This is a genomic window from Pseudenhygromyxa sp. WMMC2535, from assembly GCF_011083025.2.
Genome location: NZ_JABJWV010000001.1, coordinates 4,768,649 through 4,825,787, shown reverse-complemented (window position 1 = coordinate 4,825,787; position 57,139 = coordinate 4,768,649). Strand labels below are relative to the sequence as shown.

Annotated in this window: 48 protein-coding genes (2 of these 48 cut by a window edge); 17 read left to right on the top strand and 31 right to left on the bottom strand. The window is 70.4% G+C overall.

What is annotated here, in order from left to right:
• The 10 genes from G6O69_RS18895 to G6O69_RS18850 form a co-directional block, all read right to left on the bottom strand.
• Positions 1-858, bottom strand: the 5' portion of a protein-coding gene (locus G6O69_RS18895; RefSeq protein ID WP_172304903.1) for a pyridoxal phosphate-dependent aminotransferase. It extends 354 nt beyond the left edge of the window; the window shows 858 of its 1,212 coding nt (coding positions 1-858); it begins with the start codon at positions 856-858; the stop codon falls past the left edge of the window.
• Positions 855-1,514: a 16S rRNA (guanine(966)-N(2))-methyltransferase RsmD gene (rsmD, locus tag G6O69_RS18890; protein ID WP_217909865.1), complete on the bottom strand. Its 660-nt coding sequence runs from the start codon at positions 1,512-1,514 to the stop codon at positions 855-857. Before rsmD ends, G6O69_RS18895 begins: the two co-directional genes overlap by 4 nt.
• 24 nt (positions 1,515-1,538) lie before the next feature.
• Entirely contained in the window at positions 1,539-2,324 is a 786-nt protein-coding gene (locus tag G6O69_RS18885) for a crotonase/enoyl-CoA hydratase family protein (RefSeq protein ID WP_172304900.1), read from the bottom strand.
• Between the two features lie 37 nt (positions 2,325-2,361).
• Entirely contained in the window at positions 2,362-4,365 is a 2,004-nt protein-coding gene (locus G6O69_RS18880) for a hypothetical protein (RefSeq protein ID WP_172304899.1), read from the bottom strand.
• Positions 4,366-4,763: 398 nt separating this feature from the next.
• Complete coding sequence (locus tag G6O69_RS18875) at positions 4,764-6,215, bottom strand: gamma-glutamyltransferase (RefSeq protein ID WP_172304898.1); 1,452 nt, start codon at positions 6,213-6,215, stop codon at positions 4,764-4,766.
• A gap of 98 nt (positions 6,216-6,313) precedes the next feature.
• Positions 6,314-7,333 carry an alpha/beta hydrolase gene (locus G6O69_RS18870; RefSeq protein ID WP_346017148.1) on the bottom strand — a complete coding sequence of 340 codons (1,020 nt, stop codon included), beginning with the start codon at positions 7,331-7,333 and terminating at the stop codon, positions 6,314-6,316.
• An 18-nt stretch (positions 7,334-7,351) separates the two neighbouring features.
• Positions 7,352-7,558 carry a hypothetical protein gene (locus G6O69_RS18865; protein WP_172301258.1) on the bottom strand — a complete coding sequence of 69 codons (207 nt, stop codon included), beginning with the start codon at positions 7,556-7,558 and terminating at the stop codon, positions 7,352-7,354.
• Positions 7,555-7,983 carry a DUF6691 family protein gene (locus G6O69_RS18860; RefSeq protein ID WP_255216407.1) on the bottom strand — a complete coding sequence of 143 codons (429 nt, stop codon included), beginning with the start codon at positions 7,981-7,983 and terminating at the stop codon, positions 7,555-7,557. Before G6O69_RS18860 ends, G6O69_RS18865 begins: the two co-directional genes overlap by 4 nt.
• Positions 7,984-7,993: 10 nt before the next feature.
• Positions 7,994-8,605 carry a YeeE/YedE thiosulfate transporter family protein gene (locus G6O69_RS18855; RefSeq protein ID WP_172304894.1) on the bottom strand — a complete coding sequence of 204 codons (612 nt, stop codon included), beginning with the start codon at positions 8,603-8,605 and terminating at the stop codon, positions 7,994-7,996.
• Positions 8,606-8,802: 197 nt separating this feature from the next.
• Positions 8,803-9,825 carry a peptidase MA family metallohydrolase gene (locus G6O69_RS18850; RefSeq protein WP_172304893.1) on the bottom strand — a complete coding sequence of 341 codons (1,023 nt, stop codon included), beginning with the start codon at positions 9,823-9,825 and terminating at the stop codon, positions 8,803-8,805.
• A 176-nt stretch (positions 9,826-10,001) separates the two neighbouring features.
• On the opposite strand from G6O69_RS18850, the gene G6O69_RS18845 reads away from it, so the two are divergent.
• Positions 10,002-11,207, top strand: a complete 1,206-nt coding sequence (locus G6O69_RS18845) for a mechanosensitive ion channel family protein (RefSeq protein ID WP_172304892.1) — start codon at positions 10,002-10,004, stop codon at positions 11,205-11,207.
• Here G6O69_RS18845 and G6O69_RS18840 read toward each other — a convergent pair.
• The 3 genes from G6O69_RS18840 to G6O69_RS18830 form a co-directional block, all read right to left on the bottom strand.
• On the bottom strand, positions 11,194-12,114 hold the full coding sequence (locus G6O69_RS18840; protein WP_172304891.1) for a hypothetical protein: 921 nt from the start codon (positions 12,112-12,114) through the stop codon (positions 11,194-11,196). The two genes, G6O69_RS18845 and G6O69_RS18840, sit on opposite strands and share 14 nt — an antisense overlap.
• Complete coding sequence (locus G6O69_RS18835; RefSeq protein ID WP_172304890.1) at positions 12,111-12,461, bottom strand: PilZ domain-containing protein; 351 nt, start codon at positions 12,459-12,461, stop codon at positions 12,111-12,113. Before G6O69_RS18835 ends, G6O69_RS18840 begins: the two co-directional genes overlap by 4 nt.
• A 176-nt stretch (positions 12,462-12,637) precedes the next feature.
• Positions 12,638-14,848, bottom strand: a complete 2,211-nt coding sequence (locus G6O69_RS18830) for a hypothetical protein (RefSeq protein WP_172304889.1) — start codon at positions 14,846-14,848, stop codon at positions 12,638-12,640.
• A 141-nt stretch (positions 14,849-14,989) separates the two neighbouring features.
• On the opposite strand from G6O69_RS18830, the gene G6O69_RS18825 reads away from it, so the two are divergent.
• Both G6O69_RS18825 and G6O69_RS18815 read left to right on the top strand, forming a co-directional pair.
• Positions 14,990-16,207: a phosphoglycerate dehydrogenase gene (locus G6O69_RS18825; protein WP_172304888.1), complete on the top strand. Its 1,218-nt coding sequence runs from the start codon at positions 14,990-14,992 to the stop codon at positions 16,205-16,207.
• A 589-nt stretch (positions 16,208-16,796) separates the two neighbouring features.
• A complete protein-coding gene (locus tag G6O69_RS18815; protein ID WP_172304886.1) occupies positions 16,797-17,681 on the top strand; it encodes an alpha/beta hydrolase in 885 nt (294 codons plus the stop codon).
• Positions 17,682-17,872: 191 nt separating this feature from the next.
• On the opposite strand, the gene hflX is transcribed toward G6O69_RS18815, so the two are convergent.
• The 5 genes from hflX to G6O69_RS18790 all read right to left on the bottom strand — a co-directional run bounded on the left by hflX (position 17,873) and on the right by G6O69_RS18790 (position 24,728).
• On the bottom strand, positions 17,873-19,702 hold the full coding sequence (hflX, locus tag G6O69_RS18810) for a GTPase HflX (RefSeq protein ID WP_172304885.1): 1,830 nt from the start codon (positions 19,700-19,702) through the stop codon (positions 17,873-17,875).
• A gap of 43 nt (positions 19,703-19,745) precedes the next feature.
• Positions 19,746-21,872 carry a response regulator gene (locus G6O69_RS18805; RefSeq protein WP_172304884.1) on the bottom strand — a complete coding sequence of 709 codons (2,127 nt, stop codon included), beginning with the start codon at positions 21,870-21,872 and terminating at the stop codon, positions 19,746-19,748.
• 123 nt (positions 21,873-21,995) lie between these two features.
• Positions 21,996-22,886, bottom strand: a complete 891-nt coding sequence (locus G6O69_RS18800; RefSeq protein ID WP_172304883.1) for a hypothetical protein — start codon at positions 22,884-22,886, stop codon at positions 21,996-21,998.
• A gap of 31 nt (positions 22,887-22,917) precedes the next feature.
• The gene (locus tag G6O69_RS18795; RefSeq protein ID WP_172304882.1) at positions 22,918-23,544 is read right to left on the bottom strand and encodes a sigma-70 family RNA polymerase sigma factor; all 627 of its coding nucleotides are present in this window, start codon (positions 23,542-23,544) and stop codon (positions 22,918-22,920) included.
• Between the two features lie 29 nt (positions 23,545-23,573).
• The gene (locus G6O69_RS18790; protein WP_172304881.1) at positions 23,574-24,728 is read right to left on the bottom strand and encodes an arginase family protein; all 1,155 of its coding nucleotides are present in this window, start codon (positions 24,726-24,728) and stop codon (positions 23,574-23,576) included.
• A 134-nt stretch (positions 24,729-24,862) separates the two neighbouring features.
• Here G6O69_RS18790 and purB point away from each other — a divergent pair, with 134 nt between their 5' ends.
• The 5 genes from purB to G6O69_RS18765 all read left to right on the top strand — a co-directional run bounded on the left by purB (position 24,863) and on the right by G6O69_RS18765 (position 30,666).
• Positions 24,863-26,338, top strand: a complete 1,476-nt coding sequence (gene purB / locus G6O69_RS18785) for an adenylosuccinate lyase (RefSeq protein ID WP_172304880.1) — start codon at positions 24,863-24,865, stop codon at positions 26,336-26,338.
• A 115-nt stretch (positions 26,339-26,453) separates the two neighbouring features.
• A complete protein-coding gene (gene add, locus G6O69_RS18780; RefSeq protein ID WP_172304879.1) occupies positions 26,454-27,590 on the top strand; it encodes an adenosine deaminase in 1,137 nt (378 codons plus the stop codon).
• Positions 27,591-27,705: 115 nt separating this feature from the next.
• Complete coding sequence (locus G6O69_RS18775) at positions 27,706-28,755, top strand: hypothetical protein (protein ID WP_172304878.1); 1,050 nt, start codon at positions 27,706-27,708, stop codon at positions 28,753-28,755.
• Positions 28,756-28,975: 220 nt separating this feature from the next.
• A complete protein-coding gene (locus G6O69_RS18770) occupies positions 28,976-29,659 on the top strand; it encodes a rhodanese-like domain-containing protein (RefSeq protein ID WP_172304877.1) in 684 nt (227 codons plus the stop codon).
• On the top strand, positions 29,656-30,666 hold the full coding sequence (locus G6O69_RS18765; RefSeq protein ID WP_172304876.1) for a TQO small subunit DoxD: 1,011 nt from the start codon (positions 29,656-29,658) through the stop codon (positions 30,664-30,666). Before G6O69_RS18770 ends, G6O69_RS18765 begins: the two co-directional genes overlap by 4 nt.
• 131 nt (positions 30,667-30,797) lie before the next feature.
• Here the strand turns inward: G6O69_RS18765 and G6O69_RS18760 are convergent, their stop codons facing one another.
• Together G6O69_RS18760 and gcvP are read right to left on the bottom strand one after the other, a co-directional pair.
• A complete protein-coding gene (locus G6O69_RS18760; protein ID WP_172304875.1) occupies positions 30,798-31,292 on the bottom strand; it encodes a hypothetical protein in 495 nt (164 codons plus the stop codon).
• Positions 31,293-31,304: 12 nt separating this feature from the next.
• The gene (gcvP, locus tag G6O69_RS18755; RefSeq protein ID WP_172304874.1) at positions 31,305-34,271 is read right to left on the bottom strand and encodes an aminomethyl-transferring glycine dehydrogenase; all 2,967 of its coding nucleotides are present in this window, start codon (positions 34,269-34,271) and stop codon (positions 31,305-31,307) included.
• Between the two features lie 175 nt (positions 34,272-34,446).
• Here gcvP and G6O69_RS18750 point away from each other — a divergent pair, with 175 nt between their 5' ends.
• Positions 34,447-35,217 (top strand): hypothetical protein, encoded by a 771-nt coding sequence (locus tag G6O69_RS18750; protein WP_172304873.1) that lies wholly within the window; start codon positions 34,447-34,449, stop codon positions 35,215-35,217.
• 14 nt (positions 35,218-35,231) lie between these two features.
• Here the strand turns inward: G6O69_RS18750 and G6O69_RS18745 are convergent, their stop codons facing one another.
• From G6O69_RS18745 to G6O69_RS18720, 6 genes are all read right to left on the bottom strand, one after another.
• The gene (locus G6O69_RS18745) at positions 35,232-36,359 is read right to left on the bottom strand and encodes a ChuX/HutX family heme-like substrate-binding protein (protein WP_172304872.1); all 1,128 of its coding nucleotides are present in this window, start codon (positions 36,357-36,359) and stop codon (positions 35,232-35,234) included.
• Entirely contained in the window at positions 36,356-37,246 is an 891-nt protein-coding gene (locus tag G6O69_RS18740; protein ID WP_172304871.1) for a heme ABC transporter ATP-binding protein, read from the bottom strand. The genes G6O69_RS18745 and G6O69_RS18740 overlap by 4 nt, the downstream gene beginning before the upstream one ends.
• Positions 37,243-38,343, bottom strand: a complete 1,101-nt coding sequence (locus G6O69_RS18735; RefSeq protein WP_217909863.1) for an iron ABC transporter permease — start codon at positions 38,341-38,343, stop codon at positions 37,243-37,245. The genes G6O69_RS18740 and G6O69_RS18735 overlap by 4 nt, the downstream gene beginning before the upstream one ends.
• Entirely contained in the window at positions 38,340-39,203 is an 864-nt protein-coding gene (locus tag G6O69_RS18730) for an ABC transporter substrate-binding protein (protein WP_172304870.1), read from the bottom strand. Before G6O69_RS18730 ends, G6O69_RS18735 begins: the two co-directional genes overlap by 4 nt.
• Before the next feature lie 66 nt (positions 39,204-39,269).
• The gene (locus G6O69_RS18725; protein ID WP_172304869.1) at positions 39,270-39,890 is read right to left on the bottom strand and encodes an HmuY family protein; all 621 of its coding nucleotides are present in this window, start codon (positions 39,888-39,890) and stop codon (positions 39,270-39,272) included.
• A gap of 10 nt (positions 39,891-39,900) precedes the next feature.
• The gene (locus G6O69_RS18720) at positions 39,901-41,967 is read right to left on the bottom strand and encodes a TonB-dependent receptor (RefSeq protein ID WP_176396947.1); all 2,067 of its coding nucleotides are present in this window, start codon (positions 41,965-41,967) and stop codon (positions 39,901-39,903) included.
• A 122-nt stretch (positions 41,968-42,089) separates the two neighbouring features.
• Between G6O69_RS18720 and G6O69_RS18715 the strand changes: the two genes are divergently transcribed.
• Both G6O69_RS18715 and G6O69_RS18710 read left to right on the top strand, forming a co-directional pair.
• A complete protein-coding gene (locus tag G6O69_RS18715; RefSeq protein WP_172304867.1) occupies positions 42,090-42,956 on the top strand; it encodes an HmuY family protein in 867 nt (288 codons plus the stop codon).
• Positions 42,941-44,473 carry an MXAN_6640 family putative metalloprotease gene (locus G6O69_RS18710; protein WP_172304866.1) on the top strand — a complete coding sequence of 511 codons (1,533 nt, stop codon included), beginning with the start codon at positions 42,941-42,943 and terminating at the stop codon, positions 44,471-44,473. The genes G6O69_RS18715 and G6O69_RS18710 overlap by 16 nt, the downstream gene beginning before the upstream one ends.
• Before the next feature lie 256 nt (positions 44,474-44,729).
• On the opposite strand, the gene G6O69_RS18705 is transcribed toward G6O69_RS18710, so the two are convergent.
• The 3 genes from G6O69_RS18705 to G6O69_RS18695 form a co-directional block, all read right to left on the bottom strand.
• Positions 44,730-46,112 carry a fibrinogen-like YCDxxxxGGGW domain-containing protein gene (locus tag G6O69_RS18705; RefSeq protein WP_172304865.1) on the bottom strand — a complete coding sequence of 461 codons (1,383 nt, stop codon included), beginning with the start codon at positions 46,110-46,112 and terminating at the stop codon, positions 44,730-44,732.
• Between the two features lie 341 nt (positions 46,113-46,453).
• Complete coding sequence (locus G6O69_RS18700; protein WP_172304864.1) at positions 46,454-47,596, bottom strand: SidA/IucD/PvdA family monooxygenase; 1,143 nt, start codon at positions 47,594-47,596, stop codon at positions 46,454-46,456.
• Between the two features lie 10 nt (positions 47,597-47,606).
• Positions 47,607-48,128, bottom strand: a complete 522-nt coding sequence (locus G6O69_RS18695; protein ID WP_172304863.1) for a hypothetical protein — start codon at positions 48,126-48,128, stop codon at positions 47,607-47,609.
• Between the two features lie 28 nt (positions 48,129-48,156).
• Here G6O69_RS18695 and G6O69_RS18690 point away from each other — a divergent pair, with 28 nt between their 5' ends.
• Genes G6O69_RS18690 through G6O69_RS18670 form a run of 5 tightly spaced genes read left to right on the top strand, consistent with a single transcriptional unit; the run spans position 48,157 to position 52,859 of the window.
• Positions 48,157-49,050: a DUF4876 domain-containing protein gene (locus G6O69_RS18690; protein ID WP_172304862.1), complete on the top strand. Its 894-nt coding sequence runs from the start codon at positions 48,157-48,159 to the stop codon at positions 49,048-49,050.
• Between the two features lie 54 nt (positions 49,051-49,104).
• Positions 49,105-49,584 carry a phosphoribosyl-AMP cyclohydrolase gene (locus G6O69_RS18685; RefSeq protein WP_172304861.1) on the top strand — a complete coding sequence of 160 codons (480 nt, stop codon included), beginning with the start codon at positions 49,105-49,107 and terminating at the stop codon, positions 49,582-49,584.
• 7 nt (positions 49,585-49,591) lie between these two features.
• Positions 49,592-50,518, top strand: coding sequence for an HAD family acid phosphatase (locus tag G6O69_RS18680; protein ID WP_172304860.1), 927 nt, complete (start codon positions 49,592-49,594; stop codon positions 50,516-50,518).
• A gap of 38 nt (positions 50,519-50,556) precedes the next feature.
• Entirely contained in the window at positions 50,557-50,883 is a 327-nt protein-coding gene (locus tag G6O69_RS18675; protein WP_176396946.1) for a hypothetical protein, read from the top strand.
• Complete coding sequence (locus G6O69_RS18670; protein ID WP_172304859.1) at positions 50,880-52,859, top strand: hypothetical protein; 1,980 nt, start codon at positions 50,880-50,882, stop codon at positions 52,857-52,859. The genes G6O69_RS18675 and G6O69_RS18670 overlap by 4 nt, the downstream gene beginning before the upstream one ends.
• 320 nt (positions 52,860-53,179) lie before the next feature.
• Here G6O69_RS18670 and G6O69_RS18665 read toward each other — a convergent pair whose 3' ends face one another.
• The gene (locus G6O69_RS18665; RefSeq protein ID WP_172304858.1) at positions 53,180-54,064 is read right to left on the bottom strand and encodes a hypothetical protein; all 885 of its coding nucleotides are present in this window, start codon (positions 54,062-54,064) and stop codon (positions 53,180-53,182) included.
• Positions 54,065-54,309: 245 nt separating this feature from the next.
• Between G6O69_RS18665 and G6O69_RS18660 the strand changes: the two genes are divergently transcribed.
• Positions 54,310-54,924, top strand: coding sequence for a DUF4349 domain-containing protein (locus tag G6O69_RS18660; RefSeq protein WP_172304857.1), 615 nt, complete (start codon positions 54,310-54,312; stop codon positions 54,922-54,924).
• Between the two features lie 9 nt (positions 54,925-54,933).
• On the opposite strand, the gene G6O69_RS18655 is transcribed toward G6O69_RS18660, so the two are convergent.
• A protein-coding gene (locus G6O69_RS18655; RefSeq protein WP_172304856.1) for a HEAT repeat domain-containing protein crosses the window boundary here: on the bottom strand, positions 54,934-57,139 show its 3' portion. Its footprint extends 2,165 nt past the window's final position; 2,206 of the gene's 4,371 nt are visible here — the last part of the coding sequence; its start codon lies beyond the right edge, outside the window; the stop codon is at positions 54,934-54,936.

Genomic DNA, 57,139 nt, shown 5'->3' with positions numbered 1-57,139 from the left:
GGCCCACTGCGCCGGCGTGCAGGCGCCCGAGGTGGTCTGGCCCTGGAGCGCGTTGACAGCGGCGGCGATGGGCGCGGGCGCGACCAAAAAGCCGATCCGCCAGCCGGTCATCGCGTGGCTCTTGGACACGCCGTCGACCAGGACGATCTGCTCTTCGAGGCCGGGGATGCCCGCGCAAGCCCGGACGATCGAGGCGTGGCCGGCGTCGCCGTAGACGAGCTTGCGGTAGATGTCGTCGCTGAGGATCCACGCCTGGGGGGCGCGCGCGTGCAGGACCTCTGCGAGGGCGCGCAGCTCCGCGTGAGAGTAGGCCACGCCAGCCGGGTTGCTGGGGCTGTTGAGCAGCAAGAACTTGGTCTTGGGTCCGACGACCTCGGCGAGCTGCTCGGGCTGGAGCTTGAAGCCCTGGCTGCGCGGGCACTCGACGATCACCGGCTCGCCGCCGCCGAGGCGGACCATCTCCGGGTAGGACACCCAGTAGGGCGTGGGGAAGACGACCTCGTCGCCGGGCGAGAGCGTGACCATGAACAGGTTGGCCAGGCTGTGCTTGGCCCCGCACGAGACCACCACCTGACCGCGCTGGATCTCGACGCCGTGGTAGGCGGCGAGCTCGGCCGCGACGGCGTCGCGCAGCTCGGGGGTGCCGGGCACCGGGGCGTAGCCGACCGGCGCGTTGGCGAGGCGCTCGGTGACGGCGCGGGTCACCCCGGCGGGCGGGGCGAAGTCCGGCTGTCCGGCGCTGAAGTTGTAGACCTTGCGGCCCGCGGCCCGCAGCTCACCGGCGCGGGCCGAGATCGCCAGGGTCGCCGAGGGCTGGATCGCCTTGGCGCGCGCGTTGATGTCGAGGGGATGGCTCATGCTTGACTCGCTCGTTCGAAGAATTCCAGGGCCGTCTGCCCGTGGTCGCGGACGGCCTCGCTGACGAGGCCCGCCGGCACGACGATCGCCGGGCGCCGGCCTTTGTGCTTGTGATACTCGACCACGATCACCGCCTCGGGCGCCAGCCAGCTGGCGCCGGTGCGAGGATCGGCCTCGACGAGCTTCGTGAGCACCTCGCCGTAGAGGTCGAGTTCGGCATAGGGAGGATCCACCAGTACCAGATCGAAAGCCGCCTGCGCACCCCGGTCGCGCGACAGGAAACGGCGGGCGTCGTCGTGAATTACCTGTGCGCGCGCGGAGATCTCGAGGGCCGCGAGCTGCTCGGCCAAGAAGCGGGTCAGCCCAGCCTGGCGCTCGACCAAGGTCGCGTGTGCCGCCCCGCGGCTGAGCGCCTCGATCGCCAGGGCGCCGGAGCCCGCGAAGAGATCCAACACCCGAGCGCCCACGACCTCGCGCTGGAGGCGATCGAAGATCGCCCCGCGCACCCGGCTCGAGCTCGGGCGCACCCCCGAGACCGCCTTTGGCAAGGACAGCAGCCGGCGCCCTCGGAGCGTTCCTGCGACCACGCGCTGCATTCGGGATGGATAGCCGAGGCCACGGGCGGCCCGTAGCCTCGAGTAGGTGACCTCACGCACGCGAACGCCTCGGGCCGCGCTGGCTCAGCGGCCCACGTAACGCCCGGCTCGGCGCTCGCGGAAGGACTGCACACCCTCGGCAAAGTCTTCGCTCCCGGCGAGCGCGGCCAGCTGCTCGGGGAAGGCGGCGATCGCCGCCGCCGCGCCCTCTTCTGCCGCGAGCTGAGCCGAGCGCCGGCTCGCGCGAACGGCCAGCGGGGCCTGCTCGCAGATCCGCTCGGCGATCGCCCGCGCCCGCGCCCGCCCCTCGCCGGCATCGACCAGCTCTTGCACGAAGCCCAGGCGCAGCGCGGTCTCGCCGTCGAACTCGTCGCCGGTCAGCAGCCAGCGCATGGCGTTGCCCCAGCCGGCGCGCTCGACCATGCGGATCGTCGCCCCCCCGTAGGCCATCAGCCCGCGCTGGACCTCGAGCTGGGCGAAGCGAACCCCGCGCTCGGCGATCACCAGATCCGCGGCCAGCATCAGCTCGATGCCGATGGTGAAGCAGATCCCGTGGACCGCCGCGACCACGGGCTTGGTCCGCCGGCGGCCGTGGAGGTCGAGGGGATCGATCTGCGTCGCGTCGCTGAGCCCCTTGGTGATGTCGAAGCGCGAGAGCTCGAGGCCCGCGGTGAAGTGCTTGCCCTCGGCGACGAGCAGGCCGCACCACAGCGCGTCCTCGTCCTCGAGGCGAGTGTAGGCGGCCGCCAGCTGGTCGAGCATCTCGGGCGTGAAGCCGTTGTACTTGGCCGGGCGATCGATGGTGATCGTGAGCAGGTGGCCGTGGACCTCGGTGGTCACGCGGCCCTCGGGCGGAGCGGACTCGGACATTGGCCGAGGTTAGCAGCGATCCGCGCCCGCCCGCCGCTCAGTGCACCGAGCGCGGGCGGCCGCCCATGGTCAGCGGCGCGAGCGAGCCTTCGTAGGCCTGCTCCCAGGCGAGCAGCTCGTCGAGGGGCGTGTAGCCGTCGGGCAAGCCCACGGTCGCGGGGCCCAGGAGCAGCGCGTCGGCATCCGCCGCGCCGCTGGGATCACAGACCGCCTCGCAAAACTCGTCGAGGTAGTCCTCCATGACCGACTCGCGATCCGGGAGGAATTCCTCGCGCAGCGCCGGCGACATCGCAAAGCAGGGCAGGCCGTCGCAGGTCTGCGTGAACAGCTCGTTGACGTGGACGAAGCCCATGGACGAGGGCGCCGACATCCCGTGGCCGAGGTCGAAGCCGTTGGCGTTGGCGTGGCAGCCCATGCAGTTGCTGGCGAAGGCCGCCCGGTTGGCGACCTCGACGGGGCTCAGGTCGCTGCCGAGCTCCTCGAGCTTCTCGGCCAGCGAGGCCTCGAATTCACCGCTGCCCGCGAGCAGGGCCTCGGCGTAGTCGATCTCGCCGTCGTTGTCGCGGCTCTCCGCCGCGAAGCAGGCCGGCGCGAGCGGGAGGTCCATGCGCGCCACGTTGTCGCTGACCAGGCTGTCGAGGTTGGCGAGGATGCTGGCCCGACAGGCCAGGCCCGCCGGGTGATCGTCGAGGTCGTTCCACAGCCGCGCCTGCGAGTTGTTCGACACCGGGACCTCGACCACGCCAAGGCGATCGTCCTCGGTTGTGAACTCGAACTGGCGCAGGGTCCAGGGGTTGTCGTCGAAGGTGTTGGTGCGGATCTGACCCGAGCCGAAGGTCATGTTGACCCCGGTCATGAACGGCTCGAAGCCCGCCGCCTCGAGGTCCTCGTGGCCGTGGAGGAAGGCCGCGCGCAGCTGCTCCCCACGCTCGACGGGGTCCTCCATCTGGCCGAGCTTGGCCCAGAAGGTCGCCACGGGCATGCAGGCCGCGGGCCCGCACTCGGGAGTGGGGTTGGGGATCCGCGCCTCGAAGATGATGAAGGCCCGGCCGAGGCTGTTGCTGGCCATGATCACCCGCTGCTCGCCGCAGTCGCTGCCGTCGGCCGCCGCGAGGTCGAAGCGGTTGACGTAGGCCACCGGGAACCAGCTGTCGAGGTCGCTGACGTGCTCGGCCTCATCGCGGGGGCAAGCGAGCGGGAAGCCATTGAGCGTCGCCTGGCCGTCGACGAGCTCGTCGTCGCAGTGCGAGCCGCCAGCCAGCACGCCCGCGTCCGAGGTCGTGAAGCTGTCGAAGAGCCGGGTGTAGGTGAAGTCCGCGTCGGCGACGAGATCCGTGGTCGACGCGGCCTGAGCGAGCAGCTCCTCCAGAGAGGTCCCATCGAGGGCCGCGGGCGCCGTCTCGATCAGGCTGCGGCGCGAGTGCATGACGAGGCCGCAGAATTCCTCGTTGCCGGTCTCTTCGGAGGTGCCCTCCTCGGAGCTCTCTTCTTCCGTGCTCTCTTCTTCCGTGCTCTCTTCTTCCGTGCTCTCTTCTTCCGTGGAGGAACTCCCTTCCTCCGAGGAGCTCTCTTCTTCCGAGGAGCTCTCTTCCTCCGAGGAGCTCTCTTCCTCCGAGGAGCTCTCTTCCTCCGAGGAGCTCTCTTCCTCCGAGCTGCTCTCTTCCTCCGAGGAGCTCTCTTCTTCCGAGGAGCTCTCTTCCTCCGAGGAGCTCTCTTCTTCCGAGCTGCTCTCTTCCTCCGAGGAGCTCTCTTCCTCCGAGGAGCTCTCTTCTTCCGAGCTGCTCTCTTCTTCCGAGGAGCTCTCTTCCTCCGAGCTGCTCTCTTCTTCCGAGGAGCTCCCCTCTTCCGAGCTGCTCTCCTCCTCCGAGGAGCTCTCTTCCTCACCAAAGGTGGTCTCCCCCAGCTCGTCCCCAATCGTCTCGTCGAGGGTCCCCCCCCACTCGTCGTCGGTCCCAGGAAGATCCGGAAGACAGCCCGGCGCCATCAGCAGCAGCCCGAGCCCAGTCGAGGTCAAGGTCGCTCGCGTCCGATGATGCTTCACTGTGGTGTCTCCCTCTTCTCGCCCTGGCGTCTCGCGTGAAAAAATGGTCAGGGCCAGCGAGCCCCCCGACTCGCCGCTTTGGTCTCACCTGGGCGCCTGACCGCCCAACAACTCAATGTCCACGAGCCCGTGTTTACGTCACGAAAATTTCCCTGAAGACATGAGCCTCGACTCGAGCCGACCTCGACGGGGTCCTCCCCCCGAAGCTCCCCTGACGAATCCGCGGACGACGACACAGGAGCGCACGCTCCGGTCCGCGGGGCCGAGGTCGGCTACGAGCCGAGATGGTGAGTGGTCACCGTTTTTTAAGTATCCCGAACGACGAAGATCGATCAGGTTTTTTTTGTCAAATCTGTAAAAAGATCAGCCGGCCACTTGGTGCCAGACACATACGCCGTTCAGTCGACGATCACCGCCGCGCCGTTGCGCCGCGCATCCCCGATGCCACGCAGCTCGCCAGCTCGGCCGCGCTCGGCCACGTGCACGCCACCAAAGAAGAAGTCTCGGGTCGAGAAGTCATGGACTGCCGGGAAGCCCTCGGCGAGGCGAGCTCGGATCCCCGTCGGATCTCCGCGCTCCGCGAGCTCCACCCACACGGCGTGATCCTCTCCGTGCACCCGCGGCTTGGTCACGGCCTCGGTGATCGAGCGCCCGCGCACCAGGCCATCGAGGACCAGGCCCACGGCGCTGCGGATCCGGTTGGAGCCGCCGCTGCCCAGCGCGACGACCCGGCCGCTGGGGTGCATGGCCAGCGTGGGGGCGATCATCGTGGGCAGCGCGGCACCGGGCGCGTGCAGGTGAAAGCCCGCCGGGTTGAGGTCTTCCTCGCCGAGGAAATTATTGATGTGCACGCCCGTGCCCGTCACGACGTGCCCGCAGCCTTCGCCTGCGGTCAAGGTGACGGAGGCCGCGCCCCCTTCCCCGTCGACCACCGACACGTGCGTGGTGCTGCCCCGGACGCCGGGCGGCGGCAAGGCCAGGCGCGCGCGGTGTCCTGCCTGCGAAGCCCTGGCCTGGCGGAGGACCTCGGTGTCCTCGTCGCTCTCGGCCTGCTCGCCCAGGGCTTCGGCGATCATCCCGACCAAGCGCCCGCCCAGCCGCGGCGAGGTCGCGATCTGCCACTCGCCGAGGGTGAACTGGTGTGGCGCCGTCACGTTGACGCTGGCCGTCTCGATGTCCCTGGCCGAGATCAGCCCGCCGCGAGCGATCCCGAATTCCTCGATCAACCCGCGCTGCAGCGCTGGCGGCGTCGCGCCGAGGGCCGCGAAGGCCTCGAGGGTGTCGGCGAGCCGGGTGTTGCGGACGCGCTCACCGATCCCCGGCGGGCGATCGCAGGGCAGGCCCTCGGCGATCTCGGCCATGCACTCGGGGTCGCGGCGGAGGATCTGCCACAGCAGGCGGAAGGTCCTGGCGGTCAGCGCGTCGGCGACGACCCCCTCGCGGGCCATGCGAGCCGCGGGCGCGACGAGCTCGGCGAGCGGCCGCGTCCCAAAGCGCTGGGCGGCCGCGGCCACGCCCTCGAAGACCAGGGGCACGCAGGCCGACGCCCGGCCGACATGAAAAGCCTGGACCGCCGCCCCAAAGTCGATCTCGATCGCCTGAAAGTCGAGGCGCTCCGGGCGGCCCTCGAGGCCGGGGACGACCGAGAAGAAGTCGATCGCTACCGGGTCACCGCCCGGGGGTCGCAGGACCATGATCCCCGCGCCGCCGGCCGAGGCCAGCAGAGGCTCCGCCGCGAAGCAGGCCAAGGCCGCAGCCAAGGCCGCGTCGACGGCGTTCCCGCCTGCACGAAGGATCGCCGCGCCGGCCTCGGCGGTCTGAAGACTTCCAGCTGAGACGACGCCTGACACGTCGCGGAGTGTACTCGCAGCCCAGGGCCGGACACAGCCTCGAGGCGCCCCTGTCCCCCTCGCCCGCCACCGGGGCGGCAGCGCGCGCCGGCCGACTCTCAGGCCCGCGCGTCCAGCCAGGACAGGACCTCGGGCCAGATCAGCGCCGGCGCCTTGGCCCCGAGCACGATGTCGAGGTGTCCGGGGGAAAAACCATGTACCTCGCGCGAGAACACCAAGAAGGTCCGGTCGCGGCTGCGCGAGGTCTCGTAGCAGGCCCGCCCGTCCCCCACGGTCGCCAGCTTGTCGGCGGTCCCCGAGAGCACCAGCAAGGGCAGGTCCTCGAGGGCCGCGAAGGCGCCGTCGTCGACGGGCTCGCCCAGGGCCCAGCGGCTCATCTCCTCCATGACCGCGAAGCTGGTCACGTCGAAGCCCTCGGTCACGCGCTCGCGCAGCAGCGGGCGCTCGAAGGAGCGCCAGCCCCAGCCGCGGATCGGCGCGATGTAATTGAGCGGCTCGGCGACGCGGTGCAGCCGGCTGATCAGCCGACCGGCGGGGCGCCAGCTCATCGCCGCCCCCTCGGGCAGCAACCCGGACATGGCCAGGCTCAGGTGGGCCGCGCCGCGCAGGGCGAGGTTCTCCCGGGCGAAGGTGTAGACGCCAGCCCAGTGGACCAGGCCGGCGAGGGCCACCCGCGGGGCCGCGCGCATGGCCACCGCCGCGCCCATGGAGTGGCCCGCGACGAAGGGCCGCCGCGGCAGCGCATGGACCAGGCGGACCAGGTCGTCGGCGTAGTCGTCGAAGCGCCGCGCCGGCAAGGAGCCCAGGCGCCGCGAGAGCCCGTGGCCGCGCAGGTCGACGTTGAGCACCTCGTAGCCGCGCTCGGCCAGCCACGCCGGCAAGGAGCGCCCCGAGAGCTGCCAGCTGCGGCTGTTTTGGGCCAGGCCGTGGACCAAGATCACCGTGCCGCGGGTGCGCGGGGCCTGCTCCGCCCCCGCCGCGACCGTCCGCTGGACCGCGAGCGCCGGCTGGCCGTCCGAGGGCACGAGCTCGAGCAGCTGCCAGCGCACGCGCGCGCGGTGGCCTTCGTGCACGACCACCTCGTGCACGCGCTCCTCGACGACCTGCAGCTTCGACACGGCCAAGGCCGTGTCCTATCAGATCTTCTTGCCGTTGGGCAGCAAGTTGGGCGGCACGGCGAGCCCCTTCGACAGGGTTTCGAAGCGAGCGCAGCGGCCGTAATCCCCCGTGCAGTAGGCCTGCGTCCAGTACTCCATGGCGCTGCTCGCCCGCAGGATTGGAAACAGCGCGCAGCCGTAGGCGTGGGGGCACTCCCCCGCTCGAGTCTTGGCTTTGTCGTTCATCCGATGTCGCAGCTCCCGGTGTCCCACTCGAAGAATCGGCGGTGGACGACCCCGTAGATCCAGTTGCCGGCGAACACCCCCGCCAAGGAGATCAGCGCGAGGAGCTGCCCCTCGCCGATCTGCGCGAACACGACCCCGGGGCAGCCCCCGGTCAGCGCCCAACCGACGCCGAAGAGCGCGGCCCCGGGGACGATCCCCGGGTGCACCGGGCCACGAGGCAGGCGCGCCCGAGCCTTGGGCCGCGCGGTGTGGACGGCCACGGCCGTGACCGCGACCGCGACCGCGAAGGTCAAAAACAGGCGCGGGTCTTCGAGCGAGAACATCTCGTGGAGTTCGTCGAAGTTGGTGAAGCCGACGGCGTGCAGGGCCACGCCCAAGAGGATGCCTGGCACGGCGAAGCGCAGGGTACGGATGAACTCGTTCATGGTCACGAGCTCAGCTCCCCAGCAGGGCGTTGGTCGCAAGGGTGAAGAGGATGGCCGTCCCCAAGAAGATGCCCGTGGCCAGCAGGCTGCGCGGGACCATGCGCGCGCAGCCGCTGAGCCCGTGGCCCGAGGTGCAGCCGCCACACATCCGCGTGCCGAAGCCGACCGCGATCCCCCCGCCGAGGAGCAGCAGCACCCGCTGCCAGCCATCCCCGGTCAGGGCCGTGTGCGCGGCCCCAAAGTCGAAGCGCAAAGCAAAGCTCCCGTCCCACAGCGCGGCGGCCATCGCCCCGAGGGCGATGCAGACCAAGAAGAGCACGCGGCGCTGCAGCGGGACGTGGCGCTGCATGTCGAGGCGCGAGCCGTCGGCCTGGTTGTACTTGGGCGCGTCGACCTCGATCCCGATCTCCGCCGCGGTCGCAGCAGCGAGCGCCGCGAGCACGTCGTCGGGGTCGCGCATGGAGAACTCGACGGCCTCCTGCTCCGCCTCGGGATCCGCGAGCGCCTCGACGAGACGCGTGACCTGGCCCGTGACGCCCAAGGTCCGCCCCTCGAGCAACCACAGCCACACGCATACGCCTCCGAGGACCAGGCCTCCGAGCCAAAAAGGGAGATAGTGCACCTCCCCAGTCTACTCTCTCGGCGTCTTTGGAGTGCCTAGGAGCCCGTGGTGGAACCCAGCGCGGCTCCTGGCGCCGGGTTTTTCGTCGAGGGCGCGAAGCCAAAACGCCGCTGTACCGGGCGTACTGCAAGTTTTGGCGACAAAGCCCTCGGCGAAAAGACCAAGCCAGGTGTCGTGTTGGGTTTCACCACGGGCTCCTAGGAAGCGAGAGGCGCGAGGCCGAGCCGCGCTGTCCGCTCCAGCGCGTCCTCGGCCTCGAGGCGCGCCCAGTCGGCGGCCAGTCGCTGGCGACGCCTAAACCACGCCAACGCCACCAGAGGGCCGAGCAAGAGCACGGGGAGCCCTTCCGAGCCTAGCAGCGGGTACCACAAAAAGCGCGTCGAGAGCCCCTCGCGCCAGCTCTCGTCGAGCGCAGCGAGCGGGCTCCCGTAGGCGTCCTTCACGGACTGCTCGAAGCCCCGCCCCTTGCGGAGCTGGCTGAGCAGCTGACGAAACTCGCCGCCTTCGGCGTCGTGAAAACGCAGCCACGTGGCGAAGTCCCGCGCCGCCGCGTAGGCGATGGACGCCTGGCGGGCGTCGCCATGAAAGGACGCCTCGAGCGCCGGGAGCGATGGCACCCCCGAGCCAAAGATCGCCCCCGCCAGGGTCTCGGCGCGCATCAAGCTGACCTCGTTGGCGACGCTGTCGGCGACGCCCTCGTGAAACCAGCGCGGGAGCTCGGCGCCCGCGGTGGCACGAAAGAGCGCGACGTGGACCAGCTCGTGGCGCAGCAGGGTCGAGAGCTCGCTCGGGGAGCCGTCGGGGTCGTGCAGCGAGATCGCGATCTCGCCCCGGGGCGGGTGGGCCACGCCCGAGACCCAGCGCGGCATGCCGGTGGCCTGCGCCACCCGCCCGGCGTGGCTGACCACGTGGATCGTCATGCTGTCGTCGAGGTCACGCCCGAGGGTCTGCTCGATCTCCGACCACCACCCGGGTAGCAGCTTGGCGAGTTCGAAGGCTTGCTCGGCCGTGCCCGGCTCGTAACGGATCACCGCCCGCCCGACGACCAATTCCTCACTCGCGCTCGCCAGCGTCCACCCATCCAGGCGACCTTGCTCGGCCTTGGCCGTCTGCGGCCCGAGCGTCCAAAACGCGAGGACCAGGAGCAAGGCGGCCACGAAGCGCGCGACACCGCGCCCGAGGCTCAGACGTCGACGGAGCTGGCGAGTGGTGGTGAACATCGGCAAACCCAGTAGGGGCGCGCACGGCTCGGACGAGACGCCCCCCTCGTGCGCGGATTACGAAGATAGCACCGCGAGGTTCCCTCCAGACACGCCGCCCCTGGACGATCTGGGAGGGGGAGCGCGATCCCCGGCGGGCCTGGACGAGACCCCTTCTGGAGGGTGAAATCGCCCTGATGCTGGAGCTGATCAGCGAACTGCTCGAGAACAAGTACTTCACCTCCGGCGGGGTGTTGGTGCTCTCGGTCATCGCCGCCTGGCTCGTCGAGGTCGTGATCAGCAAGACCTTGGTGGTCGCCGCCTCGCGGACCAAGACCGACGTCGACGACGCGATCGTCGAGATCGTCCGTCGGCCGATCTTCTTGAGCGTGCTGCTCTACGGCATCTACAAGTCCTACGCGCTGCTCGTGAACCCCCACGAGGATCTCACCGGCGCGGTCACCAGCTCGGTCTCGGGTCCGGTCCCCGCCCTGCTCAAGACCTTTGCGATCGTGATCTGGTCGATGGCCGGCATACGCTCGGGCACGGTGGTCCTGCGCAGCTGGAGCGACAAGACCCGCGCGCGCTCGATGCTCCAGCCGACCACGCTGCCGGTCTTCGACATCCTGCTCAAGACCGTGGTCATCGCGGGCGGCTTCTACTTCGTGTTCCTGGCCTGGGACATCGATCTGACCGCGTGGATGGCCTCCGCCGGGGTCATCGGCATCGCCGTCGGCTTCGCGGCCAAGGACACCCTGGCCAACTTGTTCTCGGGCATCTTCATCATCGCCGACGCCACCTACAAGGTGAAGGACTGGATCGTCCTCGACGGCGAGCTGCGCGGCGAGGTCACCCATATCGGCATCCGCTCGACGCGGATCTTGACCCCCGACGACGTCGAGATCACCGTGCCCAACGCGGTCATCGGCAACGCCCAGGTGCTCAACGAGACCGGCGGACCGCACCCGCGCCAGCGCCTGCGGATCAGCGTCTCGATCGCCTACGGCAGCGACGTGGATCAGGCCCGCTCGGTGCTGATCGCCGCCACCGAGGGCGCCGATCACCTCCTCGATCACCCCAAGCCCCACGCCCGCTTTCGCGAGCTGGGCGCCTCGGGCCTGGAGTTCGAGCTGTGGGTGTGGATCGAAGATCCCAAGGTCCGCGAGCTCGTCGTCGACGACATGACCACGCGGGTCTACAAGGCCCTCAACGCGGCCGGCATCGAGATCCCCTACTCCAAGCACGACGTCTACATCCGCCAGATGCCGAGCTTCGCCGCAGCGCCGGCTCCCGCTCCCGCTCCCGCTCCCGCCCCAGCAGGCGCGGGTCAGCCCGGCTCGAGTCAGCCCAGCTCGCCCCAAGCCCTCGCCTCGAGCGAGCCGCTCCAGTTCAAGGGCTCGTGACGCTGATGACGACGGTCTCGCGCTGAACGGCGCCGGCGATCAGCAGGCCCACGGCCACGCCGATCACCGCCACGGCCGCGCCGGCGATCAAGCCCGTGCGCAGCTTGGGCGAGATCCGAACGCGACGGCGCACCTTGGCGCCCGCGTCGACGGCCTGCACGTGCTCACCCCACAGCACGCCCACGAGGTCCGCGTCGTCGGCCGCCGCCTCGGCGCGCACGCCCAGCTCGCTGTCGAGCAGACAGTCGCGGGTCATCAGCACCGGGTCCGCGCGCTCGGGCAAGTAGCCGATGGTGATCACGAGGTCGTCGCGACCTTCGCGGCAGATCGACTGGGGCTCGGCCGCGCCGACCCGCAGGCGGCGGACGACCGTCGGCGGTGAGGGCGAGGCCGCGGCCGAGCGCTCGAGACGATCGAGCAGGGCCTTCTCGTCCTTGCTGCCGTCGAGCTCCGAAGACAGACCCACGGCGACGTGCACGGTCTCGAGCGGACCCGAGATGCTCGGCGCGGGTGGGACGACCACGGCCTCGGCCGCGCCGCTCTGTGCTGCGTCGGCCTCGGCCGTCGGCACGTCGACCGCAGCGTCGGCTCCTTCGACCTCTGCCCCAGTCTCTGCCCCAGCCTCTACCGCAGTCTCTGGCTGATCAGCCGCGGTCGTCGGCACCGCGATCTCGACGATGTCCCCTTCTTCCCAGCCCCCCGCGCCCTCGCTCCCCGCCGCGTCGGTCTCGGAGCTCGCCGCGTCGACGTCGGGGCTCGCCTCCGGCGGCGCGGCCGACCAGGCAGGCGTGCCGAGGCTCAGGCCCAGACACAGGGCCGTGCCCGCCGCGACGCCACGAAGCAGACGCGAGCCCGCCCGACCCACTTGGGGCCGCGCGAAGAGAAGAGTTGTGCTCGAGTCGATCACCGCCGCGTGTGCAGACGGTTGATCGCCCAGACCTCGCGGGCACGCAAGCCGGTCGTGAACTGGATGCCGCAGATGTTCGGCGCTCCCTTGTCCACCCACCGCACTTCGCCCTCCGCCTTGACCGGGTCTGCGAGCAAGGGGAGCGTGAAGCTCAGAGCAAAGCGCTCTCCAACCTTGGGCACCTGGCTCTCATCGTCGACACGCAGGCGCATGCCGCCCGCGCTGACGTCCTCGCTCGGCCATACGGCGACAGTTCCGTTGCGCTCCACATGAACGACGACCTCGAGGTCGAAGCGCTGATTGTCTCGGCGCTCGCTTGGATCGCCGGCGCCCTGGATCGACGACATGAGGGCAGTTTACACCAGAACTCGGGCCGGTGACCCATCTCCTTGGCCGGTCGCGGGATCAGCGAGCCGCCGGGCCCCGGGTGTGCGGACGATCAGCATGCGCCTTTGCGCGACCCCCCAGGCCCGCGGCAGCCACGGCCGCCCGCTCGCGGCCGCGATGTGGTCCGCGGTGTGCTCTAGTCGGCCTCGCGCGCGGCAACCTGGGCCTCGGCGAGCTCGGGGATCTCCGGGCCCTCGTCCCCCCGCGCGGGCCGGCGGCGCTCCTCGAACCATGTCCGGTAGTAGCGCATCTTGATCTGCTGGTCCTCGGGCGCCCGGCGGTCGCAGGACTTGCGCTCTTCGCTGCCTTCGGGTGCCCCCCAACGTACCTCGGGACAGTCGTTGGGGTTGTAGGCGATCTCGAAGCGCTCGGCCCTGGCCACGACCTCGTCGAGGCCGAGCTCCCAGGCGCTGCCATCGGAGCGCTCGTAGGAGATCGCGTACTTTGGATCAGCCAGGAGCTGCCCGCGCTGTTCCTCTAGATAGTTGAAGGTGCGTTCGAAGAGCTCGGGATCGCCCTGAGGATCGAGGCCGAAGCTCTCGGGGTTGCGGCGCACCTTGTCGGCGAAACCGAGCACGACGTCCATGGCGATCAGCAAACGCAGGTCGCGGGCCGGCGTCGAGTAATTTTCCCACGCGCCAGAGGTCTCGAACACGTCGTGGCCCCAGGGCATCTCGACGAGGTCGTCGGGGTTTTGCTCGTGCCAGCGCACGCCATTTTCGACCGAGGTCACGCGAACGCGCACGGCCTCGGCGAGCGCGGCGACGAGCTCGGCCTGGGCGGCAAAGGGGCTGCGCACTCCCGGCGTGATCAGCCGCTCCATGAGATCGTAAAAGTCCGTCGCCGAGAGCGCCTGCTGCATGTCGGAGACGTCGCCGTAGCTGCGCATGTCGGCGATTGTCTCGTCGCTGACCTGGACCAGCGCCGAGGCGGACCCATCGATCACGCTCAGCGGGCGGAAGGCCTTGAAGCCGCTCCCGCCGAGGCTGGAGTCGGCCTGGTTCCACAGGAAATTGCCCTCCCAAAAGCGCTTGCGAGTGATCGAGCCGTCGGGCTGCCCGTCGATGGCGAACAGGATCCCCGGCGCGCTCCCCCGCGGGGCGACGAGCTCGACGAGCACGAGGATGTGTCCGTAGGGGTCGGCGTAGATGATCCCCGGGCGCAGGCCACGGCGGTCGAGGGCGACCGGATAAAAGTCGCTGTCCGAGTCGCCGTAGGCGGTGCGGCCGTTGCCGGTGTGCACCCCCCAGCCCACGGTGCGCTTGAAGAAGTACTCGTACTTCTCGTTGTGCGTGGGGACCACGGCGTCCGGCGGCGGCTCGGGCTCGGGGGCGCCGAAGCCGGCGATGCTCGGAGGCTGCGCGGGCGGCTCTTCGCCCTCGGGCGGCGGCGGATCGATCCAGTTGTTGCGGCGATCGGGCGCGGCCAAGTTGGTGCGCAGATCGAAGCAGGTCGGCGCCTGCCCGCGGCCCCGCGAGCACTTGCGGAAGCCGAAGGGCAGCCCGCGCTTGTAGGACCAGTAGGCGCGCAGAAAGTAGGGCGTGTCGGCGCAGTCGGGGATCAGCTCCATGCCCTGTGAGGGGTGGTCCTCCCCGCGGCCGAGGTGATCATGTAAGAGGTTGCGCTCGGGATCCGAGGTCACCTCGCTCAGCGCCCCCCAGGCGAGGTCCTGATCGGCCGGCCCCGCGAAGAGCTCGCGGATCCACGCGCTGTAGAGCGCCTCCTCCGAGGCCGTCCACGCCCGATCGACGGGCCAGGTGACCGTGAGATCGACGGGCGAATCGTCGCTATAGTGGCGATTGCGAACCCCGAAGCTCTGGCAGCGCAAGCCCTCGCCCTCGCGGCCGACGATCACCTGCACGCGTCCGCTGTCCGCGGGGACGAAGCGCGCGAGCGTGGACGCCGGGACGCCTGCGCGGACCTCGAGCTCGGCGCTCACGGGCTCCCCGTCGACCTCGATCCGCACGGCCAGAGGCGCCTCGCCGTCGAGGGTCGCCGCCAACACCCGGACCTCTTCGCCCTTGGCCGGGTGCTCGGGCGAGATCACCAGGCCCACGTCGCGGTCGCGCTCGCCCCGCTTGGGACACTGACCGGCGTCGGCGGGGCTCGGACGCGGCGCCTCGGCCTCGGCCTCGCGCTCGAAGCGAGCCATGAACGCGGCGAGGGGCTCGCGCGCCTCGTCTTCTTCGGCCTCGGTCTCGGGGTCCCCGCTGCCGGGCTCGCCCTTGGCGGTCGCGCCCCCAGCCGCGCCGGCTTCCCCCCCGCCAGGCGGCTCGTCCGTCGACGCACGCCCCCCGCCGCAGCCGAGCAGCGGCAAGGTCAGCGCGAGAGCGATCACCGGGCGCATGGGTGGGGTCATAGCGAGGGCGGCGCGAAAAAGCCACAGACCGACGGGCGCGGCTCGCAGGCGCGGCGTGGCACGCCGACGTCACAGCGCGGGCGACGATTCCCAAAACCCCCCGCCGGCGGCCATGGTACCAGTTTGGCGATGCGTATTCTCATCGCCGACAAGTTCTCTCCCCGTGGGCTCGAGGCGCTGCGCGGCCTCGGCCACGAGGTCACCAGCGAGCCCGGCCTCGGGGCGGAGGAGCTGCCCGCGGCCCTCGCCGAGCGTCGCCCCGAGATCCTCGTCGTCCGCTCCACCAAGGTCACCGAGGCCGCCTTCGCGGCCGGCAAAGAACTCTCCCTCGTCATCCGCGCGGGTGCGGGCGTCAACACCATCGACCTCGAAGCCGCCAGCCACCGCGGCGTGTTCGTGGCCAACTGCCCCGGCAAGAACGCCATCGCCGTGGCCGAGCTGGCCATGGGCCTGATCCTCGCCCACGATCGCCGCCTCCCCGAAGCCAACGCCGAGCTCCACGCGGGGCGCTGGAACAAGAAGGCCTACAGCAAAGGTCGCGGGCTCTACGGCCGCTCCCTCGGCCTGGTCGGGTTTGGGTCCATCGCGCGCGAGGTCGCCACGCGCGCGCGCGCCTTCGGCATGCGAGTCGGCGCCTACTCCCCGCGCATCGATCGTGACTACGCCGCGATGAAGAAGGTCGCGGTGTTCGACAAGCTCGACGAGCTGCTCGCTGCCAGCGACGTCGTCAGCGTGCACGTCCCCTACCGCGAGAGCACCCGCCACCTGATCGCCGCCCCGCAGCTGGCCAAGCTGCGCGAGGGTGCGCTGTTGATCCACACCTCGCGCGGCGGCGTCGTCGACGACCGCGCCCTCGCCGAGGCCGTCGCCGCCGGCCGCGTGCGCGCGGGACTCGACGTCTACGAAGGTGAGCCGGCCCAGGGCGAGGCGCCCTTCGAGAGCCCCCTGCGCGGCCTCGACGGCGCCTACGGCACCCCACACATCGGCGCGTCCACGGAGCAAGCCGCCGAGGCCATCGCGGCCGAGACCGTCCGCATCATCCGCGAGTTCGCCGAGCGCGGCGTCGTCCCCAACGTGGTCAACCTCGACGACGGCCACGAGGCTCGCTTCACCCTGGTGATCCGCCACCACGATCGCGTGGGCGTGCTCGCCGGGATCCTCGAGGCCCTGCGCAAGCACCAGCTCAACGTCCAGGAGATGAGCAACCTGGTCTTCCGAGGCGCCGAGGGGGCCGCGTCGGCGACGATCACCGTCGAGAACGAGCCGAGCGCGGAGCTCCTCGACGAGCTGCGCAGCCACGAGGCCGTGCTCGGCGTCGACTTGCGCGGAGACGCGGGGCAATCGTGAGCTCCGCGGGCGAGGCGATCGTGTTGATCGCCCACGGGTCCCCGGACCCCGACTGGCGACGCCCTCTCGAAGCGCTGCGAGATCAGCTCGCAGCGCGCATTGGGGCGAAACGCATCAGTCTCGCCTATCTCGCGCACCCACCTACCGTCGAGGACGCGATCGCTAGCCTCGTAGCCGCCGGTGAGACGCAAATTTGTGTCATCCCAGCTTTGCTCTCACCAGGCGGCAAACACGTCAAACGCGACATACCCGAAGCAGTCACACGCGCACATGCGCGTTTCCCCACGATATTGTTGCGTTTGGTACCAGGAGCACTCGGAAGTGATTCTCGAGTCATATCCGCCCTCGCCGAGGCTAGCCTCGATTTGCGAAAGTCGCGCTGAGGTTGGTTCGAAAGATCACTTTTTCAGCTCCACTGTAAGAATTCGACCCCGTCGAAGCACGTGGGAAGAACGCTTTGATTTTCGTTGCACAGTTCACATACTTCGCGAGAAAAAAAAGTGAACTCCAGCCTGCATATCGATCTACTGTTCATCAGAGGTCAATACCAATGAGCGATGGACTGATTCGAGATCAACTACGTGCTGTAATGACCAACGAGATCCGCCCTGCCTTGGAGGGTCGCTCCGTCGAAGAGCAGCGCGTCGCCCTGGACCAGATTGGTGGCAGCGCCGACATGCCCGCAGGCGTCGCCGTCAAGCGCGTCAGCATCCATGGCCTCGAGGCCGAGTGGCTGATCCCCGCCAACGCCACCGAGCGCGTGGTCCTCTACCTCCACGGGGGTGGATTCATCATGGGCTCTTGTGACTCCCATCGAGCCATCGCTGCCCGCGTGGCAACCGCTGCGCGTGCCCGCGCGCTCGTCATCGAGTACCGGCTCGCGCCCGAGCACCCCTTCCCCGCAGGCCTCGAGGACGTCATCACCAGCTACGCGTGGCTGCTCGAGCGCGGTCACGCGGCAGAGCAGATCATCTTCGCGGGCGACTCCGCAGGTGGTGGTCTCGCCATGTCGGCGATCCTGCTGGCCCAGGAGCGTGGGCTGCCCCAACCTGGGACACTAGTCATGATTTCGCCCTGGACCGACCTCACCATGTCGGGTGAAAGCCTGGTCACTCGCTCCAAGATCGATCCCTGGCTGCAGCAGGGCCTGTGCGAGGACAATCGCTCGCTCTACCTGTGCAACGGAACCTCGGCCACCGACCCCCTGGTCTCCCCGGTCAACGCGGATCTCGCAAATCTCCCGCCGACCCTGATCCAGGTCGGTGACCACGAGATCCTGCTCAGCGACTCCGAGCGCGTCGCCGAGTCGGCGAGGGCCGCTGGCGTACACGTCGAGCTGGAGGTCCAGCCCGAGATGTGGCACGTCTGGCACTTGATGGCGCCCCTTCTCCCCGAGGCCAACGAGGCGTACGAGCGCATTGGAGCCTTCATCGAGCGGCGCTATGAGCACCCCCAAATCTCGGCCTGCGGATAGTGCGGCTATTGGGGACACCCTAGTTACGCAAAGCGCGTAGCCATTTTCTTTCACTGAGTGTCCCCTGCGCCAGAGGCACTCGATGGCTGCCACTCGGAGGATCGCCGACCTTCATCCTCCGAGGACCCGCCCTCACGACCGAACGACCGAACAGACCCTCGGATGGCCCACGCCTCCGAGGGTCTTCACGTTCAAGGCTCGGATGGCTCGCCCGGGGGCTCTTCCTCGAGGCCGAGGGAGCCCGGGGGCGCTTCCTCGGGGCCGGACGACTCGCCCTCCGCGGGCGCTTCCTCGGAGCCACGGGCACCCCGACGAGGCTCGTCGACGCGCCCGCGCGCCCACAAGAAGTCCTCGACGGCCTCCATCAGGCGTCGCGTGCTGCGGCGGTCGAGGGCGCTGACCTGGAAGGTGTTGCGCGGGAGCTGCTTGGGCCCCAGGCGCTGATCCGGCGCGAGCAGATCCGCCTTGTTGTAGACCATGAAGCGCTCGACGTTTCCGGCCCCGAGCTCGGCGAGGATCGACTCGACGGTGGAGATCTGCTGGGCGTTGTCCGTGTCCGTGGCGTCGACCACGTGGAGCAGCAGATCCGCCTCGGCGACCTCCTCGAGGGTGGCCGAGAAGGCCTGCATCAGCGCCGGCGGGAGGTCGCGGATGAAGCCCACGGTGTCGAGGAGCACGATCTCGCGCTCGTCGGGGAAGCGGATCCGCCGGACCGTGGGATCGAGGGTCGCAAACAGCTTGTTCTCGGCCCGGACCTCGGACTCGGTCACCGTGTTGAGCAGCGTGCTCTTGCCCGCGTTGGTGTAGCCGACGATCGCCACCTGCGGGACCTCGCTGCGTCGCCTGCGGGCGCGCCTCTGCTCGCGCTGGCGCGAGAGCTGGCCGAGCCGCTTCTCGAGCTCGTTGATGCGTTTTTGTGCGCGGCGGCGATCGATCTCGAGCTTGGTCTCGCCGGGCCCGCGGCCACCGATGCCGCCGGCGAGGCGAGACATCATCGTGCCCTTGCCGACCATCCGCGGCAGGCGATAGCGCAGCTGCGCGAGCTCGACTTGCAGCTTGCCGTCGCTGCTGCGCGCGTGCTGGGCGAAGATGTCGAGGATCAGCATCGTGCGGTCGATGACCCGCAGATCCGTCTGCTCGCTGATCACCCGGGCCTGCGAGGCGCTCAGCTCGGGGTCGCAGATCAGCAGCTCGACGTCCTGCTCGAGCGCCTGGATCAGCACCTCGCGCAGCTTGCCCGAGCCCAGGAAGGTGCGCGGGTCCGGGTGCTTGCGGCGCTGACAGACGAGATCGACGACGAACACCCCGGCCGTGCGACACAGCTCGCGCAGCTCCGACTGGCGGGCCTCGATCCCGCCTTGGCGGGTCATGACGTCGCTGTGCACCTGGAGGATCATCGCGCGGGTGCCCACGCCCGCGGCCTTGGTCCGCGCCGTGGCGGCGACCAGCGAGGTCTCGAGCTCGCGCACGAAGGCCGAGAAATCCTGGGGGAGGTCCGGGCGCGGGTGGGCCTCGCGGTTGCGGCCGCCGCCATCGGGCGAGAGCAGAGCCAGGGGCGCCCGCGCGATGCTGCGGACCGAGAAGCCCTGGCGCTCGTCCTCGCCCGGCTTGAGGCAGGCGAGATCGATCTGCACCCCGCCGGGGCTGTCGTGGATGCCCGCGAGCAGATCGAGGCGCAGCTTGGCGAGGTCGGCGAGTTCCTCACGATCGAGGGCGTCGGCGACGAGATGGGTGAGCACCAGGCGGATGCCGCGGAGGCGGCCGTCCGCGCCGCGAACACGCTCGAACTCGGGGAGCTGGAGGCTGTGGGCGTCGCCGAGGATCACCCGGCTGATCCGCCCGCGGCGATCGATGAACAGGCCGATGCGCCGGTTGAGCTCGTGGGAGAGGGCCAGGAGATCGCGGGCCAAAGGCGCGCTGATCACCGTGTCCGCCGGCACGCGGCGCTCGCCGAGGCGAGCCAAGGTGCGCGCCTGGCTGGGCTTGAGGCTGGATGTATCGCCGAAGACGACGTCGCTCATGCGTACTTGGGGCTAGCGAGGGGGTGTGAGGGGCGAAGGCCGCTCAATCGAGGACCTTGAGCGCGACGGCGAGGGCCTGCTGCGCGCGCTTGGCTGCTTCCGTGCGCGCGCCCAGCTGAGCCTCGAGCTCGCCTTGCTTGACCTCGAGCTCGGCCAGCTGGGTCTCGAAGCGACCGCGCAGCTCGTCGGTCTCCGCGAGGGCCTGGGCGAGCTCGCCCTGGGTCGCCTCGTCTTTGGCCTCCAGCTCGCTCACCTTGGACTCGGCCGCGGCGAGGGCCTCGCCCTGCTCGGCGAGCTTGGCCTCCAGCTCCGCGACCTTGGCCGTGGACTCGCCGACCGTGGCCTCCAGCTCCGTGGCCTTGCCCTCGGACTCGCTGATCTTGCCCTCGAGCTCCGCGACCTTGCCCTCGGACTCGCCCAGCTTGGCCTCCAGCTCCGCGACCTTGGCCTCCAGCTCCGTGGCCTTGCCCTCGGACTCGCCCGCCTTGCCCTCCAGCTCGGCGAGCTTGCCCTCCAGCTCCGAGATCTTGCCCCCGGACTCGTCCGCGGCGGCCTTGATCTGCGCGCGCAGCTCGTCCGCGCGCTGCTCGTAGAAGTCGGTCTCTTGCTGGTGCTCCTCGGCCACGCTGGCGAGCTTCGCCTCGAGCTCGCTGACCTTGCTCTGGGCCTGCTCGAGCGCCTCGCCCTGCTCTCCAGCGGCGCGCGCCTCGTCCTCGAGGCTGGCCTGGAGCCCGTCGCGGGCCTCCTCGGCGGCGGCCTTGCCTGCGCGCGCCTCCTCGAGCTGCTGCTCGAGCTCGCCGAGCTTGCCCTCGAGCTCGCCCGCCTGCTTGGCGGTCTTGGTCGCCTCGATCAGCTTGGCCTCCAGCTCCTTGGACTTCTTTTGCAGCAGCTCGATGCGGTTTTTGTAGCTGTCCTCGCGCTTGCGCTGGGTCTCGATGTTGCGCGTCGCGGCCTCGGCCTGCTCCTGCGCCGAGATCAGCTGATCCTCGAGCTCCAGGGCCTTGGCCTCGGCGTCTCGGGTCTGCGTCTCGAGCTCGCGGTTGCGGTGCTTGTGATCGAGGATCGCCCGCTCCTTGGCCTCGAGCTCGTCGCGCAGCCCGAGCAGCTCGCGATCTTTCTTGTTGAGCTCGGACTTGAGGCGCAGGACCTCGCGCCGCGCGGAGCGGTTGCCTCCAGAGGCCTCGCGCTCGACCGCCTCGGGGGCAGCCTCGGCCTCGGCCTCGACCAGCTCCACGGAGACCTCGTCGGGCTCGGGGGGCGGGGGCTCGGGCTCGGGCTCGGGCTCGGGCGCCGCGGGCTCGACCTCGTCCACGACCACGGCTCCAGGGATGTCGGGCTGGACGTCGAGGCCGAGCTCGGGCGCTTCGGCGTCCTCGACCGCGAGCGGCTCCGGCTCGACGGGCTCGGGGGCAACCTCCACCTCGATGGCGTCGGGCTCGACCGCCTCCGGCTCGGGCTCGACCGCCTCGGGCTCGACCGCCTCGGGTTCGACCGCTTCCGGCTCGGGCTCGACCGCTTCCGGCTCGGGCTCGACCGCCTCGGGCTCGACCGCTTCCGGCTCGACCGCTTCCGGCTCGACTGCCTCGGGCTCGACTGCCTCGGGCTCGACGACGTCGGCGACGTCCATCTCGAAGTCGTCGTCGTCATCATCGTCGAAGGTCAGCGCGTCGAAGGCCGCGTCGATGTCGGCCACCGGCTCGGCGCCGCCGCTGTCGTCCTCTTCGAGATCGATGTCCTCGAACTCTTCGCTGAGGTCGAGCTCGGGGCCGGGCCCCGCGGCGCCGGCGATCGGCTCGCTCGGCAGCGGCAACAAGGTGCGGACCGTGGACAGCAGCTGCTCGGGGCTGACCGGCAAGCTGAGGTACTCGTCGGCGCGGGTCTTGAGCTTGCTGTGCTGCGCGAACACGTCGTCGGTGACGTCCGACGCGTACATGATCAGCGGGATGTCCTTGGTCTCGGCGTTGCGCCGCAGCTTGTTGCAGACCGAGAAGCCCGAGGCGCCGGGCAGCTCCACACGCAACAAGATGATGTCTGGCGTGGCCGCTCGCGCCATGTTCATGGCGTCGCCAGGGTCCTCCGAGTTCGCGCATTCGACCCCGAAGGGGCTCAGCGAGGACTCGATCATTTTACGGGCTTCGGCGTCGGCGTCGATGATCAGCGCAGCGAACACGGCATCCGAGACTATCGCCTCGCCGTGTCCACGGCCAGCCCTGACGCACCTATCCGGCCATCGTCTTTGCCTGCACGTCCGGCCGCTCGCGTCGCGGGAGTCGGCCGGTCCAACCTGGTCCCGCTAGCGCTCGTGGGCGCTCCGCAGGGCGTCGGCGACCATGAGCAGGTCGGCGAAGTCCGGCTCCTCGGCGCTCAGCGAGGCCGTGGGGCGCCCTCGCCCTTCGAAGACCAGGCTATGATGAACCGGCCCGAGGAGAAATTCGACCTGCGCGCGGCCCTCTGCGTCACGGCCCAGGAAGTAAGCGTGGCCCCTAAACACCTGACGGGTGCCTCGAGGCACGTCGTCCCCCGCCGCTCGCTGCGTGTCGACGATCATCCGCTGCGCCCCATCCCCATAGCGGAGCACCGAAGAGGGGCCGGGCTGGGGCACGTCGCTGACCAGCGAGACGCCTTCGGGCAGGGAGCGCGCCGCCGCGACGTGGACCGGGAGCGCTCCTGCCTCGGGCTTGGCCAGGCCAGCGCCCGCCTCCTCGGGCTTCGCGCTGTGCCCCTCGCTGCCTCGGCTGTCCTTGGCCGCGCGCAGCGGAGCGGTCAGGCCCCCGTCGACGTGGGTCCCATCGACCGCGACGTCCACATCGTCCAAGACCCCCCCGCGAACCACAAAGAAGAGCGCGACGGCGGCCGCGGCCGCGGGGGCCATCAGCATGCTGCCACGCCCGAAGGCCTTGATGCGACCGATGATCGGGGCGAGCCGCCCCCCTTGCTCCGCATCGACGGCATCGAGCCCGGCGATCACGCGCTCGCGCAGCTCGGCCGGGGCGGCCTCTCGCTCGAGCCCGCGCAAGAGCGCGCGGACCTCTCGCTGCTCGCGGACGATGGCCTGATACTCGGGGTTCTCGGCGACCTGGACCGCGACGAGCTCACGCTCGTCGTCCGCGAGCTCACCGTCGATATAAGGCTGTAGCAAGCTGATCAGCTCGGCGCGATCGGGCTCTATGGTGTCGAGGGTCATCGCACACACCTCGCGTTCGGGGCTCGGTCAATCATGCTTTTTTCCTGCGATCTCGATAGGCGGCGAGGTCCACGGCACCCTCGCCCGCTTCCGGGGCGACCATGCCAATCTCGACCGCGTGGTCGTAGAGCAGCTTGTGCAGCTGTTTTCGGCCGCGATAAATCCGGCTCATCACGGTGCCGATGGGGCAATCCATGACTTCGGCGATCTCCTTGTAGGAGAGCCCCTCGAGGTCCGCGAGGGTGACCGCCGTTCGGTAGTCTGGGGGCAGCGCGTCGAGGGCCGCTCGAATTCTCGCCTGGGTGACGCTGCTGCTCACCGCCTCCTCGGGTCCCGGCGGCTGGCTGGTCGAGTTCCCCACGGCCACCGTCGGCCCGAGGCTGCGCATCTGCGCGTTGACGTCGCTGTGAAAGCTCCTGCGCCGGCCCCTGCGGTGGTAGCCATTGATGAAGGTGTTGCGGAGGATCGTGAACAACCAGGCTTTTACGTTGGTGCCTTGCTTGAAGGTGTCCCAGAAGCGATAGGCACGGACCATCGAGTCCTGGACGAGATCCTCGGCCTCGGCCGGGTCTCGGGTCAGGCGCATCGCGGCACCATAGAGGTTGTCGAGCAGGGGTAGGGCGGTCTGTTCGAAGTCCCGCCGGGCGGCAGCTTCCATTGCGCGCGTCGAACCGGGCTTTGCCATGGCTATTCCCTCTCTTTTTTTCCCGTCAGCGCAGCCAGGCTGGCGCGGACATAGCGCGTGGCCACTTCGACGCTGCGCGCGGAGGCCTCTCGGTCCAGGGACAGGCCCGGCGCGAGCTCCACCAAGTCCGCGCCGAAGACCGCGAATTCCTGGCCTAGCGCGTCAATGACGGCCACGACCTGCTCGGGCTCGAGGCCCCCGGGCTCGGGTGTCCCGCAGGCCGCGGCCCAGCGCGCGTCGGTGCCGTCGATGTCGTTGCTGATGTAGATCCGCCGGACCCCGCGAGCGCGCATGTGCGCGCCGACCTCCGCAGCTAGCGCCTGCGGGGTGAGGGCCTTGGCCTCCTCGGCCCAGATCTGGCGGACGCCCAGGTGCTCCTCCCAGTGACCGCGATCCCGGCCGGATGCGCGGATCCCCAGCTGGAGCAGCCGCTGGCCGCGGCCCAGGGCCTCGTTGGCGTGGTAGGCCCAGGTCGCAAAGCAGTGCTCGATGCCCAGGCGCTCGGGGAGCAGGTCCGTGTGGGCGTCGAAGTGGACCACGCCGATGTCTCGCACGCCCGCCTCGAGTTCGTCTCCCTCGACCTCGAGCAGCGGCGCCAACACGGGCCACGTCACCGTGTGATCTCCCCCGAGCATCATCACGCGCAGGTCCGGCGCGAGCGCGAGCAACAGCGCACGCGCGCGCCTTGCCATGCCCAGCGGCGAGACCGCCAGAGCACGCCGACGCGCCAGCGGCAGCTCCGGCCACAGCGCGTCCTGGCAGCGCGCGCGCTGGTCTTCGCCGAGCATGTCTTCGCCGAGGAGCTGGGGGATCGAGAACACGTCGCCGAGGTCGAGGACCGGAGCCTGGCCGAGGGCCGCGCGGATCGCCTCGGGGCCCCGCGCGGCTCCGCGCACGATCCCCGCGCCCGTGTCCGAGGGGATCGCCAGGAGCGCCACGGCTGGCAGCGAGGCGGGATCTCCCAAGGCCGACGCCAGATGGTCCCGCCAGGCAGCGTCTGGGTCCCAGGCCGGGCCGAGGTAGGCGCGGGTCTTCTCGAGCAGCTCCGCCCGACCGGTCGAGACCGCGTGGATCCCCTGGCCCGGCGGTCGCAGATAGCACGCGAGCTCATCGAGGAGCGCGTCGCGGTCGCTGGCGGCCAGAGCGGAGGCGGACATCCCCGGGAGCATAGCCGAAGCCGCGGCGTAGGAGCCCGGTTTGAAGGCGCGCCGTCAGGTGCGAATTCAAACCGGTCGCCGCTCTAGAGCGGGTCAGCTTGTGAGGCGGCGCCTCGACGATATCCTCCCGCCCCATGAGCGAAGGCAAGCGACAAGACCCCGAGCGTCCCACCACCGCAGGACGCGACGACTACCGCAGCCCCCTCGCCAGCCGCTACGCGACCAAGGCGATGCTCGCCAACTTCTCCGATCGCCGCCGGGCCTTGCTGTGGCGCGACCTGTGGATCGCCCTCGCCAAGTCCGAGGCCGAGCTCGGCCTGTCGATCACCCCGGCACAGATCGCTGCGCTCGAGGGTGCCCGCGAGCGCGTCGACTTCGAGCGCGTCGCCGAGCTCGAGGCCGAGCTGCGCCACGACGTGATGGCCCACGTGCACCACTTTGGCGAGCTCGCCGGACCCGAGGCCGCCAAGATCATCCACCTCGGCGCGACCAGCTGCTTCGTGACCGACAACGCCGAGCTGGTGATGCTCCGCGAGGGCCTCGAGCTGCTCATGGATCGGCTCTACACCTGCATCCGTCAGCTCGGCGCCTTCGCCCGCCAGTGGCGAGAAGAGCCGATCCTCGCCTACACCCACTTTCAGCCGGCGCAGCTGACCACCGTGGGCAAGCGCGCCTGCCTGTGGGCCCAGGACCTCGCCCTCGACCTCGAGACCCTCGAGGCCCTCGTCGCCCGCCTGCCCATGCGCGGGGTCAAAGGCACCACCGGCACCCAGGCGTCCTTCCGCCAGCTCTTCGCCAGCTTCGACGATCCCGACGCCAAGATCCGCGAGCTCGATCGTCAGGTCTGCGCTGCCATGGGCTTCACCCGCTCGATCCCCGTCTCGGGTCAGACCTACACCCGCAAGATCGACACCTGGGTGCTCTCGGCCCTCGCCGACATCGCCGGCTCGGCGGCCAAGTTCGCCAGCGACATGCGCCTGCTCGCCCACGAGCGCGAGCTCGAGGAGCCCTTCGGCTCCAAGCAGATCGGCTCCTCGGCCATGGCCTACAAGCGCAACCCCATGCGCAGCGAGCGGATCTGTGCCCTCGCCCGCTTCGTGCACTCGCTCGCCAGCAGCCCGCGGGAGACCCACGCCAACCAGTGGCTCGAGCGGACCTTGGACGACAGCGCCAACCGCCGGCTCGTACTCACCGAGGGCTTCTTGGCCACCGACGCGATCTTGAACCTGGTCGTCGACGTGAGCGCGGGGCTGGTCGTCAACCCGGCGATGATCCGCCGCAACATGGCCGACGAGCTGCCCTTCATGGCCACGGAGAACGTGCTCATGCGCGCGGTCGAGGCCGGGGGGGATCGCCAGGCCCTGCACGAGCGCATCCGGGTGCTCAGCCACGAGGCCGCCGCCGAGCTCAAGGCCGGCCGCGGCAACGACCTCGTCGCGCGCATGCAGGCCGACACGCAGCTCGGTCCGCACGTCGAGGGGGCTCTGGATCCGGCGCGCTACGTCGGCCGGGCACCGGCGCAGGTCGACGACTACCTCGGCGAGCTCGACGCCCTGCTCACTCGTCATGCGCACCGTGAGGGCCGGTTCACGGCTCGCGTTCGCGTGTGAGCCATCGCCTCGAGCCATCGTTTCGCGGCGCCTAAATTCACCTCCCCAGGTCACTGGGGCGACCCGCCCGCCACCTCGGGCAGGCGGCGCCAAGCGTGCTACCTTGGCGAGCACGGTGACCGAGCTTCCTCTTTCGTTCTTCGAGCGTCTCCCCAAGACCGACCTCCACGTTCACCTCGACGGCTCGCTGCGCCTCGAGACCATCCTCGAGCTGGCCAGCGAGCAAGGCGTCACGCTGCCCGCCACCGACGTGCCTGGGCTCCGCGACGCCATCCACGCCGGTGAGAACACCGGCAGCCTGGTCAAGTATCTCGAGGCCTTCGCCATCACCTTGAAGGTCCTCCAGACCAAAGAGGCGCTCTATCGCGTGGCCTACGAGCTCGCCGAGGACGCCGCGGCCGAGAACGTGCGCTACATGGAGGTCCGCTACTCGCCCATGCTCCACACCGAGCAGGGCCTGCGCCTGACCGAGGTCGTCGAGACCGTGATCCGCGGGCTGCACGACGCCGAGCTCGACCACGGTATCGAGAGCCGACTGATCCTGTGTGGGATCCGCAACATCTCCCCGGAGCACAGCCTCGAGATGGCCGAGCTCGTCGTCGCCTACAAGGGCCGCGGCGTCGTCGGCTTCGACCTCGCGGGGGCCGAGTACGACCACCCGGCCAAGGATCACCACGAGGCCTTCTCGCTCGTCCGGCGCAACAACATCAACGTCACCATCCACGCCGGCGAGGCCTACGGCCCGCCCTCGATCGCCCAGGCCCTGCACGTCTGCGGCGCCCACCGCATCGGCCACGGCTGCCGCCTGCGCGAGGACGGAGACCTGCTCCACTACGTCGTCGACCACCGCATCCCGCTCGAGTGCTGCCCCTCGTCCAACGTCCAGACCGGGGCCATCACCTCGCTGCCCAGCCACCCGCTGCGCCTCTACCTCAACCTCGGCGCGCGCGTGACGATCAACACCGACAACCGGCTGATCACCGACACCACCGTGTCCAAGGAGCTGTGGCTCGCCCACACCCAGATCGGCCTGTCACTGCGCGACATCAAGCAGATCATCCTCAACGGCTTCAAGAGCTCCTTCTTGCCCTTCCACGAGAAGCGCCGCTTCCTCGCGGTGATCGCCAAGCAGCTCGACGCCTTCTCCGAGGACGGCACCATCGACGAGGAGCTGCTGCGCTCGCTCAGCCAGCAGGCCGCCCACGGTCACGGCCACTCGACCCCGCCCACCCTGGTCGTCACCTCTTCCTAGGAGCGCTCAAACCGCATACCGAGCGGTCTGAACGCTCTTCGCATGCGTCACCCGTGAGCGCGCCGATCCGCGCTGCGATCGCTCCTAGAAGCCATTTCTCGTATACACCTCGGCCATGCTCTCTCGACCGCGCTCCCTCGGATCTTCCCCCTTCGTCGCAGCTGCCCTCGTCTGTCTGACCGCGCAGGGATGCTTCGTAGCCGACCGTGAAGGCGACGAAGGCGAGAGCGAGACCGAGACCGAGACCGAGACGCAGGCCGAGGCCGAGGCCGAGGTCGGATCGGAGAGCGAGACCGAGGTCGGCGAGAGCTCGGAGTCCGAGAGCAGCGAGACGAGCGAGAGCACGGGCAGCGAAGACCCGAGCTGCGCCACCCAAGGCGGCGCCTGCCAGCCGACGCCCCCCGATGGGTGGGAAGGCCCCTTCGAACTGCGCGAGGGTCCGCTCAACCCCTGCGTCGGCGACTACGGCCAGCTCCAGCTCGAGGGCGGCTCGAGCGTCAGCGCGGAGCCGGCCGAGTGCGCCTGCGAGTGCGGCGTCGAGGGAGCCGAGTGCGGCCCCGTGAACTTCGTGTGGTTCATCAACTGCACGCAGCCCGTCGTGGGAGAGGCCGTCGAAGACTTCGACACCTGCCACGTCCCGCCCAACAACCCCCAGCTCGGCCTCGCCCAGTTCAACGGCGCCGACTTCTCCGCGGCCAGCTGCGCGCCCCAAGCCGCGGTCGAGCTCCCGACGCCCACCTACGTCGACGAGCGCCGGCTGTGCGGCGGCCAAGCCGTGGCCGGCAGCTGCGACGAGGGCGAGCAGTGCATGCCCTCGAGCGAGCGGCCGCTGTGCGTGTTCGCCAGCGGCGATCTCGACTGCCCCGCCGACTGGCCGCAAAAGAGCGGCCTCGCCGTCGGCGTCGATGACCAGCGTGGGTGCAGCGAGTGCAGCTGCGACGGGCCCACGGATCCCGCGTGCGTCAGCACGATCAACACCTATGACGACGAGGCATGCAGCGGTGCCGCGGTCGACACCCGCGAGACCGGGACTGGCTGCGGCTCCCTGAGCGGCGCCGCGATGATCATCGACACCCCGACGGTGAGCGGCTGCGAGCCGAACCCGGTCACGGCTCAGGGCGACGTGGCGCCGATGGACACGGTCACCCTCTGCTGCCAGGGCTGAGCTCCCCTCTCGGCCCCCTCTCTCTCGGCCCCCTCCCCCTCGGGCCCCTCCCCCAGCCTCCCGCCGGCACCCAGCGGCAGGACACCTCTACAAATCGGCGCCTAGCACGCGTGGTCATATTCTTACTCCTCGTGCCATGGCCCCTGTCCTTTTTGTCAGGCGGCCAACATCTATCAAAAGATTATTTGACTATCTGACTGCCGGGATTAAAACCGTCCCCATGACGGAACACGAGCCTACCCCCGCTCGCATCTGCTACCAGCAGGCTGCCGAGGTCGCGTCGGCCCTCGCCTCCGCACCTCGGCTGCGCCTGATGAACCTCATCGCCCAGACCCCGCGCGGTGTGGACGAGTTGGCTGCCCTCATGGGCCAGAGCAAGGCGACGACGAGCGCCCAGCTCAAGGTCCTACGGGACGCGGGCCTGCTCATCCGCGAGGCTCGTGGCCGCCGGCGCTTACACCGCGTCGCCAGTGATGCGGCGCTAGCGCTGTTCTTGGCGCACCGCGACTTCGCCCTCAACCACTCGGCGCGGGTCCGCGAGCGCATGCGTCGGGCCGAGGAGCAGGCGCCTCTGATCCACGAGGGCCCGCGCGAGCTCGCCGTGGCGGTCAACGAGGGCACCACGCGGATGCTCGACCTGCGCCCGGCAAAGGAGTGGCTCTTCGCCCACCCCGCCGGAGCCCAGAACCTGCCCTTCGAGACCCTCGACGAGCAGCTCGAGGGCCTCTCCCGCGACGCCCACTACGCCGTGTTCTGCCGCGGCCCCGTGTGCGCCAAGGCCATCGAAGGCACGGCCAAGCTGCGCGCCTTTGGCCTCGACGCCCGGCGTGTCCCCGAGGGGATCGCCGACTGGCGCCTCGCCGGGCTGCCCGTGACCACCCAGACGACGGAGGAGGCAGCGTGAAGTCCAAACCAGAGTCTTCCCTGAGCCTGGCCCTCGTGCCGCTGCGCTGGGTCGTTGGCTGGCTGTTCTTCTCGGCGCTGTGGCGTCGCACCGTGCTCTCCCCGAGCAAGCTCGACGTGTGGGCGCCGGGCAGCCTGGCCGAGAAGACCAACCACTTCCTGCCCCACGCCATCGACCCCGGGCAGATGCTCGAGTGGACCTTGCGCCACCCCGAGGTGCTCGAGCTCATGCTCTGGGTCGTCACGCTGCTCGAGGGCCTCGCCGGGCTGCTGCTCCTGCTCGGGCTGGCGTCTCGCTTCGCCGGCGCCCTGGTCACGCTGCTGTCCGGCACGATCTTGCTGAGCGCGGGCTGGCTGGGCACGACCTGCCTCGACGAGTGGCAGATCGGCGTGCTCGGGATCGCCGGCGGGGCCGCCATCGCCGTGGCCGGCGCGGGCCCGCTCTCCCTCGACGCGCGCTGGGCCAAGCGCCCGGGCGCCGAGTCGTCCCGCGCCTTTGCGCTGCTCGCCGGCGGCGAGCTCCCGCGCAACTTCGTGATCGGCGGCGCCGTGGCCTGCCTGGTCCTGACCCTCGCCACCAACCAGATCTTTCACGGCGGCGTGTGGGGCAAGCTCCACAACCTCTCGGCCAAGCCCCACGTGGAGATCTATGCCGCGGCCCGGGACGGCGACTCGGTCCACGTCGACCTGATGCGTGACGAGGGCCCCGACACCCACGGCGCCTTCGTGATCGCGGCCGAGTACCTCGACGCCGACGGTCAGGTCGTCGAGCGCCTCGAACCCGAGGTCCTCTCCGGGCTCTCCGAGGACGCGATCGACAACCTCTACATCGCCAAGGTGAAGACCGGGCCGCACGGCCTCGTGCTCCCCCTGGGTGCTCGGGCCAGCGTGGCCTTGCCCGTGAGCGCCCCCGAGGCGGTCAGCTTGCGCCTCGTCGAGGTCAGCGGCCGCCAGTGGACCGCGCCCTTGCGCGCGGCGACCGGCGCTCCCGCGCGCAACGCCTCCTGAGTCCTCTCCCTTCTCCCCTCGGGAGCCACACCGCCGCGGGCGGGGTCTGCGAGCCAGACCTCGCCCGCGCCCGTCTGTGCCCTCCCTGCCCCTTCAAGCTGTCCGCGCAGCTCGACGAGCGGGGAGGCCGGTCAGCACACGCCGATCTCGTCGCCGTCGTACTCGGCGAGGATGTCCTCGACGACCTCGACGTGGCCGGGGTCGTCGACCTCCACGGTGATCAGCACGCTGCCCTCGCGCCCCTTCGGGGGCAGGCGCAGGGCGGCCTCGCGCAGCGCCGCCTTGGGCTCGCGGGTGCCGGCCATCATCGCGCTGAGCAGCCCCAGGAGCACGCCCGTGACCAGGCCGAGGATCGCCCCCAGAGCCGGGGTCAGCCCCATGATGTCCATGGTCGAGGCGATCACCAGGCCGATGATCAGCCCGATGATCCCGCCGGCGACGTTGGCGATCATCGTGTTGCGACCGATCTCCGTGGCCGCCTCGGGCAAGAAATTACCGTCGAGCGGCGCCTCGCTGTGGCTTTGCACCGAGAAGCTCGGGCGCGCCTCACCGCGGCTGTTGAGCACGGCCGCCGCCGCCTCGGCGCGCTCGCTCTGATCGAAGTTGGCGTAGACGATCTTGGCCATCGAAGCTCCTCGCTATTGGGCCGCGTCCTCGTAGTCCTCGAGGGGCGGGCAGCTGCAGATCAGGTGGCGGTCGCCCCAGGCGTTGTCGATCCGCCCGACGGCCGGCCAGAACTTGCGCTCGCGGACCCAGGGCAGCGGGAAGGCGGCGCGCTCGCGGGAGTAGGCGTGCTCCCAGCTGTCGGCGCAGACCACCGCGGCCGTGTGCGGGGCGTGGTGCAAGGGGTTGTCCTCGCGCGGGAGCTCGCCACGCTCGATCGCCGCGATCTCCTCGCGGATCGCGATCATCGCGTCGCAGAAGCGATCGAGCTCGGCCTTGGACTCGCTTTCGGTCGGCTCGATCATCAAGGTCCCGGCCACGGGGAAGCTCATGGTCGGGGCGTGGAAGCCATAGTCCATCAGCCGCTTGGCCACGTCCTCGGCCTCGACGCCGGCGGACTGCTTGAAGGGGCGCAGGTCGATGATGAACTCGTGGGCCACGCGGCCCCTGGCCCCGGCGTAGAGCACCGGGTAGTGCTCGCGCAGCCGGGCGGCCATGTAGTTGGCGTTGAGGATCGCCACCTTGGTCGCCTCGGTCAGGCCCTCGGCGCCCATGAGCGCGATGTAGACCCAGGGGATCGGCAAGATCAGCGGGCTGCCGAAGGGCGCGGCCGCGACCGCGCCACCGCTCGCACTCGCGGTCGCGCTGCCGGCCGCGGCCAGCGGGTGCCCGGGCAGGTGAGGCGCGAGGTGTTCGGCCACGCCGATCGGGCCCATGCCGGGGCCACCGCCGCCGTGGGGGATGCAGAAGGTCTTGTGCAGGTTGAGGTGGCAGACGTCCGCCCCGTAGTCGCCGGGGCGACACAGCCCGACCTGCGCGTTCATGTTGGCCCCGTCGAGATAGACCTGCCCGCCGTGGCTGTGCACGATCTCGCAGATCTCACGGATCCCCGCCTCGAACACGCCGTGGGTCGAGGGGTAGGTGACCATCAGCGCGGCGAGCTCGTCGGCGTGCTTGTCCGCCTTGGCGCGCAGGTCGGCGATGTCGACGTTGCCCTTGTCGTCGGTCTTGACGACCACGACCTTCATGCCAGCCAGCACGGCGCTCGCCGGGTTGGTGCCGTGGGCCGAGGTCGGGATCAGGCAGACCCGCCGGTGGCCCTGGCCGCGCGCGCGGTGGTAGCCGCGGATCGTCAGCAGGCCGGCGTACTCCCCCTGGGAGCCGGCGTTGGGCTGGAGCGAGACCGCGGCGAAGCCGGTGATGTCGCACAGCCAGGCCGACAGGCTCGAGAACAGCTCGGCGTAGCCGGCCACCGTGTCCGCCGGGGCGAAGGGGTGAATGTCGGCGAACTCTGGCCAGGTCACCGGGATCATCTCGCTGGTCGCGTTGAGCTTCATCGTGCACGAGCCCAGGGCGATCATCGAGCTGGTCAGGCTCAGGTCGCGGCCTTGCAGGCGGTGCAGGTAGCGGAGCATCTCGTGCTCGGCGTGGTAGCTGGAGAAGATCGGGTGGGTCAGGAAGTCCGAGCGCCGCGCCAGGCCCTCGGCGTAGTCGAGGCTGCTGGGCTCGTCCGCCAGCGCAGCGGCCTTGGCCGCGAGGCTCGGCGAGCCGCCCTCGCTGCCCGGCCCGGCGAAGAGCCCGACGAGGACCTCGACGTCGGCCAGGCTCGTGGTCTCGTCGAGGCTCAGGCTCAGACGGCGCGCGTCGACGCGGCGCAGATCGATGCCCATGGCCGCGGCGGCGTCGACCAGCGCGGGCGCGTCGGGCCACGGCCCAGCCTCGGGGAGGGAGATCAGCAAGGTGTCGAAGCCCTCGACCCGGGGCAGCCCATAGCCCAGGGCCTCGAGCTCGCCGCGCAGCAGCTTGCTCAGGCCGCGCACGCGCCTGGCGATGCGCCGCAGCCCCTCGGGGCCGTGGTAGACCGCGTACATCCCGGCCATGATCGCCAGCAGCACCTGGGCGGTGCAGATGTTGGAGGTCGCCCGCTCGCGGCGGATGTGCTGCTCGCGGGTCTGCAGGGCCATGCGGTAGGCCGGGCGGCCCTGGGCGTCCTTGGACACGCCGATGATCCGCCCCGGCATCTGCCGGCGGTAGTCGTCGCGCGCGGCCAAGAAGCCCGCGTGTGGCCCACCAAAGCCCCGCGGCACGCCAAAGCGCTGGGCCGAGCCCACGGCGATGTCGGCCCCGAATTCGCCTGGCGCCCGCAGCAAGGTGAGCGCGAGCAGATCCGTGGCGACGATCAGCTTGGCCCCCGCCGCGTGGGCGGCCTCGGCCACCGCCGACCAGTCCTCCACGCCGCCCTCGGTGTCGGGGTACTGGACGAGCACCGCGAACACATCGGCGTCGAACTCGACGCCGCGGACCTCGGCCGTGCGCACGCGGATGCCCAGGGGCTCCGCGCGGGTCTCGACCACCGCCAGGGTCTGCGGATGGATCCGCGGGTCCACGACGATGACCTGACGCTTGCCCTTGGCGAGGCTGTGGGCCATGAACATCGCCTCGGCCGCGGCGGTGGCCTCGTCGAGGAGCGAGGCGTTGGCCAGGGGCAGCGCGCTGAGGTCCGCGACCATGGTCTGGAAGGTCAGCAGCGCCTCGAGGCGGCCCTGGCTGATCTCGGCCTGGTAGGGCGTGTAGGCCGTGTACCAGCCGGGATTCTCCAGGATGTTGCGCTGGATGACCGGCGGCGTGATGCAGCCGTAGTAACCCAGCCCGATGTAGCTCTTGCGAACCTGGTTCTTGCTCGCCATGGCCCGCAGGTGGTCGAGCAGGGCCTGCTCACCTTGGGGCTGCCCCGGCGTACCGTAGGCCTCGAAGCCGCGCAGGCGCAGCGGGGCGTCCATGCGGATCGCCGCCGGGATGGTCTCGTCGACCAGGGCGTCGAGGCTCTCGGCCTCGCAGCGCTCGAGCATGGCGGCGAGGTCCTCCGGGCGCGGGCCGATGTGCCGACGCGGGAACGTGTCACTAGGGGCGAAGAGCGAGGGGGTGGGCGTGTGCTCGGCCATGGCGAACTCGCAGCAAAGCCCGCCCGGCGGCGGGCGGGGGCACCATATCGGATCGCGGCAGCGCGGCGAGGGTGCGCGCGGCTGGTCTCCGTGCGCAAAGGCACTGAAGCGCGCCCCCGTCTCGCCCACCGCGCGGCGGTCAAGCCGAGGCGTCGATCACCGTATAGTCCGCACCATGCAGTGGGTCCTGTTTCAGCGTGTGATGCAGAAGCTCGTTGGGATCCGCGAGCTCGACCCGGAGCGCGACGCCCCGCGCTACGCCGAGGAGCTGCTCGCGCGCAACCCAGCGCTCTTCGAGGCCCTCGAGGGGGGCGCCTCCGGCCCGGCCGCAATAGTAGCGGCCCACGAGATCGCGCGAGATCACGTGCGCGAGGTCAGCCTCCTGCCGCGGCTGTGTGACGACCTCCAGCGCTCGGTCTCGACTGCCGCGCTGACCGCCGGTGAGCGCCTCGTCCGGCTCATGGGCTTGGCCTACCTGACCTGCGGCCACGACCTGATCCACGACGACCTACCCGCGGGCTACGGGCTGATCGACGACTGCATCGCCCTTCACGGCGCGGCCATGGCCACCGCCGCCCTGGCCTCGCCCCGCTACGTCGCCCAGCAGCGCCAGCGGATCCGCTACCTCAGCGTGGCCGTGACCGACGAGCTCCGCGAGCAGCTCCACGCCGTGCTGATCCGCGCCGCCGAGGTCGCCCTGGTCTGCGAGGACCTGCCCGACTACGCCGTCGAGCTGACGATCCGCGACCTGATCGAGGCGCCGCCGGCAGACCTGCCCATGGAGTTCGGCCTGCCCAGGCGCAGCGCCTCGCCCAAGCTGATCGCCGCCCTCGCCCTCCCCAACCCGCGGCTGATCGAAGCCCGCGGCCGCTCGCTGCACTTTCGCTTCAGCGACGGCAGCCAGATCCACCGAGGCCCCGGCGGCGTGCTCGAGACCATCACCTGAGCTCAGAGCGGCAATCAGGCCTGGGCGGCCTGGCTCAGCTCGCCGAGCAGCGCCCGCCAGGCCGCGAGCTCCGGCGTGCCCGCCTCGCGCTCCCCAAAGAGCAGCGCGATCGTCTGTCCCTGATCATCGAAGAGCTCCAGCGAGCTGACGACGCCGTCGGCGGTCGGCTTGCGCACGATCCACGACTCCGCGACCATGTCCGTGCGCAGGTGCAGGTTGAAGCCCGGATCGAGCACGTTGATCCACGGGCCCATGGCCTTGATCTGCTCGACGCGGCCGGTGTGAATCTGGATGCAGCCGGGGCTGCCGACGAAGACCATGATCGGGGTCTTCGTCGCCGAGGCGCGCTCGAGCAGGGTCACGATCGCGTCGTCGCCGATACGCTCGGCGTGGCCCTCGGGCGCCAGGCGCAGGGCCTGGGTGCGCGCGACCTCGTAGCGACGCAGCATCGGGAAGAACTCGTGGGGGTCCTGGAGCGCGAGCCAGTCGGCGCGCAGACCCTCGACGTCGATCTCGGCGTCGGGCTTGGGCGCCGCCGGGGGAGCGACCGGCTCGATCGCCAGCTCGGCCTGCTGATCTGCTGCGGTCCACTCGTCGACGATCCCCGCGTAGGCCGCCCGGTTGGAGCCATCGCGCAGGTAGACCTTGTGGATCGCCGTGCCCGAGGCGTCGAAGAACTGCAAGCTGCGGTGGACCCCGCCGCCTCGCGCCGCCTCGATCACCGCCACGCCGTGGGCCCAGCGGCTCATGAACAGGCGCAGATCGACCTCGCGGTTGAGCACCAGGCCAAAGCCCTCGCCAAACTGGATCGCCCCGAAGGTCCCGACCTTCTCGTGCACCGCGGCCGCGTTGCGGGTCAGGACCATGACCTCGCCGAGCTCGGGCAGGCGCTCGATCAGCGCCCGCCAGTCGCCGGCCAGGCGCGTGACCGAGAGCGGCGCCTCGTCCTCGCCGCCGCTGCGCCCGATCTGGGTCAGGCGTAGCGCGAGCTCGCTGACCCCGAGCTCGTCCGCGGCGGCGCGGATCCGCAGCTTGCCCTGCTCGCGCAGCAAGGTCTGCCAGCGCTGATGCAGCGACTCGCGGGAGGACGAAGAGGAGGCAGAGAGCGTCGAGCTCGGGGTGACAGGCTGAGGCTGGGTCATGGGGACTCGTGGCGCGAGCGGAGCTCGGCGGATCGGGGCGCGGCGCCGACCGGTAGGACCACCGGCCACCCGCCGCGCGGGTGAGGGATGACGTCGGCGTCGAGGCCGAAGCCGACGCGCAGGAGATCGGGGCGCTCGAGCACCATCGCTGGCGGCCCGTGGGCGAGCACGCGCCCGCCGGCGAGGATCAGCAGCTCGTCGGCGAAGCGCAGCGCGAGGTTGAGGTCGTGGACGATCAGCGCGACGCCCAGCCCTCGACGGCTGCGCGCGCGCACGCGCTCGAGGGTGCTCGTCGCGTGGGTCGGATCGAGGTTCGCGGTCGGCTCGTCGAGGAGCAGCCAAGCGGGCGCCTCGCAGCTCGCGTCCCAGACCTGCGCGAGGGTCCGCGCCAAGGCGACGCGCTGGCGCTCGCCCGAGGACAACCCGCGGTAGCGTCGCCCGAGCAGGTGGCCAACCTCGGCGAAGGCCATGGCCCCCGCCACGCAGCGGCGGTCGGCCTCGGGATCATCGGGGTGCGGGTGGCGACCGAGGGCGACGAGCTCCTCCACGCAAAAGGGAAATTCGATGTTCAGGCCGGCGTTCATCACCGCCCGGCGCCGGGCGAGCTCGATCCGCGACCACGCGGCGAGCGGGCGGCCGCAAAGGCGCAGCGTCCCCTCGCTCGGCGCGAGCTCGCCGGCCAGGGCGCGCAGCAGCGTGGTCTTGCCCGCGCCGTTGGCCCCGACGATCGCCGTGACGCTGCCGGGGGTGAGCGCGAGCGAGACCTCGCGCAGGACCTCGCGGCGCTGGCGACCGCGGCCGCGGTGCACCGTGATCCCCTCGGCCGTGAGCGCCGGGACCGAGCTCCGGCGCGGGCTCGGGCGCGGGCCGTCGAGGCGCTCGCTCATCGGCGACCTCGCAGGTCTCGGATCAGCAAGCTGATGAACAAGGGCGCGCCGATGAAGGCCGTCAGGACCCCGACCGGCAGCTCCGCCGGCGCGGCCATGGTCCGCGCGAGGGCGTCGGCGCCCAGCAGCAAGGCCGCGCCGAGCACGGCCGAGTCGATGATCAGCGCGCTGTGCCTCGGCCCTCGCAGCAGCCGGACCAGGTGGGGCACGGCGAGGCCGACGAAGGCGATCGGCCCCGAGCAGGCGACCGCGCTGCCCACGACCAGGGCGCTGAGCAAGACCACGCGCCGACGCAGGCGCACGAGATCGACGCCGAGATCGTGGGCCGCCGCGTCGCCGAGCACGGACACGTCGAGGGCGCGACCGAGGCGCTGGAGGAGGACGATCCCCGGGAGCACGCCGAGGGCCAGCCAGGGCAGCTCGTCCCAGCCGTTGCGGCCGACGTCGCCGAGCATCCACAGCGAGAGGTCGCGCAGCTCGACGTCGTCGGCGAGGTACTGCATGGCCCCGACCAGCGCGGCGCACAGCGCCGACATCGCGATGCCAGCGAGCAGCATGTGCGTGACCGAGGGCCGGCCGTCGACGCTGGCGAGCTTGTAGACGGTGACGCTGGTGACGAGCGCCCCCAAGAACGCGGCCGCCGAGAGCAGCCCACCCGCGCCCAGGCCCAGGCTCAGCAAGGGCGCGCCCAAAACCAGGGTCAGCGCGGCCCCGGCCGCGGCCCCGCTCGACACGCCGATCAGCTGCGGCGAGGCCAGCGGGTTGCGAAACAGCCCCTGGAGCGCCGCGCCGGCCACGGCCAGCCCCGCCCCGACAAGCCCCGCCCCGAGCGCCCGAGGCAGGCGCAGAGCGAGCAAGACCGTGCGCTCGGCCGCGCCATAGCTGGCCAGGCCTGCCCCTTCGAAGCCGAGGCTGTCGAGGACGATCGCCGCGAGCTGGCGCGGCGAGATCGCCATGCTGCCCACGCCGACCTCGAGCAAGAAGGTGAGCACGAGCAGCGTCAGCGCGACGACTCGCACCCCGCGCTCGAGCAGCAGGCGCCGCGCCGCGCCGCCCTCGAGGCCGAGCTCGCCACGCTCGACCACGGCCTCGCTCACGCCTCGAGCTCCGGGTGCAGGCCGCGGATCAGCGTCATCAAGGTCTCCCCGGTGCGCGGTCCGAGGCCGAGCAGGGCGAGATCGTCGAGGGCGAGCACGCGCCCCTGCTTCAGCGCAGGGGTCTCGGCCAGGCCCGGCTGCCCGCGCAGGCCCTCGATCCCACCGACGCTGACCAGGCCGCGCTCGGGCACGAGCAGCACCTCGGGCGCCGCGGCGACCACCGACTCGGCCGAGAGCGGGCGGAAGTCCGCGAAGGCGTCGACGGCGTTGCGACCACCGGCGGCCGTGATCATCACGGCCGAGACCGTGTCCCGCCCGCCGACGAGCAGGGTGTCGGCTCCGCGCGCGTACAAGAACAGCACCCGCGGCCGCGACTGGGTCTGCTCGCGCAGCGCCTCGGCAGCGGCCATATCGGCGTCGAAGCGCGCGAGGATCTCCGCGGCCTGCCTCTCGGCGCCCAGCGCCCGGGCCATGATCTCCACGCGCGCCCGGGCGCCCTCGAAGTCCTCGGGGTCCGCGACCTCGAAGGTCTCGATGCCCGCCGCCTGGATCTGCGCCAGCGCCTCCTTGGGCCCGGCGCCGTCGCTGTGCACCACCAACGTCGGGCCCAGGCCGATCACCCCCTCGGCGGAGAAGTGGCGAAAGTAGCCGACCTGGTCGAGCTGCGTGGCCTGGTCCGGGTAGACGCTCGAGGCGTCGACCCCGACCACCTCGTCGCCGAAGCCCAGCGCGAAGATGATCTCGGTCAAGGGGCCGCCCAAGACGACGATGCGCCGCTTGCCCGCAGCGCTGGCGTCCTCTTTCTTCGAGCACCCCACGCCTGCGCCAGCGAGCAGCGCGAAGCCAGCGAGCAGCGCCATGCGCCTGCTCGAGCCCCGAGAAAGCCTCTCGCGATCACCCCGCGCGCTTGCAGCCACCGTCATGACTCAACCCAGGGGCTTCCAGCGCAGCGTCAGGACCCCGGACGTCCCCGCCTCGGAGTAGTAGCCGTCGATCTGCACGCCAAAGTCGGCCCCCTCGCTCGAGCGGACCACGTAGACCCGCTGCTTGGGGCTGAGCAGGTGCGTCGTGAAGTCGTAGTCGTACCAGTCGATGAACACGAGCTCGTCCGTGCCGTCGTCGTCCGCGTCGACCGCGTCCGTGACCCACTCGGCGTCCTCGGGCGCGGCGTCGACCTCGTCGAGATCCACGCCCTCGAGGATCGCAACCTCGACCCCCGCGTCGCCGCTGATCCCCCCGTTGACGATGATCTCGAAGCGGCGCAGGCCGAGCTCCCAGGCGTCGGCGTCCGTGACCTCGGCGGAGCCATCGAGATCGAAGTAGACCCAGTCCGACTCGCTGCTCGCGTCGACGAGGCTGGTCGTGACCTCGCCGTCCTGGCTGCTGCTGATGTGCTCCCCCGCGTCCTCGCCGGTGTCCGCGGTCTCGTCCTCTCCCTGGTCCTCGTCGTCGAAGCCGATGTCCTCGACGCAGGCCTGGGCCAGGCCCGCGATCAACAGCGCGGGCAGCAGCGGCAAAAAGTTCGGTCGGTTGGACTTGCGATGCATGACTTCGTCCTCAGTAGCGAAATGTCAGGCCCCCGTAGAAAGACCGGGGGGCGATGGGGTTGGCGAGCGCGTCGCCGGCGTCGAGCAAATTCTCGACGCCCACGAAGGCGGTCAGGTAGCGCAGGAAGCTCTGGCTGATGCGCAGGTCGATGGACGCGTAGGGATCGGCGTAGGTGATCGCCTCGCTGTCCACGGAGTAGGCCCGGCGACCCACGACGCGGCCGCGGACGACCGCCCTGGTTCCCCAGCTGCGCTGGTGAAAGCGCAGCGCGAAGGTCCCCTGGTGCGCCGCCCGCCCGGGCAGGGGCAGCCCGGTCCCGTGCTCGCGGGCGTGCAAGAAGGTGTAGCTGCCCTCGGCCTCGAACCAGCGCAAGAACGCGAAGGACGCCGCGGCCTCGGCCCCGCGCACGTAGGCCGAGCCGACGTTGACGTAGCTGTACACGTCGAGGCCGCCGGCCTCGCCCGTCTCGACGAGGTCCACGGTGATCAGGTCGCGCAGCTGGTTGTCGAACACGCCCACGCGCACGGTGATGTCCTCGCGGGGCAGCCAGCTCATGCCCAGGTCCAGGGTCCAGGCCTGCTCGGGCTGCAGCGCGGGGTTGCCCTGCACGCGGTAGCCGACCCCCGAGTTGGCGAACAGCAGGTACATCTCGCGAAAGCCCGGCGCCCGGTAGCCGCGGCCATAGGACACGCGGAAGGTCAGGGTCTCCAGCGGCGCGGCGAGCAGCGCCAGGCGCCCCGTCGGATACAGGCCAAAGCGCGAGTCGTAGTCGAGGCGCAGCGCCGGCAGCACGGTGATCCGCGGGTGCAGGCTCGGCGTCCACTCGTCCTGCACGAAGATCGCCACGCGCTGGCGCTCGGCGAGGTCGCTGGCCGCGGTGTCCACGGCGATGCGATCGGTGCGCAGCCACTCGGCCTGGACGTCGAGCCCCGTCGTGAACACGTGGCGGCCAACCATCTGGTCGTACTGGAGGTCCGCCTGGACGAGCTGGTCGACCGTCGGCTGGTACTGATCCAGGGCGTCGTCACCACGCTGGTCCTGGCGGAACTGATCGTGAAAGAGGTTGTAGTGCAGCGTCCCGCGCAGGTGGCTGTCGGCGCCGCTCCAGTCCACGCTCAGCGTGGTGTCGGCGGTCTCGCTGAGGTTGCGGCGATCGAGGATCGCGTTGCTGGTGTTCACGTCGGTCCCGCGGCTGTCGCGGCGTAGATAGGTGCCCGCGATCCCCAGGCGCAGCCCCTCGACCGGGCGAAAATTGCCGGAGAGCCCCGCGTTCCAGGTGCTCACCTGGTCCCCGGTCGTCGCCTCGTCGCTGGGGTCCGCGTCCCAGCCGTCCGTGCGGTGGTAGCCGCCGAAGCCCGAGAGCTGCCAGCGGCGCATGCCTCCGGAGATCCGCCCGCTCGCGTCGACGGTGTTGCGGCTGCCGTAGGCCGCGTGGGCCTCGCCCTGCACGCCCGGCTCGGGCTGGCGCGTGATGATGTTGACGACCCCGCCGACCGCGTCGGAGCCGTGCAGCACCGAGCCCGCGCCCTGCACGACCTCGACCCGCTCGATGTTCTCGACGGTGAAGCGCGACAGGTCGATGGTCCCGTTGACCCGCCCGGTCACGCGCTGGCCGTCGATCAAGATCAGCACCTGCTCGGTGTCGAAGCCGCGCAGCGACAGCTCCGTGCCGCCCACGCCCTCGGTGGTCTGGATGCTGGCGTCGCTCTGCTCGAGCAACTCGGAGAGGTCCTCGGCGCCGGAGTCGACGATGTCCTGACGCGTGATCACCGTGGTCGCGACTGGAGCCGTGGCCGCGTCGTGCTTGGTCCGCGTCCCGGTCGAGACCTCGATGACCCGCTCTCGTGGATCCGCCTCGCCGCGAGGGATGCGACGCGCACGATCCTCGCGCGCGCGATCATCATCGTCGTCCGCGTCGCCCTCACCACCCTCGCCCTCTTGACTCTCTTCGCTCTCTCCCTCGCCCGCCTCCCCCGCTTCCACGCGCGCGTCCTCTCCAGGCCCCGACCCCGCGCGGGCGGACCTCGGGAGCAGTGAGATGGCGAGCAGACAGGTCATGGCGAGGCTGAGCCGCATCCAAGCCCAAGAAATTTAACAAAAATGAAAACCATATTCAAAATCCTTAAAAGAGAGTTTAGTCTCGACGAAAAAGCCGTTTTGACCTCGAATTAAGATGAAAAGAATTGAAAATCACTTTCATGATCAGGAAGATTTTTATCTTTGCTCCTGCCCTCGCGCTCCTCGTCTCGAGCGGAGCCTGCACCGACGACGCCGGAGCCGACACCGACGAGAGCGGTGAGACCGGCAGCAGCGAGACCGCCGACACCGAGGCTGGCGACGATACAACCGACACCGACACCGACACCGACACCGACGTCGGCGAGGAGAGCACCGACGTCGGCGAGACCACCGACACCGGCGAGGGCGAGCTGTGCGGGGACATCCCCTGCGAGGACGCGCTGATCCTCGACCTCTCCTTGCAAGAGAAGGTGGCCGAGGGCGCGGTGTCTTCGGTCCAGGAGGGCGACGACTGGGTGTCGAGCGTCGACGCGACCGCCGGCGGGACCGCGAACGCGGCGACCAACCCCTGGGTGTACATGCGCTTTGGCGCCGCCGGCCTGGAGAAGCTCGACATCGACGACTACGACGCGCTGAGCTCCGCCGACTGGCATATCGCAACCAAGCGCTACGGCATCCGGGTCAACAGCGGCAGCGCCGGCCCCGGCTGCGTCACGGTCGCCTCGGCCAACGGCGCCTACGCGGACATCGACGCCGTCCCTGGCGACGCGAGCTTCTCGGTCGAGAACTTCTACGACGACGAATGCGTGCTGATCGAAGACGCCTCGGGGCTCGCGGGCAACCCCAACTACAACATGGCGCAGTGGTGGGGCTACACCGGCTGCGTGACGACCACGGGTCAGGTCTACCTGATCGACCTCGGCGACGCCGGCGTGGTCAAGTTCGTCGTCGACGCCTACTACGCCGAGGGTCAAGAAACATGCAATCAAAGCGGAACCATGGGCACCGGCTCGGCCGAGGTCACCTGGCGGTGGCGCTTCCTGTGAAGCCCTCGCGCGCGCGCTCTCTGGCCCTCCCCGCCTGCGTCCTGGCGGCGCTGACCTGCGCCACCGCCCACGCGGCGCGGCCGACCGAAGGCGGGCTATGGACCTTCGCCGACGAGGACGAGGTCACGTCCTGGGACGCGCCCGGCGGGGGCCTGCGCATCCACTACGCCGTCTCCGGCCCGAGCGTCACGATCCTCGACGACGACGACGACAGCGGCGTGCCCGACTACGTCGAGGACATCGCGGCCGTCGCCGCCGAGTCCCTCGCGCTCTACGCCGAGCTCGGCTTTCGCCCGCCGGTGTCCGAGGCCGAGCTCGGGCTCGGGGAGCTCGGCGGCAGCGAGGCCTTCGACATCTACCTGGTCGACTTTCAGGGCTCGGCCGACGGGGCCTTCTCCGTCGACGCCTGCGCCTCGGCCCCGCGCCACTGCGCCGGATGGTTTGCGATCGAGAATGACTTCTCCGGCTACGGCTACGCCAGCCTCGCCGCCGCCGTCGACACCGTCGTCTCCCACGAGCTCTTCCACGCCGTCCAGGCCGCCTACGACGGGTCCCAGCCGACCTGGTTCAGCGAGGGCACGGCGACCTGGGCCCAGCGGATCTACTGGCCCGAGAGCCCCGACTTCGTGGCCAAGTGCGACGCCTACCTCGAGCTCAGCGAGCGCCCGCTGAACAAGCCGCCTTCGGGCCCGGTGCAGAGCTTCGCCTACGGCACCGCGCTGTTTTGGTGGTTCCTCCACGAGCGCCACGGCGCCGCCCTCGACGTCGCCTTGCAGCTCGCCAGCGAGAGCAGCGACGGCGAGGACGTCGACATCGTCGCCGGCGTGGCCGCGGCCCTCGAGGCCGCCGACGACAGCCTCGAGGCCGCGTGGATCGAGTTCGTCCGCCTCAACCTCGCCACCGGCCCGCGCGCGGGCGTGGTCGAGGGCTACGACTTCGCCGACCAGCTCGACGGGATCTTGGCGACCGCCTCGGGCCCGACCTTCGCCGACGACGACGAGCGGATCTCGCCTCTGGCCGCGCGCTACTATCACATCGAGCACGCCGGCGGACCGCTCGCGGCCGGCGTCGACACCCTGCACCCGCAGCTGCGCTTCTCGCTGCACCCCGTCGCCGAGGGCGCCCTCGACGGGCCCGTGGAAGCCGAGGTGCTCGAGTGGAGCGCCGACCTGACCGGGCCGATCGACCTGGGCGAGCGGGCGGCGGGCGGCTACTGGATCGTCGCAACCTTGCCCGCGAACCTCGACAGCTCGGCCAAGACCGGGCTGTGCATCGGGCCGCCGGACTTCGTCGCCGAGTGCTTCCCCGATGAGGGGGGCGACGATGAGGGTGACGAGGGTGATGAGACCGGCGGCGACGAAGCGGGGGACGACGAGAGCGGTGGCGACAGCGCTGGCCTCGACGACGAGGGCGGATGTAGCTGCGACGCCAGCTCCCCCGCGCACCGTCGAGGTTCCCTTTCCCTCGTCCTGCTCAGCCTCGTTGGCGCGCTTCGCCGCCGCCGAAGCCCAAGCTAGTGTGCGCGGCAGAGGACTTGAAGGGTCTCAGGCGCCGGACCGCCGGTTGCTGACGAGGCGCGAGGAGGGAGTTTGTCGGGCACAAATGACTGACGAGCAACGAAGTCAGCGGCCGGTGCTCCAAGCCTGGGGCCCTTCAAGTCCTCTGCCGCGCACACTAGACCATCACGTCGACGAGGGCCTCCACTGCGGGCGCGAGTCATGCCCTCGCACGACTCATGCGCCCGCATCGCCCACGCTCCCGGCAAGAAAACGCTCAGCGAGCGTACACCTGCATGAAGATCTCTCCCGTCCCGGGCGACCCCACGTTGAGCTCGAGGATGCGACCAAAGCCGCGGCCAACGGTCTCGACCATCTCGATGCCCTCGTTGCAGCACTCGCAGGGAGAAGACGGCCCCAGCCCGCCGATGTTGGAGTCGTCGAAGTCGCAGCCTTGGTTCCCGCCGCGGTTCCACGTCGGGCCGTAGCTCGACGCAGCGCAGGCGGTCATCGCCAGGCAGTCCTCGACGGGGCCCTCCTGGTCGCCGACGTTGAAGTAGAGCTGGGTGTCGCACAGCACCTCGACCAGCTCTTCTTGCTCCTCGGGATCGACCTGCTCCTCGGCCATCAGCGTACCGTCGGTCATCACGTAGCCGTTGCCCGCGAGCTCGTAGTCGCACACCGGGGCCTCGATCGCGGCGATGAAGCTGCCGAGGTCCGTGCTCCCGTCGCCGACCGCGTCATACTGCGCCCACTCGTCCGAGGGTTGGTGGATGAACAGCAGATCCTGAAACGCCAGCTCGTTGTAGGCCCGCGACTTGAAGTCACGGTTGAGCTCGTCGAGGGTGCCCAGGACCGTGGGATCTGTGCCCATCCAGGCGCGGTTGGCCCAGGTCCAGTTCGCCTGGTCGTCGTCGCTCGAGACCATCACCAAGGTCCAGCCCCCGCCGCCGCGCTCGAGCTCGCACCACACCTCCTGGGGCTCGCCCTCCCCCTCGCCGTCGAAGTCCACGGTGTAGCGGCCCGAGGGCGCCTCGGGATCGCCGGCCTCGATCGCCGCGCAGCTGTGCGTGTAGACGCACTGCCCGTCCACGCAGCCAGCCGTCTCGCAGTCCGTGGCCGCGCTGCAGGCCTGACCCAGCACGCAGGGCAGGCAGCTGCCGCCGCAGTCGACGTCGCTCTCGTCTCCGCTCATCAGCCCATCCTCGCAGCCGGGAGACATGCACGCGGTCGTGCACGCGTCGTCGTTGTCCTGGTTGCCGTCGTCACACATCTCGACGCCGAGATAGACGAGACCGTCGCCGCACACGGCCAGCGCACAGCTCGTCGTGCACTGGCCGTCGTCGGCGTTGAGCGCCCCGAGGTCACACTCCTCGCCGAGCTCGGCGTCGACCTGCCCGTCCCCGCACTTGGGCTCCGGCTCGCCCATATCGGACTCCTCGCCAGCGCTCTCGCTGTCGCCCACGGAGTCGCTGTCGCCCACGGAGTCGCTCTCCCCTTGCGAGTCGCTGCTCTCGCTGGCGCCGACCTCCGTCCCGCCCTCCCCCGACGTCCCGCTCCCGCTCTCCTCGCTCCCGGTCGTCGTCCCCTCGTCGTCGCTGGCGGGGCCCTCGGGCGTCACGCAGGCAGAGATGACCAGCGCCACTGTGCAGATACTCATCTTACAGGTATTCATATTGACTAGTGTGCGCGCCAGAGGACTTGAAGGGTCCCAGGCGCCGGACCGCCGGCTGCTGACGAGGCGCGAGGAGGGAGTTTGTCGGGCACAAATGACTGACGAGCAACGAAGTCAGCGGCCGGTGCTCCAAGCCTGGGGCCCTTCAAGTCTTCTGGTGCGCGCACTAGGTCTCTGCTTTCCGCGAATTCATACCACATCCGTGTCACGGCGTCGTTTCGCCGCCATCGTCATCCGCTGCCAAAGCGCCACAGGCAACGCCCACGAGTCGAAGGCTTCAGCCAAGCCGAACAGGGCCTCGCCTCGGGTATGGCGAGGCGCCCGGCTCAGCTTGGGCCCATGGACGCGAGCCGGCCACTCGCGAGTCGAGCCCCCGCGATGTTAGCCGCGAGCGGCCCGAGGCTGAGGCTGGCCGCCGCCCCGAGCACGTGGATCCGGGGATGCCAGCGCAGCGCCCCGTCGAGCAGCGGCATCCCCCACGGGCCGCGCTCGAGCCCGAGGGTCTGGGCGAGCCCTTCGAACAGCGGCACGCCATCGAAGCCCCGGGCAAAGCCCGTCGCCAGCGCGAGCCTGCGACAGCGCAGCGCGCCGTGATGGTCGATCGAGAGCAGCAGCTCGCCGCCCTCCTTTCGCGCGCTGGAGACCTCGCCGAACACGACCCGCAGGCGTCCGCTTCGCTGCGCCCTGGCCAGGCGGGCCGCCGCCTGCGAGGGGACGCTCCCGCGGCGAACCTCGCTGTCGAGGATCGCCATCCGCCCAGCCAGGGAGAAGTTGGCGAAGCGCCACGACCAGCGCTGGCGTGCCCAACGTGGGGCCGCGTCGAGCTCGGCGATCGAGGGCGGTCGGCGGCAGACCAGGGTCGTCTCACCGGGCCGCGCGCGAGCCCAGCGCAAGGCTAGCTGGACCGCCGAGAGCCCGCCGCCCACGACCACGGCCGCGCCTCCAGGCGAGCCGTGGTCGAAGCCCCCGTCGAATACGTGCAAGGCCGCGCCGCCGATGCCCTCGGCCCACGCGGGCACCTGCGTCCGCGGCCGACCGATCGCGAGGATCAGCCGACGCGCGCGCAGGCTCCCCTCCTCGCTCTCGACCCGCACGCCCCCCTCGACCAGCTCGACGCTCCGAGCCACGCCCCGCTCGAGCAGCGCGTCGAGGCCGAGGCGATCGCGGATCCACGCGACGTGACGACGAAAGAGCGCCAGCGAGGGCGCGCGACAGGGCCCCGAGAACGCGCCCGGCTCCAGCCGCGGCTGGGCCTCCGCGAAGTGATGCAGCGAGAGCTGGCCGACGTCGATGTCCTGGTCGATGGGCGAGCGCAGGTGGCTCATGCCGAGGAGCTCGGCCCGCCGGTCCCACTCGCTCAGCGGCCGCGGGTTTGGATCGAGCAGGCGCAGCCTCGCCCCCTGCGAGCGCAGGCAGGCGGCGGCGTGCAGGCCATGAACGCCAGCACCGAGGATCAACCAGTCGAGCATCTAGCCACTCCTAGGAGCCCAGCTCATCGACGATCGTGACACAGCGCGAGTCCTCGTCTTCCCAGCTCCCCTTGGTCACCGTCACGAACAGGCAGACCTCCGCGCCGACCACGACCTCGGGCCCGTCGATGGTGAACACCACGCGATCCCCCACGCGCAGCCAGCCCTCGTCGGTCTCCAGCACGTTGCCCTCGTCGAGCAGGGCCTCGGTCACGTAGCTCAACGCGGCCCCGGTGCTCGGATCGCGGGCTTCATAGCGCAGCCACAGCCCGCCCGGCTCGAGCCCTTCCCCGCGCACGGCCAGGTCCACGTGCCAGCCGCCTTGAAGGCCCGCGACGAGCTCGACCGGGTCCCCCTCCTCGAGCGCGCGCCAGTCCACGGGACCGAGGCCCAGCTCGATCTCCGCCTCGCTCGTGGGCAGCTCGCTCGTGTCCTCTTCCTCCAGCTCCGCCGATGCGTCCGCGTCGCAGCCGGCCAGCGCCAGCGTGAGCAGGACCAGGCCGCGAGCGCGCATGGGTGATGCGCTTGACATGCCCGAGACTCTAATGCAATTGGCTTGCATGATGAAGCGGCATCTCGCCTTCGCCCTCATCCTCGTCAGCGGCGATCTCGCTTGCGCCGGCGAGCCGGCGGACGCCGCCGAAGAAGAGGACAGCGCAGGCGAGACCGAGGCTGGCGAAGAAGACCCCGAGCCGAGCCTACCGAGCGGACGCCTCGTCATCGACGAGGTCTACTTCACGGGCAGCCCGCCAGCGGGCGGCGCGGATCACTACTACTCCGACCAATTCATCGCGCTGCGAAACATCAGCGACGAGCCCGTCGCCGCTGGCGGGCTGCTGATCGGAGACGTGTTCGGCCTCGCCGGGGAGATCAACGCCGGCGACCAGCCAAACGCGCTCGCCGACGACGAGGAGCACGTGTACATGCAAAACCTGTGGCGGATCCCCGGTGAGCCGCAGGACGTGGTGATCGAGCCCGGCGCGCGCCTGCTGATCGCCCAGGACGGCGTCAACCACAGCCCTTTTTCGAGCGTGGATCTCAGCGGCGCAGACTTCGAGACCTACGTCGCCGAGAGCGGCCAGGACGAGGACTCGCCGACGGCGCCCAACCTCGAGCTGCTGCACTACAACGCCGGCTACGACTGGCTAATTACGGTATTTGGCCCGAGCGTCGCCATCCTCTCGGAGCAGGATGCCGCCTACTTCGAACACGAAGGTTGGACGCTCGTTCAAATCTCCAGCGCCGCGGTCATCGACGCCGTCGACATCGTCAAGGACGGCGACAGCGAGGCCTTCAAGCGGCTCCCGCAGTCCGTCGACCGCGGCTTCACCTTCGCGTCCGGGACCTACACGGGCGAGGCGGTGGTGCGTCGCCGGGTCGACGGACAATCGATCGACACAGACGACTCGAGCGCCGACTTCGAGCTCAGCGCGACGCCGACCCCCTGGCGCTGACGCTCGCGAGCGTCTGCGCTTGCCAAGTCCGCTCACTTTGGTGACCTTATCTCCATGGCAATCACAAAAGCACAGGTCCTCGAGGCACAAAAAGAGTGGGGTCGGGGGATCGTCGAGATCGGCGCGGCGTTCACCAACGGCGCAGACTACTCGGCGCGCGCCACCCAGCACATCCGGGAGCTCTACGCTTACGGTACACACGAGGTCTTGTTCAAGCCGACCAAGTGTGAGCACCGGCAGTTCCGCCCGACCTTCGAAGGCGCCCTGTCTTACTTCGTGAGCGGGAACCATGACTTTCCAGAGGACGAGGGCTTCGCGCTCGCGCCCTATATCGCGGTCGAATTCATCAACGCGAACATGACCATGTCCAGCGACATGGCGCTCGCAATGGGCAACTACTACTTCACGGACACCAGCGGAAAGATCACGAAGGTCGAGTACACCTTTGCGTACCGCGAGTCCAAGCCTGGCCTGAAGATCGTGGCTCATCACTCCTCGCTGCCCTACCACCACACGCCTCCGCACTCCACCTGAACCAGACATGACCACCACTCGGCTAGTTTGCTGCATCCAGCTGTCCGCGCTTCTGCTCGCGGGCTGCCTCGACACCCAGACCCAGGACAGCCACGACCCCCCCTTGGTCTACAGCGCCGAGCCCACCGCAGCGTCCGAAGCGGACGAGGCCTACGACCCCGCGAGCAACCCCAAGATCACCGCCACGCTCTACGCCCAGAGCGCCGCCGAGCACCACGCGTCCACGCGCACGATCTACATGGCCGCCAAGCTCCAGCTGCCGGCGGCGCTGAAAGATCAGGCCTGGGCCGCGGCCCTCGAGCAGGGTGAGGACGCAGCGGACAAGCCCGTGGCGGTCATCCTCGACGTCGACGAGACGGTCCTCGACAACTCTCCCTATCAGGTCCAGGCGATCAACGAAGACCTCCAGCACCCCGAAGGATGGGACGCGTGGTGCGAGCTCGAGGCGGCCGAGCCGGTGGCGGGCGCCCTCGAGTTCACGACCTTCGCGGCCAGCCAGGGGGTCACCGTCTTCTACGTCACGAACCGCGACAGCAAGCTCGAGGCGAGCACCCGCGCCAACCTGGTGGCGGCGGGCTTTCCCGTCGCCGAGGACATCGACGTGGTCCTGACCAAGAACGAGCGCCCCGAGTGGACGAGCGACAAGAGCTCCCGCCGGGCTCTCGTGGCGCAGGACTACCGGATCCTGATGCTCTTTGGCGATCAGCTCGGGGACTTCACCGGCGGGGACGCGGCCAAGGGGAAGACCCCCGCCGAGCGTGACGCGGTCGTCGAGGCCCACGCGCAGCGCTGGGGGACCCAGTGGTTCATGCTCCCAAACCCGGAGTACGGCGCGTGGGACTCCGTGACCTACGGCCACGACTACGACCAGTCCGAGCGCTCGAAGACCGCCGCGCGGCTGAAGGCCATGCACGGCCCCCCTGCCAGCGAGTAGAATAGTCGTGCATGGTACGGGCGATCCGATCGAGGTGAGTGCTCTCGTCCTCGGTCCTGGCCGCGTGCACCCCGAGTCGCCCCGCGGCGGGTGAGGCTGCGACCACGGCCGAGGCCTCGACGCCCGAGGGCATGCACCCACCCGAGGTCGTCGACGAGCCGCAGGAAGTGCCGCGAGTGCACGATGTCGTCGAGCTCGCGGTCGGCAAGCGCCAGACCTGTGCCCGCGAGCTCGCGGTCGAGTGCTCTGCTGGGGCCACCCGCTCGGCGACTTCGTCTGGAAGATGCTCACCCGGGCCGCCGGCATCTCTCCGACTCTGGATCACGGTCCTCGAGAGCCGTGTTAGTGTCTCGCCGCTCTCATGAGACAGCGCCCGGACACCAGCCCTCGCGGCATGATAGCGAGCGGCGCGGCGTCTACCCTGGGGGCCTCGCTGCTGCTCGGGGTCTCGGCCTGCGTCGCGACCCGTGAACCCGAGCTCGTCCTCGCCCCCGACGGCCAGCCCGCGCTGCGGGGGCCGGTCACGGCGATGTCGGCGGGTCGGCTGTGGATCGGTCGAGACTGGGGGACCCTGGCCTGCTTCACCACCGAGACCGGTCGCACCGGCTGCTGGGGCAGCGAGCGGCTCCCGGCGCCGGAGGGTCTGGACACCCTGCCCGCGAGCGCACGGACGGCTTGCCTCGCTACCGCCGAGTGGGGCTCGAGCTGTACGATCGCCGAGACCACGCGGGCCCGCAGCGCGGCGTCGAGGACCATCGCCGCCATCGACGATGACGCCGAGTACGGTCTTTGTGTCGTGCACGCCGACGCCGGCGTGCGCTGCTGGGATCTGGACGGCCGCTCCGCTCGCGTTCGTGGCGTCCACGAGGCCGTCGCGGTCGCCTCGAGCGCTGGTCGCGGCTGCGCGCGGCTGCGCGACGGCGGGCTGTCTTGCTGGGAGGACGGCGCCCGAGCCCGACGCCGGCGCGACGTCGAGGAGGCCGTCGATGTCGACGTCGGCCCGCGGCAGGCCTGCGCTGTGCTTCGCTCGGGCCGCGTGTCCTGCTGGCGCGGTGAGGACCAGGCCGAGCCGGTCGCCGCGCTGCAGGGGGCGGTCGCCGTCGCGGTCGGTGAGGCCCTCGCTTGCGCCCGCCTCGACGACGGCGATGTCGCCTGCTGGCCGCTCGCGGAGCCGGCTCCCCTCGCCCGAAGGATCCCCGGCGCCGAGCATATCGTCGAGCTGCGCGTCGGCGACGACTACGGCTGCGGACGCGACGAGGACGAGGGGCTGTGGTGCTGGGGAGACAACCATCGCTTCGGCCTCGGCGACGCCGAGTCCTCCCCGCGCGTGCTTCGGCCCCGGCGCGTCTCCGGCATCGCGCCGGCGGTCGACGTGCTGCTCGGACCGACGGACGCCTGTGCCCGCACCGAGGCCGGCGCGCTGTGGTGCTGGGGTGGGTCGCTGGCGGCGGTCGAAGACCAGCGACCCAAGCCGGCCCTCGTCGGCGAGGCGGTGGCGAGGGCCGACTTCGGCGCCAGCGGCCTATTTGCGACTCTGGACGGCGGCCTTCATCAGTACGCGCGAGACGGCTGGCGCTTGCTGGCCCCCGCGCTGCGCCCCTCGGTCCTCGCCTTCAGCGACAGCTGGGGCTGCGTGCTCTCGCAGCACAGCCTCGGCTGCTTCGACGCCTTGCTGCCGGTCGACGCCCAGTCGCCGCCCTGGCTCCGCGGCGCCCACGAGGTCGAGATGACGGGGGTGCAGTCCCTGAGCGTGTACGGCTCCCGCGGCTGCGTGGCCATGACCGACGGGCGCGCCCGGTGTTGGGGCGAGTCCTTCTTCGAGGACGGCGAGCCCGTCGACATCCTCGCGCCGGTCGTGGTCGCCGATCTACCGCCGGTCGATGCCGTCGTGGTGGGCGAAGCCTCGGCCTGTGCCCGCACGCGCACGGCCGAGGTCTGGTGTTGGGGAACCACCCCTGACTCACCGGCCCATCTGCCCCGTCTGGTCGATGGCTTGCCGCCGGTCGTGGCGCTCGCAGCCGGGGCCGCCCACGTCTGCGCCCGCACCGAGGCCGCTGCGCTGTGGTGCTGGGGTGACAACGGCAGCGGCCAGCTCGGTCGAGGCGAAGGCCCCTCCTGGTCCGCCACACCGGCGCCGGTGCAAGAGCTGGCGCCCGTCACCGCCATGGCCCTGGCTGGAGACAGCAGCTGCGCCGTGGTCGAGGACGGCGGGGTCTCGTGCTGGGGCGACAACCGCCAGCCCCGAGGGGCTGCTGTCTTCCGACGCGGCGATACCCGTGGCGCCATCACGACTGACATGGTCGAGCGATTGAACGCGCTCGACCCAGACACAGCGCCCTGACACCGCACGGCATGTGCCAGCCGGCGAAGTCGACCATCTTGCTCTGGAGGCGATGACGCGCGCCGCTGGTGCGGCCTCTCACGGGATTGGGTGCGCAAGTTCAGGCGCCACCCGGGAGCGCAGCCTCGAGTGCGCAGCTACCTGGTGCGCCTCGACGCCGACGAAGCCGACGAGCGCATCGCCGCGGTCATCGACTCTCACCGGCGCCGCGGCGCGCAGTTTCGCTGGTTCGTCGGTCCGAGCAGCGCGCCTGGGGATCTTCCGGCGCCCGCATCGTTGGTCTCACAAAGCGGACCAGCGAGATGGCGCCACAGTGAGCCTTACGCGCCCAGCACGCCAGTCGAGACCACCGCGAACTCTTTTGTGCTCATGATGTGCTTGCGGATCTGCGTGCCTCCACTCAATGTCCATTTCGCAAGGTCGTAATCGAGGATTCCTACGACCTGCCGGTAGAAGGTCCAGGCGCCGGCATCGGTCCGAACCCCCATGACGTTGGCGCCGATGGTCAGCCAACTGACATTCGAGCGGCCACTCCTGACGCCAAAGCTCTCCCAATGCCAGCCTGTGCGCTTCGCCATCCCCTTGGCGATGGCGAGCGTCGATTTGGCATTCACAGCGATGTGAGATCGTGAGACGTAAGAGAGAACGCCGGCGGCGTTGTGAGCCCGATTGCTCCAACATTCAAATGCACCTTGCATGAATACATCTTTGTCACTTTGTTTACCAATGTCGCTAGCGTTGGCGTGATAGACCGTCGGTCCACCCATGGTGTTCGTGTCGACGAAGATGGTGCAGCCCGTCAGTGGCGCGGTGAAGAAGAAGTCGGCTCGATCGGAGAGCTTCACCCGCGTGATGGCGTTGCGCGCCCATGGCAGTATGAAGGCCCGCTTTTTGCTGCGGGCCACGGTCGCGGTCGGTTCTTGGGCCGTCTTGACTATGCCTACCTCGAGGCTGACTTCCACCGCGCCCCATCGGTAGTTGGCGGCGGTCGATTTGACGGTGAACCACTCCCTCGCGCCTTCTCCCCGACAGACCTGATCGCGGGCGCTCTGGAAGGCGGCGGGGCTGTACCCGGAGACCGGGCAACTGTTGTTCCCCTGAACGGCCACGTTGTCCCGCAGCGCAAAGGGATAGTCACGGACGAAGTCTTCAGTGTTGTCGACCAGGTCGGCGTGGCTGACTGGCATGCGTTTAATCTTGAACACGCCTCGACTCGACGCGTCAATTTTCTGACCGGCCCGCAATTGGATCGTCCAGGAGCCGCAGCGATTGCACGCGAGGTCAGCGAGACCCACCGGGGAACACCAAGCTCACCATGGACCGTCGCATCATGGCAGCACCTGGTGTCACCCCGAGTCAAAAGCGTCCGACCAGCCCAAGCTGGGCGCCTCCGGGCATCGGCCCGAAGGTCGGCAAGAGCTGAGCCTGACTCCGCGGGGCCCAACTGGCAGTGGATCGCCAATTCACCAGGGATCTCGATAAGCCCCGCCGCGAAGATGCCTTTGCCAGCGTTGAAGCAGTCAATCTCCTGTCCCGAGCGGCACCTTGTGCCACCGCCTCGCTGGCCCTCGCCGTCTACGACCGCGACGCGACCATGGCCTTCGCCGAGGCCGTACCGCAGCGCTGGGGCGGCTGGATCGAGTCGCGCTACGACTACCAGATCACCTTGCGGGTCCCCGCCGACGCGCTCTTCGAGGTCATCGACGCGCTCTCGGAGCGAGGCGATGTCCTCGCCGAGACCCTCCAGGCCGACGACGTCACCGCGGAGTACTTCGACCTCGAGTCGCGCGTCCGCGTGCTCGAGGAGATCGTCGCCCAGCTCGAGCTGCTCCTGGCGCGGGCCAAGACCGTCGAGGAGGCGCTGAAGATCCGCGTGCAGCTCGATCGCCTGCGCGTCGAGCTCGAGGCCGCCCGCGCTCAGCTGCGCATGCTCGCGGAGCTGATTGATTTTTCGACGCTGACCCTCGGCCTGAGCCAGCGCGGGCCCGCGAACGCGCTGCCGAGCAGCAACGACCCCTTCCCCTGGGTCGACGGCCTCGGCGTCGAGGCGACCGAGTACCGCTGAGCCGCTCTCTCAGGCCTCGAGCTTCGCGATCAGCGCCTCGATGTGCCTTCGATGGTCCGGCCGCGCCTTGCGAGCCGCTCGCCGCAAGTCCGGCAGCAGCGTCGGCCCCCAGCCCATCAGCGCTCGCTCGGCCGCCTCCTGCAGCTTGGGCTCGCGGTGACGCAGGTAGTCGATCAAGCGCGAGCGCGCCGGCTGATGGCGGCCGTGGCCGAGACTCGCCATCAACGAGATGAGCACGTCGCGGCGTGTCTCGATCTCCAAGACGGCCGCTGCGGCGGCGAGGCTGCGCTCGCGCGAAGCGACCTTGCGCAGGGCTCGGAGCGCCGCGCTGCGGACACGCGGGCGACGATCCAAGCTCAGGGCCTCGAGCGCATCGACACCTCCCTCGCCCTGCTCCGTGAGCGCGTGGACGGCCCGCACCGCCAGGCCGAGCTCGACGCCGCGCTCCTCGATCGTCGCCATGAGCGCGTCGAGGTCCTTGCCCGCGAGCGGATCTGTCAGCGGCGCGTCCGCGTCCAGCTCGGGCTCGGGAGGTGGGGGCGAGAGGTGTGCGACGGCCTCCGGGTCGCGGGCCTCCACGAGCTCGATCAGCGCGCGCAAGGCCAGCGAGGGCCGCTCTTCGCGGTGCAGGAGGGCCAAGAGCGCGCCGTCTCCCCGAAGCGCCCGATCCCACGCCCGAGGGAGCAGCAGCGCCTGGCCCACGTCGCGCAGCAGCGCCTCCGCGCCGTCGAGCTCCGCCTCCCAGTCCGAGATCCACAACGGGAGAAGCCGAGCTTTTGCGGCCGCGCTCAGGTGCGGCAGCAGGGCTCGAGCCCGGCGCCGCGGGCCCTCCTCTCGCGGCCAATGATCGATCACCACGGCCTCGCTGGCCACGAGCGCAGCGAGCTGCGCCGACTCCAACTCGATCGCTCCACGCAGGTGGGCAGCCAGCACTCGCCCCCAGCTGTCCTCGACGAGGCTCGCGTCGGGCCACGCGAGCAAGCGCTCGGCGGCGCGCTGGCGCTGCGCTGGCAGCTGCGCCTCGTCTTCGAGGGTCGCGAGCAATTCAGCGAGCTGCCCGCGCGTCCGTGGCGGTGTCGAAGGCCTGCTCGCGGGGGCCGGTGTCGGTTCGGGCGCGACCAGCCCGAGGGGCCGCCGGCGCAACGCCGCGTCGAGCCACTCGCGGGCTTGGGCGGGTTCCTTGCGGTACCAGCTCGCGGCGCCCTCTCGCAGCGCCGCGCGCTCCTCTGCCTCGCGTTCGCCGAACTCGCGGCGCTCACGGGCCTGGTCCGCCTCCGTGTCCGCGCTCGGGATGGCCAGCGCCCGGATCAAGAGCGCCTCGCTCTCGCTGGCCATCCGCGGCCCGAGCCGGCAATCCGCGAGGCAAGCGTCGAGATCTTCGCGGGTCCGCAGACCGCCGAGTTCGGCGAGCAGTTCGTAGCGCCGCAGGCCGCCGAGCTCTCCCGCGCGACCAGAGGGCGGCTGCGCTCGCAGCAGGGCCAGCCCCCGCAAGCGCTGGCCCGGCGTCCCCGAGGCGCCGACGAGGCAGCGCTCGCAAAACCCCGCGAGGATCCCAGGCTCGAGCGCGCCCGGCTCGAGGGACTCGAGCAGCGTCAGCAGGCCATCGACGAGCTCGCGCTGCTCGGCACCCGCAGCCTCGATCGCCAGCCCAGCGGGCTTCGCTGCGCGCTCGCGGGGCAGCTCGGCGACCCAGCGCAGCCACGTCGCCGCGGCCTCGCGCGCCACGGCCAAGACCGCCCTTCGCTCGACCTCCCCGCGCTCGAGGGCCGCGAGCAAGACCTCGGCCCCCGCCTCGGAGAAGCCCTCGAGGCGCAGGCGCTGCGCGGGGTCCTCGGGCTTGGCTGCGATCGGGCGCAGGTTCTCGCGGTGCAGCGCGCGGGCCAGCGCATCTCGCCCGCCGCGGATCCCCACGTCGCCAGCGAGCGCCGCCTCGACGAGCGCCGCGTGGGTCGGCCGGGGTGAGCGAGCCAGGCGCAGCGCCGCGGCGAGGGTGAGCCGACCGCTGATCGCGTCGTAGAGCAGCGCGCGGCGGCGCGGGTCAACGGGCTCCTCGCTCCCCGGCTCCCCCGCGAGCGCGTCGACGAGCAGCGCCAGCGTCGAGGCCCCAGCGACAGCCTCGAGCGCCGCGAGCAGGCGCTCGCGCAACCCCACGTTGTCGTGGCGCGAGATCCAGCGCAGCAGCGCGGGGACACTCCGCGCGCTGCCGACCCGCGCG

Excerpts from the sequence above, each read along its gene's own strand:
- G6O69_RS18835 (WP_172304890.1), bottom strand. The coding sequence starts at position 12,461 with ATGTCGTCGATCCAGGGCGCCGGCGATCCAAGCGAGCGCCGAGACAAT.
- G6O69_RS18690 (WP_172304862.1), top strand. The coding sequence starts at position 48,157 with ATGATGAAGCGGCATCTCGCCTTCGCCCTCATCCTCGTCAGCGGCGAT.
- G6O69_RS18760 (WP_172304875.1), bottom strand. The coding sequence starts at position 31,292 with ATGGCCAAGATCGTCTACGCCAACTTCGATCAGAGCGAGCGCGCCGAG.
- G6O69_RS18885 (WP_172304900.1), bottom strand. The coding sequence starts at position 2,324 with ATGTCCGAGTCCGCTCCGCCCGAGGGCCGCGTGACCACCGAGGTCCAC.
- G6O69_RS18770 (WP_172304877.1), top strand. The coding sequence starts at position 28,976 with ATGACGGAACACGAGCCTACCCCCGCTCGCATCTGCTACCAGCAGGCT.
- G6O69_RS18850 (WP_172304893.1), bottom strand. The coding sequence starts at position 9,825 with ATGTTCACCACCACTCGCCAGCTCCGTCGACGTCTGAGCCTCGGGCGC.
- G6O69_RS18750 (WP_172304873.1), top strand. The coding sequence starts at position 34,447 with ATGCAGTGGGTCCTGTTTCAGCGTGTGATGCAGAAGCTCGTTGGGATC.
- purB (WP_172304880.1), top strand. The coding sequence starts at position 24,863 with ATGAGCGAAGGCAAGCGACAAGACCCCGAGCGTCCCACCACCGCAGGA.
- hflX (WP_172304885.1), bottom strand. The coding sequence starts at position 19,702 with ATGAGCGACGTCGTCTTCGGCGATACATCCAGCCTCAAGCCCAGCCAG.
- G6O69_RS18720 (WP_176396947.1), bottom strand. The coding sequence starts at position 41,967 with ATGCGGCTCAGCCTCGCCATGACCTGTCTGCTCGCCATCTCACTGCTC.
- G6O69_RS18695 (WP_172304863.1), bottom strand. The coding sequence starts at position 48,128 with ATGTCAAGCGCATCACCCATGCGCGCTCGCGGCCTGGTCCTGCTCACG.
- G6O69_RS18860 (WP_255216407.1), bottom strand. The coding sequence starts at position 7,983 with ATGAACGAGTTCATCCGTACCCTGCGCTTCGCCGTGCCAGGCATCCTC.
- G6O69_RS18830 (WP_172304889.1), bottom strand. The coding sequence starts at position 14,848 with ATGCGCCCGGTGATCGCTCTCGCGCTGACCTTGCCGCTGCTCGGCTGC.
- G6O69_RS18725 (WP_172304869.1), bottom strand. The coding sequence starts at position 39,890 with ATGCATCGCAAGTCCAACCGACCGAACTTTTTGCCGCTGCTGCCCGCG.
- G6O69_RS18705 (WP_172304865.1), bottom strand. The coding sequence starts at position 46,112 with ATGAGTATCTGCACAGTGGCGCTGGTCATCTCTGCCTGCGTGACGCCC.
- G6O69_RS18800 (WP_172304883.1), bottom strand. The coding sequence starts at position 22,886 with ATGACCCTCGACACCATAGAGCCCGATCGCGCCGAGCTGATCAGCTTG.
- G6O69_RS18670 (WP_172304859.1), top strand. The coding sequence starts at position 50,880 with ATGAGACAGCGCCCGGACACCAGCCCTCGCGGCATGATAGCGAGCGGC.
- G6O69_RS18825 (WP_172304888.1), top strand. The coding sequence starts at position 14,990 with ATGCGTATTCTCATCGCCGACAAGTTCTCTCCCCGTGGGCTCGAGGCG.
- G6O69_RS18845 (WP_172304892.1), top strand. The coding sequence starts at position 10,002 with ATGCTGGAGCTGATCAGCGAACTGCTCGAGAACAAGTACTTCACCTCC.
- G6O69_RS18790 (WP_172304881.1), bottom strand. The coding sequence starts at position 24,728 with ATGTCCGCCTCCGCTCTGGCCGCCAGCGACCGCGACGCGCTCCTCGAT.
- G6O69_RS18715 (WP_172304867.1), top strand. The coding sequence starts at position 42,090 with ATGATCAGGAAGATTTTTATCTTTGCTCCTGCCCTCGCGCTCCTCGTC.
- G6O69_RS18740 (WP_172304871.1), bottom strand. The coding sequence starts at position 37,246 with ATGAGCGAGCGCCTCGACGGCCCGCGCCCGAGCCCGCGCCGGAGCTCG.
- G6O69_RS18775 (WP_172304878.1), top strand. The coding sequence starts at position 27,706 with ATGCTCTCTCGACCGCGCTCCCTCGGATCTTCCCCCTTCGTCGCAGCT.
- G6O69_RS18745 (WP_172304872.1), bottom strand. The coding sequence starts at position 36,359 with ATGACCCAGCCTCAGCCTGTCACCCCGAGCTCGACGCTCTCTGCCTCC.
- G6O69_RS18685 (WP_172304861.1), top strand. The coding sequence starts at position 49,105 with ATGGCAATCACAAAAGCACAGGTCCTCGAGGCACAAAAAGAGTGGGGT.
- gcvP (WP_172304874.1), bottom strand. The coding sequence starts at position 34,271 with ATGGCCGAGCACACGCCCACCCCCTCGCTCTTCGCCCCTAGTGACACG.
- G6O69_RS18815 (WP_172304886.1), top strand. The coding sequence starts at position 16,797 with ATGACCAACGAGATCCGCCCTGCCTTGGAGGGTCGCTCCGTCGAAGAG.
- G6O69_RS18680 (WP_172304860.1), top strand. The coding sequence starts at position 49,592 with ATGACCACCACTCGGCTAGTTTGCTGCATCCAGCTGTCCGCGCTTCTG.
- G6O69_RS18700 (WP_172304864.1), bottom strand. The coding sequence starts at position 47,596 with ATGCTCGACTGGTTGATCCTCGGTGCTGGCGTTCATGGCCTGCACGCC.
- G6O69_RS18795 (WP_172304882.1), bottom strand. The coding sequence starts at position 23,544 with ATGGAAGCTGCCGCCCGGCGGGACTTCGAACAGACCGCCCTACCCCTG.
- G6O69_RS18865 (WP_172301258.1), bottom strand. The coding sequence starts at position 7,558 with ATGAACGACAAAGCCAAGACTCGAGCGGGGGAGTGCCCCCACGCCTAC.
- G6O69_RS18730 (WP_172304870.1), bottom strand. The coding sequence starts at position 39,203 with ATGGCGCTGCTCGCTGGCTTCGCGCTGCTCGCTGGCGCAGGCGTGGGG.